We start from the raw sequence: 41,418 nt of genomic DNA, 5'->3' as shown, positions 1-41,418 counted from the left end.
CCCTTTTTCGTCGAATTTTCGCCCTCGCGCCGATTTGACCGTGCGCGTGGCTTTTTAACGCCACTTGTTCAGCGTTGCCCTAAGCCGTGTAGAAGTAACGCACCAGATGGAAGAAGATCGGTGCCGAGAAACACACCGAGTCGAGCCGGTCGAGCATGCCGCCGTGGCCTTCGATCATATGGCCCCAGTCTTTCACGCCGCGGTCGCGTTTGATCGCGGACATCACCAGCCCGCCGGAGAAACCCATCAGGGTGATGGCCAGCGCCATGCCGGCCGCGGCCAGTGGCGAGAATGGCGTGATCCAGTACAGCGCCGCGCCCAGCGCGGTGGCGCTGGCGATGCCGCCGATGAAACCTTCCACGGTTTTCGAGGGCGAGACATTCGGCGCGATCTTGTGCTTGCCGCAGAGCTTGCCCCACACGTATTGCAGTACGTCGCTGGATTGCACGACGATGATCAGGAAGACGACCAGCAGCAGGTTGCGCTCCTCGTAACCCGCGATGTTCAGTGCCAGCAGCGCTGGCACATGCGAGATCGCATATACGCAGATCATCAGGCCCCATTGCGTTTGCGTGGCGCGTGCGAGGAAGTTGGTGGTGTCGTGCCCCAGGCACGCCAGGAAGGGCATCAGCAGGAAGGCATACACCGGCACGAAGATCGAGAACATGCCGTACCAGTTTTGCCACACGAACACGTATTGCAGCGGCAGAAAGATGAAGAAGCAGGCCAGTAGCGCAAAGTGATCGCCGCGCCGGGTGTTGCTCAGGGTGATGAATTCACGCAGCGCGAAGAAGGAAATCAAGCCGAACAGCAGCACCACGCCGGTATGCCCACCGAGTAGTGCCACACCAATCACCGCCACCATGATCCACCAGGCATTGACGCGTGCATTCAGATTGGCGACCACGCCATTGTCGCGCCCCAGCTTCCAGCGCAGCAGCCAGCCCACCACGCTGGCAAACAGCAGCACTGCGCCGATGCCCATGAACAGATGCAGGGTCGCCTCGCGCGCGGCCTCGGGGACTTGATTGGGAAGGCTTTGCAAGGTGTTGGTCAGGTTCATGGGTTTCGCTTTTTGGGTGAGTCGCTTCGTTCGTGCATCATTGCTTCGGCATCATATCCAGCACCGCCTGCCGCGCCCGCAGCAGAAATTCCGGCTTGGCTTCCTCGGCGCCCAGCGCCACCGGCGTCCCAAAGCTCAGGATGCATACCAGCGGCACCGGCAGCAGATTGCCCTTGGGCATCACGCGGTTCAGGTTTTCCATGCGCACGGGTACGAATTCCACGCCCGGATTGTCGCGCACGAGATGATAGAGCCCGCCCTTGAAGGCCTGCATCTCGCCATCCAGCGAGCGCGTGCCTTCAGGGAAGAAGATCAGCGAATCGCCCGCATCCAGTGCCGCCTGCAGCGGTGCCAGCGGGCTCTGTCCCGGTTTGGGCCGGGCGCGATCCACCAGAACGCCGCGGAACACGCGGTGGATCAGATAACGGCGCAGCGGTGAGCAAGCCCAGTAATCGGCGCCGGCCACCGGGCGGGTTTTGTATCGCAGACGCGGTGGCAGCAGCGCCCACAGCAGCAGAAAATCCAGATGGCTGGAGTGGTTGGCAAAATACAGGCGCTGGCGCGCCTCAGGTTTGCAGCCGAGCCAGTTGGCATAGGCACCGGTGAGCAGGCGCGCCAGCGCGATCAGAAAGAGTCCGACGAGTCGATCAAGCCATTGCATAGAGGACGCCGACACCCGCCAGCACAAGGATAAGTTGCCCGCATATTACCGCAGCGAGGCGCACGACCAGCCCTTTGGTTGCTGCTGCGCGCTGCACCAGATCGCGCGCATCCGCACCCTTGTGCAGGCCCAGTTGGCTCAGCGCGGTGTCGAAATCCGGCAAAGCATTGTGGCTCTCCGCCTGCGCTGCGATCAGTTCGAAAGCCGCCACGTCAAAGCGGATGCGTAGCGCAAACCAGGCCAGCGGCAAGCCGGATGCCAGCGCCGCAGCGAACAGCCATAGCGCGTAAGGCGTCGAGTGTCGCGTTGCCAGCAAGACACCGGCGGCGGCCGTTCCACACAGAATCCAGCCGAAGACTTGCAGCGGGTGCGTGCTGCGCAGGAAGGTGGCGGTGAGGGTGGCGAGATGTTCGGCGGAAGTCATGCAAGCCTGGTCAAGTCATGGAATTGTTCGGTTTTGAGCACCACCTGCGGCCGCACCCGCCGGATCGCCGCGAGTGCTTCCTCAGGCGTAAAGCCGCGATGCTGCACCAGCCAGGCAGCTACGCAGGCGGCACTGCGCGAGAAACCAAGGGCACAGCACACCCATACGCCGAGACCCTGCTGACGGGCTTCTTCAATGGCCTGCGCTGCAGAAGTAAGCTGCGCGGGGCTGAGCGGAATGAGATCCATAACAGGCAGGCTGGATGCGGCTCTTGGGCTTGCCGGTAATGAAAGCTCTGCACAGAGGTCGACGACGTGGTGGATGTCGTGCTGCGCCTGCGTGGCGGCGTCGGGTTGGCGGCCGAGGAATACGCCATCATGGACTTCGACGCCGATCGGCAGTTTGCGCGTCCATAACCAGACATTGAGGCGCGCAGCGGCGAGGTGGGGGCCGAAGAACATCCAGCTGCGCCAGGGCATGCGCGTGCCTTGTTTGCCGAAGTGCGTGGCCTCGCCGCCGAGGTAGATGGCGCCAACGCCGGCCAGCGAGGCGGCTAGCCAGTAGAACGGCCAGGCGCTGGCGGCCGGGAAGAGGGCTGCTCCGAGGCTGGCGACCAGTGTGGCACCGGCGAGATAGATGAGGCCCAGACGCAGGCGTTTGCCACCGGCTTCATGGCCGCGCCAGCGCCAGCTTGCGTTCGCCTCAGGCACTAGCAGCAGGCACAGCGCGCCGGCCGAAAGTCCGGTGACGAGATCAATGAAGTGGTGCTGCCAAGTGGTGAGCACCGAGATGCCGATCAGGGCAAACCATGTGTGCAGCAGCCAGCGGATTGGTTTCTGGCCGGTAAGATCCGCATAAAACCGCCACAGTACGACAAGCAGGCAGATGTGCAGCGAGGGCGCCTGATTGAATGGCAGATCGAAGCCGGTCAGCGCATCGAACATGGCGCCGGTCCAGCCGTCGGTGGCGGGCCGGGTAAAACTGAAGCGCAGCGGCCACAGCAGGAAGCCCGTGATGCAGATGATCTGTGCGGCGAGTAGGCGATAAGCGAGGCGGAAGAGTTCGGCCTTGCTGCGCGCGGCGAAGAGTGCCGCGGCGTAGAGAAAGTCGATGCTCCAGTAGGGCAGGATGGTCCAGGCGAGGAAGGGGATGTGGCGTTCCCAGGCGAAGACGTAGACGCTGACGTCGCTGCGCTGCGCCGTGAAATGATTGGCTGCTGTGTAGCTGCCGAAGAACAGCACACCGAGCAGCGCGCCCCAGAGCAGCGCCCAGCGCCAGGGCCGTTGGCTCTGCTGCGGTAGCGGGCTGCCGGAATCAGGCGGCATTGCGCCGTGCAATCGATACCGTGAAAATTCCCCAGTCGTCAGCCAGGGTTTGGATCTTGCTGAAGCCCGCGGCCTCGACCAGCTGATCCATTTCCGCCTGCACGCGGCGGCGCATGATCCAGGGCTTGCCATCGCGATGGCTGCTGAGGACGCGGGCGATGAACTCCAGCTGCGGGTGCCAGGGCTGGCCGGTGTAGATCAGGTAGCCGCCGGGCTCGATCGCGTCTGCCAGACCGGCCAGCGAGGCACCGAGCATGGCGTTGTCGGGAAAGAGTTCGTACAGGCCGGAGACGACGCCGATGGTCGGTTTCGGCGTGATTTCGCTGAGCGAGGCACGATCAAAGGCATCGCCCTGCACGAAGCGGGCGACGTCCTGCAGACCCTTGGCGGCGATGAGCTGATTGCCCTTTTCGACATTCAGCGCGGAGAAGTCGCGCAGCAGGATGGAGTCCGGCTTGTGTGATAGTTTTTCGATACCTTCGAGGATGTAGCGCCCGTGGCCGGCGGCGATGTCCAGCACGTGTGTCGGGCGGCCCTGGCCGCGCAGGTCCGTGATGGCTTGTCGCAGCAGTTGCTCGACATGCAGTTTGCGCTGGCGGATGCCGCGCCAGCCGATGGAGTCCAGATAATTGCGGTCGATCAGGCGGCCCAGCGCGGTAAAGCCGCGTGCGCTGTTGCGATACACGTAATCAAGCGTGCTGCCCGAATCGAAGCCGGTGGAAAAACCCAGGCGCACGCCTTCGGAAAGACGGCCGATCGTGGCCATCGACAGGCGTGTCAGCGCAAACATCCAGCGCTTGGGACTCCAGATGGAGAGCGGCTGAGACAGCTGCTGGTATTCGTTGAAGGTGTAACCACTCGTGTGGCTGTCGAGCAAGGCGGGTTGCACCAGCGGCATCATGAAGCGCCCGAGCAGGAAGGTGCGCAGATGGCCGATGGCCTGATGCCGCGATTTCTCGCCCAGGGTGTCGTGAAAGAAACCGTCGAGCACGTGCTTCTCTTTCACGCTGCTGCCCAGATGCGCGAAGAAGTCGTGCTGCGGTTTGTGATGCACCACCCAGTCGGCGCCGGAAATCAGTAGCTGAGTCGGCACGTGAATGGCGCCGGCATCGCCGACGACGCGCTCGGCCGCTTCGTAGAGTTCGAGCAGGATGTTGACCGAGATCGGCCGGGCGATCAGCGGGTCGCGATTGTAGGAGGTGATGCGCTCTTCGTCATGGGTCAGGAACTTGGCCTTGACGTAGGAATTGACGAAAAAGTTGCCGCGAAATTTCTGTTGCAGGCGCAGACCGGTGCGTGCGAAGGGCACGTAGAGTTTGACCTTGAAGGCCGGCGAAGCCAGCGACATGCAGCGGATCTGTGGCGCGTAGTCATGCACCCAGGTGCTGACCAGCACGGCGCCTACGCTTTGTCCGATCACGGCCACGTCGCTGAGGGCGACGCCCGTCTGTTCTGCGGCGAAGCGTACGAATTCATCCACATCGCGGACCGAGCGGCCGATGCTCGGGCTGAAACCGCGCGGCCCGGCAGTGCGTCCGTTGCCGCGTGCGTCCCAGGCGTAGAAGGCGAATTCCGGCAGTTTCAGTTCGTCCACCACATGCATCATGCGGCCTGAATGTTCGTGGCCACGGTGGAACATCACGATCACGCCACGCGGTTTCTTGCCCTTTGCAGGCCAGTGGCGGTAAAAAAGTTGCTGGCCATCGCTGGTTTCAAACAGGCTTTCGGTGGGGGTGCGACGCATGAACTCTCCGGACGTGTAACTGATTAATGTGCTGTCTGAACCCAGATTATCCACTAGTCGGCCCTACGGGCCTGTACGAGTGCTGGCGGACGGTTTGCGGTCATTTTTGCAGCTTGCTCGGCGTCCATGGGAGGAACCATGGACTTCTCTCAATCTACAAAACTGTCTCGCAACCTGCCTCGCCATCATCTCGCGCCCTAATGAATAATCTGGGTTGAATCTGCAACGCTCAGGCGCGTGCTTCCTTCAACCCTTGCTGCACCCGATTCACAATGGTCCAGACGCAGAGCAGGCTCAGCACCGGGAACAGCCACAGCAGCCAGGCTTGCACCGGCAGGCCGAAGCCGATGCCCAGGGCCAGTGCGCCGATGGCGAAGGCGCGGTCACTCTTGCCGAAGGGGCCGTCATAGCGGCGCGAGGCACCGACCATCAGGCCGATCACGCCTGTCATTTCGACCATGATCGACAGGGCGATGAACACGCCCACCGCCAGCGCCGAAAAATGCGCCAGGAAGGCGAAGGGCAGATACAGGCAGGCATCCGCGATCACATCGGTCAGCTCGTTCAGATAAGCGCCCAGCGGCGATTTCTGTCCGAATTCGCGCGCCAGCATGCCGTCAATCGCGTTGAAGGCCATGCGCAGGAACATCCATAAAGGGATCGTCAAAAACAAGGCAGGGCGCGGGTCTGCACACAGCCAGATGCCGAGTGCCACGGAGACGATACAGGCGGCGAGGGTGACCTGGTTGGCGGTGATGCCAGCGGCAAACAGGGCGCGCACCAGCGGACGCAGCAGGGCCTGGAATTTCGGTTTGAGGGCGTAAATGCTCATTGTGTAACGGTGTCTGGCGCAGTGCTGAGGCGCAGAGTATTCCGCAGCGGGGCAGGTTTGGCAATGCAGGCCGGCCAGCGGCAGGTGCCGGTTTCTGTTGATCCCGGCTTGCTGCAAAATAAAGCATGCCTGAAGAGCCGCGATGGACGGCCATCTTCGGCTGACTGTCATGGAGACGCCCGCTGCAAGGGGATCTTCAGCAGGCAGGGATTTCGCTCCGATGCAACTTGCGCGTTTTGCCCGCCTCTGCGACGCTGGCGGCATTCCGCGCAGAGGCTTTTGCCATGACCGAAGATGACAAGAATTCCAGCGCCTGGCTATGGCTGGCGCTGACCGCTGCTGCGATGCTGGCGATCACAATGGGGGCGCGCCAGTCGCTGGGCCTGTTCCTTTCGCCCTTGAATACCGCAACCGGCCTCGGCGTGGCGAGCATCAGTCTGGCTATGGCGGTGGGCCAGTTCGTGTGGGGCGCGGTGCAACCGGTGGCGGGGGCGGTGGCGGATCGTTATGGCTCCGGCCGCGTGCTGGTGGCTGGTTTGTTCGTACTTTCGGCGGGCTTGGCGCTGACGCCATTCATGCACTCAACATTGGGTCTGAGTCTGACGCTGGGTGTGTTGATGGCTGCCGGCTCAGGTGCGGGCAGCTTCTCGGTGTTGATCGGTGCGGTGGCGCAGCGCCTGCCGGCGCAGCATCGTGGCATGGCGTCCGGCATCATCAATGCGGGCGGCAGCTTTGGTCAGTTCGTGTTCGCGCCGGTAGTGCAGGGCCTGATCCTGCTGGCCGGCTGGATGGGCGCGATGTGGGCGCTGGCGGTGATTTCCTTGTGCGCGCTGCCGCTCGTGAGCATCCTGAAGAAGCCCGCCAGTATTGCCTCTGCAGCCACCCATGCGGCACAGCAAGGCGGGGAGCGGCTCTCCAGTGTGTTGCGTGGCGCCTTGCAGGATCGCAGCTATCTGCTGCTGCACGCGGGCTTTTTCACCTGTGGCTTCCATATTGCGTTTCTGGTGACGCACCTGCCCGGCGAGGTAAATCTATGCGGTCTGCCAGCGGGCGTGGCGAGCTGGTCGCTGGCGATCATTGGCTTGGCCAATATCGTTGGCAGCCTGATGGCTGGCTGGGCGGTGCAGCGCTATCGCAGCAAGATGGTCCTGTTCTGGATGTACGCTTCGCGCGCCGTGCTGATCCTGCTGTTTCTGGCCGCGCCGAAGACGGCGCTGACTTTCTACGTGTTCGCTGCAGGCCTCGGCGTGACCTGGCTGGCGACGGTGCCACCGACGGCCGCAGTGGTCGGCAAGCTGTTCGGCAACCGTTATCTGGCGACACTGTTCGGCCTGACCCTGTTCTCGCATCAGGTCGGCGGTTTTCTCGGTGCCTGGCTGGGCGGGCTGGCGCTGGCACACTGGGGCAGTTTTGTACCGATGTGGTGGGCTGACATCGTGCTGGCCGCGCTGGCGGCGCTGGTGAATCTGCCTATTCGGGAGGCAATGGTAGTGCGGCACGCTGCATAGAGCCTGGTTCTGCTAGCAGGCGCGCCGAAGCTCTTGGCGCTTGACGTCTGCAGGATTAAGACTCCGTTAAGTTACAAGGCCTAACCTGCACAGTGTAGGAGGGCATTCCGCCCGGCCCCGATGAAGAAGGAGTCAATCATGAAAAACCGCGTCAGTCGTTCCTCTATTGCTGCTGCTCTTGGACTTGCGTTGGTAATCGTACCTGCTTCGGTTTTGGCTGCGCCGATGTCCAGTTCTGAGGTGACGCAAGCGGAACTGGATGCCTTGCAGCAAGGCCAGTCACGCAGCGAAATCATTGATAAGCTGGGTGCGCCTGAAAATGCGCCGAAGTGGCTGGATGGTTCCAGTTCGCTCGTCTACGAGATTCTAGATCCGGTGCTGGGTTGGCAGCGGGTCTATGTGGATATTGACACCGATGGCAAACTGCTAAGGGTCCAGACGCCGATGAGCAACTCCGCTGCCGAGTCTCAAGAGTGAAGCAGCCCGGCGTGTCCTCGGCTTCGAGCGCGAGGTCAGGGGCATGCCGGTTTGAGGGTGATAAAACTTCACTTTTGGCCATTTATCCATACATGCTGATCGTCCGGGTCTAGGCTCTTATCAAGGCCGCCATTTCCAGGTCTCACCTGCAGGTCGCGGCTTCTGAAAACGAGGCTTTCCACGCATTGCCGCAGCCTCATGTCGAGGAGTTCACTCACCGTGCGCTTGCTGCTGGTTGAAGATGATCGAATGATCGGTGAGGCGGTACTTGATCTGCTTCGGGCAGAGGGCTTTGCAGTCGACTGGGTGCGTGACGGATTGATGGCTGATACGGCACTGGAAAGTCACTCCTATGATCTTGTCCTGCTTGATCTTGGTTTGCCACAGCGTGACGGGATCGAGGTGTTGCGGGCTCTGAGGGCTCGTAAATTGCGCACCCCCGTGTTGATTGCTACTGCACGCGATGCCATCGTGCAGCGCGTGGAGGGTCTGAACGCGGGCGCCGATGATTACATCGTCAAACCCTACGATCTGGATGAATTGCTCGCCCGTATCCGGGCGCTGCTGCGACGCAGTGCGGGTCGAGCAGAGCCGGTTTATGAATATCAGAATGTCAGCATCAATCCGGGCACCAAGGAGGTGCTGATTGGTGAGCGTTCCGTCATTCTTTCGGCCCGTGAATGGGCTGTGCTGGAGTTGCTGCTGGCCCGACCCGGTATGATTCTGTCGCGCACCCAGCTGGAAGAAAAGCTTTTTAGCTGGAAAAACGAGATCAACAGCAACGCGGTCGAGGTCTATATCCACGGTTTGCGTAAAAAGCTTGGTGCCCGCTTGATCCGCAACGTGCGTGGCGTCGGTTATCTGGTTCCCAAACAGTAGGGGGCCGTGGTGAGACTTGCCATTTATTCCATTCGCCGCCGCCTGCTTCTGGTGCTGGCTGTGGCCATCTCTGTCGCGACCTTGGCCCAGGCGGGTATCTCCTATCGTGTCGCACTGCGCGAGGTCGACGCCATCTCCGACTATCAGATGCTGCAGATCGCCAATGCCGTACGGCGCGGCGTCCCGGAGCCGACTCTTTCTCCTCTGAAACGGCAACCCCGCAAAGGCGAGGAGCCTAGCTACCGCCTGAAGGTTCAGCTTCTGCCGGAATTGCGCGGAGGCGGTGGCAACGCGCTCGGTACATCGAACACCGTCCAGGTGGAGCAAGGCTTTTCCATGCGTCAGATCGATAACAAGACCTTTCGCGTATTCCTGATGCCCATGCACAACAAACTCATCGAGGTCACCCAGAACATCGCTGAGCGCGATCGCAGTGCGCGCGAACTCGCCTTGCGAACGGTTCTACCCATTCTGAGCCTTGCGCCTTTCATGCTTGGTGGCGTCTGGTGGAGCATCTCTCGCGCCTTGCGCCCGCTCATGAAGTCGCGTGACGAAGTAGCTCTGCGTGATGCCAACGATCTGCACGCTTTACCGACAGAAGGGGTTCCAGAAGAGATCCAGCCATTCATTGCCAGCATCAATGCCCAGTTCGCTCGCGTCAGCAAGGCTTTTGCTGCGCAACAGCATTTTGTTGCCGACGCCGCGCACGAACTGCGTTCCCCGCTGGCTGCCTTGCGCCTGCAGGTTCAAGGCTTGCAACGTGCCGGCTCTGTCGAAATGCGCACACTTTGCACTGAACGCTTGATGGCCGGCATTGACCGTTCGACCCGGTTGATTGAGCAATTGCTGGTGCTGGCGCGTGAAGAGGCAACCGCGCCCGAGCGAACCCGGGTCAGTTTGCCACAAGCGCTTCGTCTGGCACTTTCCGACGTGCTGCCGCAAGCGCAGGCCCGGGAAATCAATATCAGTGCCAACTTGGCGGAGATTGAGAGGGAGAGGCAACTCACCGTATCCGGAAATCTAGAAGCTCTGCGCATCCTGCTGCGTAATCTGCTTGAAAACGCAGTGAAGAACACACCTGTTCAAGGAGTGATCAAGCTTTCAATGCAGTGCAATGCTGAGGGTATCGTGTTGATTCTGGAAGATAGCGGCCCCGGCATCCCTGCAGAAGAGCGTGCCCAAGTCTTCAGGCGCTTCAATCGCGGCCGCAGCCACTCTGATGGTGGCAGTGGCCTGGGACTGGCCATTGTCCAGACGATAGCCAACCGCTATTGCATCAGCATGGAGTTGGGTCAGTCTGAAACGCTTGGCGGCCTCGCCGTCAAGCTCAAGTTCATGGCTGTTTGAGTGCCGCATCGTGGCCTATTTTGAAACCGTGTGTACATGGAGTATCACAGCGTCGTCATGGGCATTTGGGTCAATACGAAACCGGCCACGTTTTCTTTCAGCAAAAAGTGTGGCCGGTCTTGGCTCCTCCAACGAATCAGCGGCGGCAGGGCTGTGGCAGTTGCTGCGGGCGAATGTCATCGGATGAGCAGGTCCAGCTGACGCCGCCTTGTGGATCTGCGCTCGGCGTCATGACGAGCGTTTTTCCTTTGAGGGCAGTCGAGGCAAAGTGGACGGTCAGCACGGCATTCTGTGGATTGACCTCAATGCGCTCCAGGCTGGGCGGTAGTGTTGAGTTGAAACCCGCTGCACCCAGATTCACAGGAATCTGTTTCTGCTGCACGTAAAATTCGCCCACGGCGCTGGCCGCTTCCGATGCCAGTGCATACGCCTGAGCTGTCTGTGCCCGCACGGTGTAGTCCTGATAAGCGAGCATACCCCGGCGGCAGACTGTCTTTGAGTCCGAGGTGCTTATGCGGATCGGCGTACGCGCCGATTCTTTGGGAAGTGTTGGTTTTTGGCGACCTGCCTGCACAGCCTCACCCAGCTTGCCTGTGCCGGCAGGGTTGGTTGGAGAGGCCCGCCGGGGCTGACCGTAAGGCTGGTGTTGGCCGGGATGATTTGCGGTTTAGGGCATCATCGGGCGATTCCGTTTCTGGACCCTTGCTGTCATGCGCACTCTCAAGATTCTTGGTTTCATCATCCTGCTGGTCTGTCTGGGAATGGGCGGCTTCATGCTTTCCTTTGGCTTTCTGTTTGTCGGCAAGCCGGCTGCACTGCTGCTGCTCTGGCCAATCGCACTCGCCATCCTTCTGCTTGCGGGTGCCGGGCTGTTCGGCTGGTTCTCCCGCCGCTTGCTCCGGGGCATCACCGCCGTGCTGGCCGCTTGTGTGCTGAGCGGTGCGGGCTGGTGGGGCTATCTCGCCTGGGAGGATAGTTTCCGCACGGTGAAGGATGAGGTCGAGCTGTGGGAGTACCGCCCATTTGGGGAATACAGCAAGATTGCCGTACTCGCCGAGCCAGCCACGCTAAAGCTCACCGGCGAGCTGCCCCGACTGGATGGCGCCACGGCGCTGTATCCGCTGTATGCCGCGTTCGTACAGGCGACTTACCCGCAGGGCGACTACGGCATCTGGGATGATCCGGTGCGCTGCTCGAAAACCACCGAGGCTTGGCAGCGCCTGATGGATGGCAAGGCGGACGTCATCTTTGTTGCACGCCCCTCGCAGAAACAGCTGGATGCTGCGAAGGCCAAAGGCCTGGAGTTCCAGCTTACGGCCATCGGGCGTGAAGCCTTCGTGTTTTTCGTGAACGCCCGCAATCCCGTCAAGGGTCTCAGTGTCAGCCAGGTGCAGCATATCTATGCTGGCCAGATCACTGACTGGCGCAGTGTTGGCGGAGAGGGCGGCGCGATCAAGGCTTTCCAGCGTCCGGAGGGCAGCGGCAGTCAGAGCATGCTGCAGAAAATCATGGAGGGCAAAAACCTGATTGCCGCGCCGCAGGCCGATGTAGTGCAGGGCATGGGCGGGATTATCCGACGCGCAGCGGATTACCGGAATTTTCCCAATGCCATTGGCTACAGTTTTCTGTTCTTTGCCACCGGCATGGTCCAGGACGACGAAATCCGCCTGCTCGCCATCAACGGGATCCTCCCCGGTCGCCAGACCATTCGTGACAAGAGCTATCCATTCGCGGCCGATTTCTACGCCGTCACCATCAAAGGCAGGGAAACCCCACAGACCCGAGCCCTGATCGACTGGGTGCTCTCTCCGCAAGGGCAGGCACTGGTTGAAAAGACAAGCTACGTCCCAATTCATTGATCCGGCTGAAAAGTCGCTGTGGGCGGACTTCTGCAAGCGGTGCCACGGCACAGACGCATGTAGTCTGGCTGTGCCGGCAGGGTGGCTGAAGACATCCGCCCCGTGCGGCTCCGCATAGAGGGCTCAGACCAGATCCGGCCCGGCTGATTGCAGGCAGTTGCGCCCGGATTGTTTGGCGCGGTAGAGCGCGGCGTCGGCCTGACGGATCAACTCTTCCGGGGTGCGCTGGCGTGAGGGGTGGAGGCTGGCGACGCCGAGGCTGACGGTAACCGTGCCGGGCCGGGTATCGTGGTGCGGTAGTGCGAGCTGGCTGATTTCGTGCTGGATGCGGCGGGCAGTGTCGATGGCGTCGTGCGTGTTCGTGTTCGGCAGGAGGACGACAAACTCTTCGCCGCCATAACGCGCAACCAGATCGCCGGCACGCTGCACGGCTTGAGTCAGGGCGTGGGCCAGGGCCTGCAGGCAGCTGTCGCCGGCCTGGTGGCCGTAGTGGTCGTTGAAGTGTTTGAAGAGGTCGACATCCAGCAGGATCAGCGACAGGGGGGCGCCGACGCGTTGCGCGCGGCTCCATTCCTGAGCGAGCATACGGTCGAAACTGCGACGGTTGGCAATCCCGGTCAGCCCGTCGGTGTAGCTAAGCGCTTCAAGCCTGGCATTGGCTTCGGCCAGCGCCTGAGTGCGTTCTTCGACGAGGGCTTCCAACTCAAGGTTGCGTTCGAGTAAGCCGCTGATCGGGTAGACCTCGCCATCCTGAACAAGGTGATAGGGGATGGAGATGCCGCTGTGCACGATTTTCCAGTCGCTGTTTTCAAGCCGGAAAATCAGCACGAGCCGCGCGGTTTCACGCGACAGGATGTGTTCGGTGGTGGGCAGGTGGATGTGGAAGAAGGCGGTGACAGCGACCACATCGTTGGTGATGTCCTGCAGGGCGATGTCGAGCATCTCGATGCGGATGTGGCCGGGGACCTGGGTGAAATCCTGGCGGGTGATGCTTATCCATTCATCCTTGCTGCTGACAAGAAAATTGCCGCCGCCGGTGTAGCCGCTGAAACTGTCGCTGAAGCGCGCGGTGAGGCGCTCGTCGCGGGACGCGTACATTTCGATGTATTCATCGAAGAGTGAGCGGATCAGGTGCTCGCGTTCCACTTGCATGAGGCAGACCTTGCTGGGGTGAGAGTGTTCGGGGCGCACGATGCGAGGCGTTGCGAAGGGTTTGTTTGAAATTTACACAAAATCGGTGCCCTCTCATTCTGGGGCATTTGCGCTGGCAGGGCAGTGTGGCTTATGGGCAGTGTCAGCCATAACGGCCGCAGGCTTGCCTGCCTTGAGGTGTTTTGTGTATTTCGTATGTCTGTACACCCGCATCCAGCCTGCCTGAGCGGGTAGGGTGTCTGGAGACATCCGCCCCGTGCGGCTCTGCAGGCAGTACATGCAATCAATGCCCGCCGGGCCTTGCGGGCTGTCGTCATGTGATGTTTGCGCGGGTATGATCGGAGGCTCTTCGTGCAGAGTTCCTTTCTGCCATTTTCAGTGAGCCCGCCTTGACCCCCATGCCATCTGCCCTGTTTGCCCGCACGCCCCTGTTGAATGGCTCTGATCTCGAGCAGACGCGGCAGGCTGTGCGCGATTATTTTCACGCGACTTTCAGCCGTTACGAGCAATTGTTCGAGACGCTGGCCTGTGATGAAGCCTGGTACGCCAAGCCGATTGCCTTGCGCCACCCGCTGATTTTCTACTTTGGCCACACCGCGACTTTCTTCATCAACAAGCTGCTGCTGGCGGGCCTGATCACCGAGCGGGTCAATCCGACCTTTGAGTCGATGTGCTCGGTGGGCGTGGATGAGATGAGTTGGGATGATCTGGCCGAGGGGCATTACGCCTGGCCGACGGTGGATGAGCTGAAGGCTTATCGCAATGCGGTGCGGGCGCGCGTCGATGCAGTGATCGCGCAGACGCCACTGAGCTGGCCTATCGACTGGAACAACCCTTGGTGGGCCATCGTGATGGGCATCGAGCACGAGCGCATCCATCTGGAGACGTCTTCGGTGCTGATCCGCCAGCAGGTACTGAGCTGGGTACAGCCGCATGCGGCTTTCGAGCCCTGCCGCGAATCGGGCGTGGCGCCGCACAATACGCTGGTGTCGGTGCCTGCCGGTGAGGTGCAGCTGGGCAAGGCGCGCGCTGACGCGCACTACGGCTGGGATAATGAATATGGCGAGCGCCACGCCGCCGTGGCGGCCTTTCAGGCCAGTAGTTATCTGGTCAGTAATCAGGAATTTCTGGATTTCGTGGAGGCCGGCGGCTATGCGCTGGACAGCGTGTGGAGCGAGGAAGGTTTGGGCTGGCGGCGTTTCAGTCACGCCCAGCATCCGACGTTCTGGCAGCGCACGCCCGAGGGCTGGCGTCTGCGCCTGATGACCGAAGTAGTGGCGATGCCCTGGGATTGGCCGGTGGAGGTGAATTACCACGAGGCCAAGGCCTTTTGTCAGTGGAAGGCAAGCTTGACCGGTTTGTCGGTGCGTCTGCCCAGCGAGGATGAGTGGGAGCGGATGTATGCGGTGGCAGGGATTGCGGAAGTGCCGGCCGCTGCGCCGGCCAACGCCAATCTGCATCTGGATCATTACGCCTCATCCTGCCCGGTGACGCGCTTTGCGCAGGGCGATTTTTTCGACGTGGTCGGCAATGTGTGGCAATGGACCGAGACGCCGATCTATCCGTTTGAAGGCTTCGAAGTCCATCCGATTTACGATGATTTCAGCACGCCGACTTTCGATGGCCGTCACAACCTGATCAAGGGTGGTTCGTGGATCGCCTGTGGCAATGAGTCGCTGCACGCTGCGCGCTACGCCTTCCGCCGGCATTTTTTCCAGCACGCCGGTTTCCGCTATGTGGTGAGCGAGGCCGAAGCCGCCGCGCCGAATGTGTTTTACGAGAGTGGCAAGCAGCTCTCGGAGTATGCCGAATTCCACTACGGCGACGAATACTACGGCGTGCCGAATTTCCCCAAGGCACTGGCGCAGATCGCGATCAAGGCGGTGGCCGGCAAGCCCGCACACAAGGCGCTGGATCTGGGCTGCGCCACCGGCCGCGCGAGTTTCGAGCTGGCGCGGCATTTCGATCAGGTTACTGGCGTTGATTTCTCGGCGCGCTTCATCAATCTGGGCGTGCAGCTGGCCGAGCAGGGCGAGCTGCGCTACACCCTGGTCGATGAAGGCGAGCTGGTGTCCTACAAGACGCGGCGGCTGGTCGATATGGGGCTGGAGTCGGTGCGCGACAAGGTCACTTTCTTGCAAGGCGATGCCTGCAATCTAAAGCCGATCCTGACGGGTTTCGATCTGATTCTGGCGGCGAACCTGATTGACCGTCTGTATAAGCCGGCGTCCTTCCTCGCCGCCGTGCGTGAGCGCCTGAACATCGGCGGCGTGTTGATGATCTGCTCGCCTTACACCTGGCTGGAGGAACACACGCGGCGTGAAGACTGGGTCGGCGGTTTCAAGAAAGATGGCGAGAACTTCACGACGCTGGATGGCCTCAAGGCCCAGCTCGGCTCGTACTTCCGCCTGATGGCCGTGCCGCAGGAGGTGCCCTTCGTGATCCGCGAAACGCGGCGTAAATTCCAGCACAGCTTGTCGGAAGTGACGCTGTGGGAGCGGATCGCCTAAAGGCTCAGCCGCAAGCAAAATCAACTGCCCGAATCATGAAATTCCACTTCAACCCGCAGGCGCTGATATGGGCGATCCTGATCTTTGTGATCGAAGTGCTGATCGCCACCATCTGGTCCCACCACCCTTGGGTGCGCGGTTTTCTGGGTGATGCGCTGGCTGTGGTGTGGGTGTATTGCCTGTTGCGGATTGTTCTGGAGGGCCGGCGCAAGTGGCTGGCCTTGGGGGCATTCGGGATTGGGTGTCTCGTGGAATTTTGCCAATATGTAGCCAAGGTCAATGCATGGCATCTGGACAGTGCGCTGCTTCGGACACTGCTGGGTTCCGTAGCCGACTGGATGGATGTGCTGGCTTATGCTTTGGGCCTGCTGGCGATCCTGACTTTTGAAGCGGCACGATCCACTCGCCATGATCAGTGGATGCGTTGCTAGAAGCCGGGTTGGTTTTGCCGAGCACCCTTTTGAAGGGAGTTGGGCGCCGCCTGCACCAGCGGAGTGCGCCGATGTCCTTGCCTAGATGTTTCTTGAAAGTGCCTTGAATTGGTGTTTTTGTCGGATAAACAAGGCCGTGCGCTGGTGGGGAAGGCGAAGAAGAACCGGGCATCCTGGTGTGGCCCACCTGTTGCTATACAGGAGTCGGACCGGTCAGGTGCGTCAGCGCTGGCTGGGTCATTCTGTCACTCCACCAAACAGGAATTTCCATGCTCTTAAATTCTTCGTATCGTATTTTCAATCTTGCGCGCGCCCTGCTGATCTGTTCGGCGTTGCTTGCCGGCAATGCCTGGGCTCAGGTCAAACCCAATATCGTGATTCTTGCCACCGGCGGAACGATTGCTGGCGCCGGAGCCTCCGCGGCCAACAGTGCCACGTATCAAGCTGCCAAGGTACCCGTCGACAAGCTGATTGCTGGCGTGCCCGAGCTCAAGGACGTGGCGAGCGTACGTGGTGAACAGGTATTTCAGATCGCGTCGGAGAGCTTTACCAACGCACATTTGCTGAGTTTGGGGAAACGCGTTTCCGCACTGTCCAAGCAGGCTGATGTTGATGGAATTGTCATTACGCATGGTACGGATACGCTCGAAGAGACGGCATTTTTTTTGAATCTGACTGTTCATACGGACAAGCCCATCGTCGTGGTTGGTTCCATGCGTCCGGGCACGGCAATGTCGGCCGATGGCATGCTGAACTTGTATAACGCCGTCAACGTGGCGGCAAATCCGAGCGCCAAGGGCAAGGGCGTGTTGGTCACGATGAATGACGAAATTCACAGTGGGCGTGATGTGTCCAAGATGATCAACATTAAAACCAATGCTTTCAACAGCCAGTGGGGGCCGCTCGGCATGATCGTGGAAGGCAAGAGTTACTGGTTCCGTGCACCGGTCAAGCGCCATACGCTGCAATCTGAATTTGATATCGATACGATTGATGCCCTGGCCGATGTTGATGTGGTTTATGGCTACGGCAACGTGCCGGCCACTGGGTATGAAGCCTTCAGCAAGGACAAGGCCATCATCAATGCGGGAACTGGCAATGGATCGGTGGCGGATCGGATTGTTCCCGTGTTGCAAGCGCTGCGGGCCAAAGGCGTCCACATCATTCGCTCTGCACGTGTGCCGGACGGGTTTGTGCTGCGTAATTCCGAGCAGCCGGATGATAAATACGATTGGGTTGTGGCACACGATCACAAACCGCAGAAGGCCCGCATTCTTGCTGCGGTGGCACTGACAAAAACCAGCGACAGCAAAGAGCTTCAGCGCGTCTTCATGGAGTATTGAGCGTTTTTTTTTCGGGTTGTGTTGCGCAGGGCTGACTCCGCCAACTCTGTATCAGCCACCCTTTTGGTCTCTGGATGCGCAGGAATTCCGGCGCATGATTGCGCCATTATTCGCACGGCTCTGCGGGCGGGCTCAAAAGCCGCCGCACGGCTGTTCGTAACGCAATCATCGGCTATGGACGCTGATATTTCTGTCGAAAGGAAATGTGATGGATGTCTATATGCATGCGGCTCTGGAACAGGCAGAACTCAGCCGCGCCGAAGGCGGGATTCCGATTGGCTCGGTGCTGGTTCATCACGGCAAGATCATCGGGCGCGGGCACAACCGCCGCGTGCAGAACGGCAGCGTCGTCCTGCATGGCGAGATGGATGCGCTGGAAAATGCTGGCCGCCTGCCGGCGCAGATCTATCGGGAATCCACGCTGTACACGACGCTGTCGCCTTGCGCGATGTGCAGCGGCGCGATCATTCTGTATGGCATTCCCAAAGTGGTGATCGGCGAGAACCAGAGCTTCCAGGGCGAGGAAGAATGGCTCAAGTCGCGTGGGGTGGCGGTTGAGGTGATGCAGGACCGCAGCTGCATCCGCATCATGAGCAACTTCATCGCAGATTACCCGGAGCTGTGGAACGAGGATATTGGCGTCTAGCAGACATGCCTGAAGAGCCGCGCGGGGCGGGCCCCTGCAGACAGGTAGGCTGAAGAGGTCCGCCCCATGCGGCTGTGCGGCTAGGGTTTGATGAGAACGATTCGATCGCCATAGGCGAGCAGGCCGCTGCCGTCGGGCAATTCAAACAAGCCTTTGAGGTGGCCGGCGGTATGTGTCGGGACTTTGCGCCAGCTCAGCCCGCCGTCATCGCTGCGCAGCAGGCTGCCGCTGCGTCCCGGTATGAAGATCGCACCGGCCTTGCTCACAAGCGGCTGGCGCAGCGCCTGATCGCTGCCGCTGGCCATCGGCGTCCAGTGTTCGCCGGCATCCGTTGAGCGCAGCAGCGTGCCCTGATCGCCGGTGGCAAGCAGCACTTGGCGCGCGGGGTCCCAAGCCAGATAGCGCAGGGTGGAGCTGCTGCCGGAGGATTGTGCCTGCCAGCTTTCGCCCGAATCCGTAGAGCGCAGGAATACGCCATTCGCGCCGACGGCGAAGAAGGTGTCCACTTCAGCCACATAGACAACGCCGTGCAGGATGCTGCGGACGCCGCTGGGCCGGGCTTGCCAGTGCAGGCCGCCATCGCGGCTCAGTTGGATCACGCCATCGCGGCCGACTGCGACGAAGTTACCATCGCGGCTTGAGGCGGCCGCGTCGAACAGGTGCGATTCGGTGCGCGCGTCGGTGGCCTGCCAGTTGCGCCCACCGTCGATGGAGCGCATCACGGTGCCGGGGCTGGCCAGTGCCAGCAGCACGCCGTTTTTTGAATCGGCGACGAGTTTGTGGAAATAGCCACGTGCAGAACTATTCACCTCCAGCACGCGCTGCCAGTCGCTGCCCGAGCCTTCTGCACGGATGATCGTGCCGGGTGGCCCGCCGGCGAGGACGGCGCCGGATTTCGGATCCTTGGTGGCGCTGAGCAGGTACACGTCCTGACCGAGGCCGAGGAATAGTGGCGTCCACTGGCGGCCCATGTCGGTGGAGCGGATGAGCCAGCCTTGTGGGCCGACACCGATCAGGCTGCTGGCGTCGGCGGAAAGTTTGATGTCATGAACGTAGAGGCTCAGTGGCTGTTGCAGCACAGCCCAGTTCTGACCGGCATCAGCCGAACGGAGCAGGGCGCCGAACTGGCCCAGCCCGATGATGGCCTGATCCGTGACGATCAGCCGGCCGAGGCGATCCGGCGAGTCGAAAGCCACGCGCTGCCAGCTCTGGCCGCCGTCTGTTGAGCGGCGTAGGCCGCCGGCTTCGCCAGTAGCCAGCAGGGTGCCTTCACCCGGAAGATAGGTAAGATGATTCAGGTAAAAGTCCGTGCCGCTCGGCGTGGGCTGCCAGCGGTTGCCACCATCAATGGAGCGTGCGATCTGGCCACGGGCGTTGCCAGTCAGCAGGACTTTGTGTTTGGGATCCCAGACGAAGCTGCTGAGGTAATCGCCGCTGTCCGAGCTGTGTTGCGACCAGTGGCGGCCACTGTCGGCGCTGACGAGAATCTTGCCATCGCCAGCCAGGGCGAAGACGCGCTTCAGGTCGGCGACGTAGTGCAGGCCAGTTACGGTGGCCTCGCTGTCGCTGCGGATTTGCAGCCAGCGTTTGCCATCGTCATCTGATCTGAGCAGCACGCCGTTCTCCCCGCCCGCCAACCAGCGGCCATCGGGCAGGGCCAGCACATGGCCGAGGTTCTGGGGGCTGGGTGTGGCGGCGCTGAGCCAGCTCAGGCCCTGGTCGGTGGAGCGCAGAATATTACCGCCTTCACCGGCCGCAATCCAGGTTTTCGTGCGCGCGGCATGGGCCAGCGCGCGCATGCGGGCCTTGGCGTCATGCGGGCGCAAGGCCCAGTTTTGTCCGTCGTCGGTGGAGCGCAGCAGGCCATTGGTGGGACCGGTGGCGAGCAGCACACCGCTGCCTTCATCTGCGGCAATCTGCAGGATCTGTTCGCTGATCTCGCTCGTCGTGGTACCGGCCCAGTGCTGGCCCTGATCCGTGCTGCGCAGCAGGCTGCCGTCGGTGCCGCCGACCAGCAGCGTGCCGCTGCGTAGCAGGTGCAGGCCGGTGTTAGGAATCGCGTTGATCACGCTGCGGCCGGTGAATACGGGCGTTTCCAGCTGGGCGAGCGCGTTGGCGCAGAACACCAGCAGACTGAGCAGAAGGAGGGCGTGGCGCATGGAGCTTGGCGATCGTGAAGGTAGGTGAGGCAAGAAAAAGCCCCCGTCGCGAATCATACGGGGGCTTCTCTGTTTGCTGGGCGGGATGATCCCGCCCAGCGTTCAGCTGCAGATCAATACGCCGTTACGTCGGTCTTGGAAACATCGCAGGACACGGTGTTCCATTCTTCGCCAATGGTCGAGGACGAACCGCTGCCCTTTTGCACGCCAACGTAGGTGACACAAACCTTCGGGCTGCCAACTTTGTAGCCTTTGATCTGAACGCCGCGCAGCTTGGCCTTGTCGCCGTAGTTGCTGTTCACACCGATCACGGTCGAGACCTTTTCCATCTTCACATTGTTGATGTTGAAGAAGCGCGGGCCGCCGTTGCCGGTGCAATCACCGCAGGCGCGGGAGAGCTTGCCGATCGAACCGGTGGTGGTGAAGTTGTCGACGTTCAGCGTAGCATTGATGCCGTTGTTCTGGAACACCTTGTCCGACGCGTTGGCTGCCGTGCCGCCCTTGATGTTCATGACGGTGCCGACCTGGCCATTGCCGATCGAGGCCGCATCTTCACAGACGGCTGCCCAGGTCACGTTTTCAAGGTTGCAGACGCCGCCTTGAACGTTGGTGCCCAGACCGCTGCCCAAGCTGCCCCAACCGCAATGGATGCCGTCCGAACCGCCGCCAGCGGGAATCACTACGTTCTTGACCGTGGCGTTGATCAGGGTCAGCACGGCTGGCTGGGTTTCGCTACCGCCGGCACAGGCCAAGCCGATGGACTTGCCACCGCAATCAAGCGTGGTGTTGTAGATCAGCGCGCCCGGCTCGCATTTGTTGACCGGCCCGGTCCAGCCCGGCACTGGCACGCCACCGCTCGACGAGCTGGACGAACCACTGGAGCTGGATGAGCTGGAGGAGCTCGAAGAAGAGCTGGAGGACGATGAGCTGCTGGAGCTGGAAGACGAGCTGGAGGAAGAACTCGACGAGCTGCTGCTGGAGCTGGAGGAGCTGCCGTCGATCTTGATCGAGCACTCATTCACACCGCCAGCGATACGGCCGCCGAAGGTGGCTTCGTTACATACGAAGCTGCCGCTCAGTGTCTTGTAGAGGAACTTGTCGGCGCGGCCGAAGGCTACGTTGGTGGCGGCGCTGACCGAGCAGGTCTTGCCTTCGGCGCAGATGGTCTTGAAGCCGCTTGGGCGGTTGGCGGCAGAGGCCGTGCCAGCCAGGGCGAGGGCAGCGATGCTCAGTGCCAAGTGTGTAATACGCATTGTTTTGTCTCCTGAATTGTCGGTGTGGCTTGTTGCCACGCTTTTTTGTTGCGTCGGGACTGTCAAAAAATGTGAATTTTCAGCAAACCGACGTAGAAACTTAGCAGACGTTTTGGCGTTTTGAAATGTTTATTGTAGGTATTTGTCCTATGGTCGGTAGGCGCCGCTGAAAGGCGAGCGGGTAGGCAGTTTACAGGCAGGATGCTTGTAGAGCCCCGCCCACTGAGCTTCTTGGGGTGGTTGTCAAAAAAAACAGGGCGCCGCAGCGCCCTGTTTTTGGGGGGCACTGTACTCAGCCGAAACTCAGCGCATCGGCAAAGGCCACCGCCTGCAGCAGGGCAGAGGAGACTTGCTGCTCGCTCAGCCCCAGTGCCTCGCTCTGGGTGCGGAGCTGATCGGGCATGAAGGATTCGGATGCGATGGCCAGTTTCAGCAAGGCCGCGTAGGCGCCCTCACCTTTGAGCAGGGCGTCACAAATGGCATCCGGCAGGGTCATCTGTTCCAGCACGGTGTCAATTCCCGAACCGAGCAGTACGTCGAGCAGCGAGAAGGCGCCGGTGATGAACAGGTTGTCGAGTTGGGCCTTGTCGAAGAAGTGTGCGCCAAGGATTTCCATCATGCGTCCGCGTGCAATCGCCGCCTGCATCACGGCAGGGGCAGCGGGATCCTTGCTGGCTGAAACGAGCAGCAGCGAGAGCCATTTATTGAGCTTGTCGCGGCCGAGGATGGTGACGGCATGGCGGAAGGATTGCACTTCCACCATCAGGCCGAAGCCGACCGAGTTGATATAACGCAGCAACTTGTAAGGCAGGGAGACGTCCTGTTTGAGGGCGGTTTCGATCTCGGTGATGTCGGCATCGTTGCGCACCAGATTGAGCAGACGCACGATCTGCGCATGTGAGGGCGCGAGCTGTTTGGACGGTGTGACACCTTTGAGAAAGAACCAGCCGGCCGCGCCGGTATAGCCTTGCAGGACAGCCCTGTCGAAAGCTGGCACGTCGGCCAGGCCCCAGGCGAGCGGCAAGCCGGGGGCTCCGAATGGCGAGGCGACCTTGTTTGAGTCGGCCAGCGAAAAGCGGCAGTCCACTTCGGCCGGCCAGGCTGCGCCGGGCTGGAACCAGGACAAGGCCAAGGGTACACCGGCCTGATTGAGTTGGCCGATCAGTTCCTGGATCTGCGGGTATTGCAGGGCCGGTGCGGGGATTTCGATCAGTGCACTTTCGGGCAATTGCCAGGCAAGTAGTTCCGCAGTGGGAACTAGGCGCCCGAAGCTGATGAAAACAGGGTGCACCGTCGGCCAGTGCTGGCGCTGGGCGTCAAGGGCTTGAATGGCGGTAGCGATGTTTGGTGCATGGACGATCAGGCGGTTGGCGGTGATCGCGCGTTGCTGATTGACAACCGGCTCGCGGGTGATCAGGACTCCGGTGCTCATTTGTGTGACTCCCGGTCAGATGGGGTTGTTGGTGGCGAAAGTGAAAGCATCGGCATAGAACCCGGTTAACGGCAGCCGACAGGCTTCACTGAAATCCTTTTTTGCGGCCTCGATCATTTCCGGTGCGCCGCAGGCATATACCTGATGCCCGGACAGATCCGGCAGATCTGCCATGACGGCATGATGCACCAGGCCGCTGCGTCCGGACCAGCCTTCCAGCGGTTCGCCCGAAATGACAGGGATGTAGCGGAAGTCAGCAAGCTGGTGTGCCCAGCGCAGGGCCAGCTCATGCAGATAGAGGCCTTCGGGCGCGCGGGCGCCCCAGTACAGCGCGATGGGGCGACTGATTTCGCGCGCGATCATATCCTCGATGATCGCCTTGATCGGCGCAAAACCGGTGCCGCCGGCGAGGAAGACGATGGGTTTGTCGCCGCCATCCTCGGGCTTGTCGCGCAGCGAAAAACTACCCAGCGGCCCTTCGATGCGCAGGATGTCGCGTTCCTTCATGGCACTGAAAACACGGGTCGTGAACTTGCCCCCGGGAATCTGGCGCACATGCAGTTCCAGCATATTGTCGGCGTTCGGCGCATTGGCGATTGAAAAGCTGCGGCGTTGGCCGTCAGCGAGCAGGAAATCAATGTACTGGCCAGGCAGAAAGTGGAAGAGATCGTTTGGCGGCAGGCGCAGGTTCAGGCGCATCACGTCGGCGGCCAGTTTCTCCAGACTTTGTACGCGGCAGGGCAGCTTGCGCACGGGGATGTCGTGGGCCGAGCGCACATCGCGGCACTCGACGGCGAGATCGCTCTGCGCGTGGGCACAGCACATCAGCGTCATGCCGGCTGCGCGCTCGGGTTCCGGCAGGGTGCTCAGCGGTGCCCGGCCATGATCGACTTCACCACTTAATACCTTGGCCTTGCAGGCCCCGCAGGCGCCGTCGCGGCAACCATAAGGCACCAGTAATTCGGCGTCGAGGGCGGCTTGCAGAAGGGTGGTGTCGGCATCGGCCGAAAAAGCGCGTCCGCTGGGCTGAAGGGTGACCTTGAAGGACATGGTGACTGCCGGGATTGTTGAAGCCCGAATTATATCGCTCTACGGATGCTCTCCGTAGCAAGGTCTGCAGCGATCATTGGAGGCATTGATGGGATAATTGCAGCCATGGACAGACTCTTGATCATCGGCAGCGGCGATGTGGCCTTGCGCGCCATGCCCTGGCTGCGGCAGCGTTTTCGCGTGTATGCACTGGTGCGCCGGTACGAGACGGCGGCGCAATGGCGTGCCGCCGGTGCCGTGCCGATCCGGGGCGATCTGGATGATGCGGCGAGCCTGCGCCGGCTGGCGGGTCTGGCCGAGGTGCTGCTGTACTGTGCACCGCCACCGAACGAAGGGCGCGATGATGCCCGCCTGAAACGCTTTCTGGGTGTGCTTGTGCGGGCAGGTGCCGCGCCGAGGCGCGTCGTGTATGTGTCTACCAGTGGAGTGTATGGAGACTACGGCGGGGCGCGGGTCTCCGAGGAGCGTCCGCTCAAGCCTAAAAGTGCACGCGGCCAACGCCGGGTGGCTGCCGAGGCGCGTTGGCGCGCCTTTGCGATCCGTCAGAGCTGTGCCTTGCGCATCCTGCGCGCGCCGGGGATTTACGCGGCGGATCGACTCTCGCTGGCGCGCCTTGAGCGCGGCGATCCGGTGTTGCGTGCCGAAGAGGATGTGATGACCAATCACATCCATGCCGATGATCTGGCCCGTGCCTGTGGTCTGGCGCTGTTTCGCGGCCCGCGCCTGCGCGCCTTCAATGTGTGCGACGATTCGGTCCTCGCGATGGGCGATTACTACGATGCGATGGCGGATATCTTCAGTCTGCCGCGTCCGCCGCGCTTGAGCCGGGCCGAATGTGCGGCGCAGTTGTCGCCGATGACCATGAGTTTCATGGGTGAATCACGGCGTCTGGAGAATGCGCGAATCAAGCGCGAGCTGCGCTGGCAGCCGCGTTACGCGGATGTGCGCGATGGCCTGCGGGCGGCGCGTGCGGAACTCGAATCAAAAGGGAGTTGAAATGCTGTATCTGTGGTTGAAGGCGCTGCACGTTTTTTTTGTGGTCAGCTGGTTTGCGGCACTGTTTTACCTGCCGCGCATCTACGTAAATCTGGCCGCCGTGCCGGCCGAAAATACGGCAGAGTACGATCGTCTGCTGGGCATGGCGCAGCGCCTCAAACGGTTCTCGATTCCGCTGCACATCGGCGTTTGGGTGTGCGGGCTTACGCTCACCATCGATAGTCTGGGCGGAATCAGTGCCTGGTGGGCGCAGGGCTGGCTGCACGTCAAGCTCCTGCTGGTGCTTTGTCTGTCGGGTTACGACGGCTGGTGTACGCGCCTGCTGCGCGATTTTATCGCCCGCCGCAATACGCGCAGCCACGTCTGGTATCGCTGGTTCAATGAAGTGCCGGTGTTCTTCCTGATTGCCATCCTGATTCTTGTTATCGTCAAACCTTTGTGAGCGCCATGTCTGAAACTTTTTTTGCCCCTTGTCCGCGTGGCCTTGAACAACTGCTGGCCGATGAGCTGACGGCCTGCGGCGCGAGCAGCGTCGCTCCGACCCATGGCGGCGTATCCAGCGAAGGCGACTGGGCGTATGCCTATCGCGTCAATCTGGAAAGCCGCTTGGCCACGCGCTTGCTGTGGAAAGTCGGCTTCACGCGCTATCGCAGTGAGGACGACATTTACCGTCTCGCCAGTGCCGTGACCTGGGCGCGCTCTTTCGATACGATCAATCCGATCCGTGTGAACGTCACCTCGATCAAGTCGCCGCTGAAGAGCCTGAACTTCACGACCTTGCGCATCAAGGACGGCATCTGCGACCACTTTCATGCCATCAAGGGTGGCCGGCCGGACGTCGATACCGTGTCGCCGGACATGCGCATTCACGCCTTTCTGACCGAAGACACCTGCACGCTGTATCTGGACACCTCCGGCGAGCCGCTCTACAAGCGCGGCTTCAAGCGCGCCAAGGTCGAGGCTTCGATCAAGGAAAATCTGGCCGCCGGCATCCTCAAGATCAGCGGCTGGCAGCCTGGCCAGACCCTGCTCGACCCGATGTGCGGCAGCGGCACCTTCCTGATCGAAGCCGCGCAGATGGCGCTGGACATCGCTCCGGGCCTCGGGCGTTCCTTCGCCTTCGAGAAATTCCGTCATTTCGACGCTGAACTCTGGCGCCAGATCCGCAGTGCCGCGATTCAACGTCAGCGCCAGGAGCCAACCCTGCCGATCTTCGGCGCCGACATCGACCCGCAACAGATCCGCGCGGCCGAAGCCAATCTGGAGGCCGCTGGCCTCGCCGGCAAGGTCGAGCTGCTGGTGTGCGACGTACTCGATCTGGAGGCGCCGGATGACAGCGGCGTGCTCGTCAGCAACCCGCCTTACGGCGTGCGCCTGTCGACGGGCGACGAATTGCACGACTGGTATCCCAAGCTGGGCGATACCCTCAAGCGTGGTTTCGCCGGCTGGAACGCCTATCTGATTACCGCCGATCTGGCGATGGCCAAACTCATCGGCCTGAAAGCCAGCAAGCGCACGCCGCTCATGAACGGCGATCTGGATTGCCGTGTGTTCGAATTCAAGCTGGTGGCAGGGCAGAATCGCGAGCGGCAGCAGGCCGATCAGCCGGCTGAGCAGTAAAAGACCCGCGAGAATACTTGCCTGAAGAGCCGCGCAGGACGGCGATCTTCAGGCATTCATGTCTAAGAGTGATTGTGGGCGCTGCTTTCAGAGCATGGTATCTGCAGAGGCTTGTCAGGCAAGGCTCTTTAGCAGGGTGGAAATAAAAATGGCCGCAGAGGAAAATCCTCTGCGGCCATTTTTTTGGCGCTGTGTTTTACAGAATATCTAGGTTCTGCACACCAGCCAGCAAATCCTTGTCGCCGTGCTTGCTGTTGAGTTTGATCTGCAAGCGCAGGTCATTGACCGAGTCCGCATTGCGCAGTGCATCTTCGAAGGTGATCAGGCTGGCTTCGTAGAGATCAAACAGTGCCTGGTCGAAGGTCTGCATGCCGATTTCGCGCGAACGCTTCATCACGTCCTTCAATTCGGTAACGCTGCCCTTGAAGATCAGGTCGGCGATCAGCGGCGAGTTGAGCATGACTTCGATCGCCGGCACGCGGCCCTTGCTTTCCTTGCGCGGCAACAAGCGTTGCGACACGAGGGCGCGCAGGTTCAGCGACAGATCCATGAGCAATTGCGCACGACGCTCTTCCGGGAAGAAGTTGATGATCCGGTCGATGGCCTGGTTGGCGCTGTTGGCGTGCAGGGTGGCTAGGCAGAGGTGGCCGGTTTCAGCGAAGGCGATACCGTAGTCCATGGTTTCGCGGTCGCGGATTTCGCCCATCAGGATCACGTCCGGCGCCTGACGCAGGGTGTTTTTCAGACCCGCTTCCCAGGACTCGGTGTCCAGGCCGACTTCGCGCTGCGTGATGACGCAGTTCTTGTGGGCGTGGACGTATTCGATCGGGTCTTCCAGCGTGATGATGTGGCCGTAGGTGTGCTCGTTGCGATAGTCGACCAGCGCCGCCAGTGAGGTGGATTTACCCGTGCCGGTGCCGCCGACGAAGATCACCAGACCACGTTTGGACATGGCGATTTCGCGCAGGATCGGCGGCATGCCCAGCTCTTCCAGTGTCGGAATACGCAGGGCGATAGTCCGCGCCACCATGCCGATGCGGCCTTGCTGTACAAAGGCGTTCATACGGAAACGGCCGATGCCGGACGGCGAAATCGCGAAGTTGCATTCCTTGGTGGATTCGAACTCGGCGGCCTGCTTGTCGTTCATCACGGCGCGCGCGATGTCCTGCGTGTGCTGGGGCGAGAGGATCTGGTTCGATTGCGGCACGATCTTGCCGTCAATCTTGATTGCAGGCGGAAAGCCTGCGGTGATGAAGAGGTCTGAGCCCTTCTTGGTAACCATCAGTTTGAGCAAATCCTGCACAAACTTGAGTGCCTGGTCGCGTTCCATGCTGTCTCCGTGACTGCCGATGCTGCCGGCAAAAAATCAATGCGTGATAGGGGGCAATCAGGCTGCGCCGGGGAAAAGATCCTTGTTGGAGGCGCGTACGCGAGCTTCTGCCGGGGCAACGATATTGCGGCGTACCAAGTCCTGCAGATTCTGATCCAGGGTCTGCATGCCGTATTGCATGCCGGTCTGGATCGAGGAATACATTTGCGCGACCTTGGCCTCGCGGATCAGATTACGGATGGCCGGGGTGCCGATCATGATTTCGTGGGCGGCGACGCGACCAGCGCCATCCTTGGTTTTGAGCAGGGTTTGCGAGATCACCGCACGCAACGATTCGGACAACATGGCGCGGATCATTTCCTTTTCCTCAGCGGGGAAAACGTCGACGATACGGTCAACAGTCTTGGCGGCTGAAGAGGTGTGCAGGGTGCCGAACACCAGGTGACCGGTTTCGGCTGCTGTCATGGCCAGGCGGATGGTTTCCAGATCGCGCAATTCGCCCACCAGAATGACGTCCGGATCTTCCCGCAGCGCGCTGCGCAGTGCGTTGGAGAAGGAGTGGGTATCGCGGTGCACTTCGCGCTGGTTGATCAGACAGCGCTTGCTGGCGTGCACAAATTCGATCGGATCCTCGACGGTGAGGATGTGGGCATACTGGTTTTCGTTCACGTAATCGACCATCGCCGCCAGCGTGGTGGATTTGCCCGAGCCGGTAGGCCCGGTCACCAGCACGAGGCCGCGCGGTTGGTCGGAGATTTCCTTGAAGATTTTCGGGGCGTTCAGATCCTCAAGGCTCAGCACCTTGGACGGAATCGTCCGGAATACTGCGGCCGCGCCACGTTCCTGAACAAAGGCATTTACCCGGAAGCGAGCCAGATTCGGCACCGCAAACGAGAAGTCGCACTCAAGGAATTCCTCGTACTGTTTGCGCTGGCTGTCGTTCATGATGTCATACACCATGGCATGCACGTCTTTGTGCTCCAGCGGGGGCAGATTGATGCGGCGGATGTCGCCGTTGACGCGGATCATCGGCGGCAAGCCGGCCGATAGGTGCAAGTCGGAGGCCTTGTTCTTGACGGAGAAGGCGAGCAGCTCGGTAATTTCCATGGTGGATGCGCTTCCAGAGGCGGGACTAAGAGGGTCTGCTGCGGACTGTTATACTTTTCGGCCGCGAATACCGAACAATAGACGAATTATATGTCGGGGACTGCCGAAAACCTGAAAGCTGTTCGTGCCCAGATGGCCACCGCCGGGCGGAAAAGCGGGCGAAATCCGGATTCTGTGCATCTGCTGGCGGTTTCCAAGACCTGGCCGGCGGCGGCGGTGCGTGAGGCCTACGCTGCGGGGCAGCGGGATTTTGGCGAAAATTACGTTCAGGAAGGCGTCGACAAGATTGCTGAACTGACTGATTTGCCCGGTCTGGTCTGGCACTTTATCGGACCGCTGCAGAGTAACAAGACCCGGCTGGTGGCTGAGCATTTTCAGTGGGTGCATTCCGTTGATCGTTTGAAGATTGCCCAGCGCTTGTCCGAGCAACGCGATGTGCATTTGCCGCCGCTGAATGTGTGTCTGCAGGTAAATGTGAGTGGTGAGGCGAGTAAAAGCGGGGTGACTCCGGCTGAGCTGCCAGCCCTGGCGCGTGCTGTAGCCGTTTTGCCGCATCTGAAGCTGCGCGGGCTGATGGGTATTCCTGAGCCGAGTGAAGATGCGGATCTGTTGATTAGTCGCTTCCGTTTGCTGGCTGATTTGCGCGATCAGCTGCAGGGTGAGTCGGGGCTGACGCTGGATACTTTGTCGATGGGCATGTCGGCCGATATGGGGCTGGCGATTGCGGCCGGTTCGACAATGGTGCGCGTAGGGACGGCGATTTTTGGTGTCAGAAATTATATGGAGTGAGAAGGAAAGCAGTCGGCTCTTGGTAAATGCTGTCGAGATTGTAGATGCGGTAAATATTTCTGAAATTGTGGATTGAGCGCGAGAGGCGTCAGGAGTGCGGGGTTTGTAGACCCCTCACTCCTCACTCCTCACTCCTCAATGAATTATGAAAATTACTTTTCTTGGCGGCGGCAACATGGCCTCCGCGCTTATTGGCGGTTTGCTCAAGCAGGGCTTTGTGGCGGCTGATCTCCAGGTTGTCGAGCTTTACGAAGCCGCACGTGAACGTTTGCAGGCTGATTTCGGCGTGCGTGCCGTTGCGCAACTGGATGCCGCTGCGCTTGATTGCGATGTGCTGGTGCTGGCGGTAAAACCGCAGCAGATGCGCGAGGCGCTGGCGCCGGTCAGCGGGCAATTGACGCGGCAGCTGGTGGTGAGCATTGCCGCCGGTTTGCGTCTGGCCGATCTGTCGCGCTGGCTGGGTGGCTACCCGACGTTGGTGCGTGCTATGCCGAATACACCGGCCTTGATCGGGCAGGGTATTACAGGTTTGGTGGCGGATGCGAGCGTGTCGGAGGTTGGGCGTGAAGCGGTGAGCCGGATCATGGCGGCGGCCGGCAGCAGCGTGTGGCTGGAGAATGAAAGCCAGATGGACGCCGTAACCGCGCTTTCTGGCAGTGGTCCAGCCTATGTGTTCTATTTTATCGAGGCTTTGCAGGCCGGTGGCGAGGCCTTGGGGCTGACGGCCGAGACGGCGCGCCTGCTGGCGATCCAGACCTTGGTGGGGGCTTCGGCACTGGCGGCCAGCAGTACGGAAGCGCCCGCAGTGTTGCGCGAACGGGTCACGTCAAAGGGTGGGACGACTGAAGCTGCTTTGAAGAGCATGACAGCGGACGATTTTTCCGCCGTGATTCAGCGTGCGTTGAGTGCCGCAGCAGCACGTGGGGCGGAGATGGGCGAGCAGCTTGGCAATGACAACGCTTGAGGAAATAAAATGCTGATCGAAATTCTGGCAATGATCCTGAAAGCGGTATTCGGGTTCTTTACGATGCTTTTGCTGGTGCGCGTGGCCATGCGCTTCATGCGCATTTCCTTCATCACCCAGCTGGGGCAGTTTGTGCTGACTACGACGAATTGGGCTGTGCTGCCTTTTCAGCGGATCGTGCCGAGCGTTGGCAAGCTGGAGCTGAGTGTGCTGCTGCCGGCCTGGTTGCTGCAGGCACTGCTGGCCTTGATTCTGGCGCTGCTGAGCGGTCACCGCCTTGGCCAGCCCGTATCGGTCTTGTTGGGTATTCTGAGTATTGGGGGCTTTGAGTTGCTGCGCTCGGCCCTGTATTTGTTGCTCGGGGTGGTGATCTTGGGCGCGGTCATTTCCTGGGTGAATCCGTATTCACCGTTTGCCGGGCCGATCAATGCGCTGACGCGACCCTTTCTGACGCCGTTCCGGCGCATCCTGCCACCGATTTCCGGCGTGGATCTGTCGCCCATCTTGCTGCTGCTGCTTTTGCAGATCCTGCTGTATGTGCTCAGTCGGGTGCAGGGCGGTTTTTCCTATTTGTTGTTCGTGTGAGCAAGGATACGGCACCGATTCGTCGCCAGCCGGATGGCTCGGTGACGCTCTCCCTGCATGTGCAGCCGGGGGCCAAGCGCACCGAATTCGCGGGCTTGCATGGCGATGCGCTGAAGGTCCGCCTTGCCGCGCCGCCCGTGGATGGCAAGGCCAATGCGTGCCTGCTGGCTTTTCTGGCGAAGTTCTTGGGCGTGCCCAAGTCTGCAGTCACGCTGCTGGTCGGCGATAGCGCACGGCAAAAGGTCGTGCGTATAGAGGGGGCTGGAGAGCCCCAACTGGCAAGGCTCTTCGAGCATACCTGATCGGGAGGTCCGCCCCATGAGGCTCTCCAGCATGCCTGTCCGTTGATCAGGCTTTGCGATTCAGGTCTGAAATCCAACCCTGCAAAGCCTCGCGATGTGAAAGAATTCGGCCCTCGAATTCCACCTCCTGACCGCACCGCCATGGCACAGCAGCAATACGACGAATCCTCCTTCCGCGTTCTCAAAGGCCTGGAGCCGGTGCGCGAGCGCCCTGGCATGTACACGCGCACCGACTCGCCGTGTCACATGATTCAGGAAGTCATCGACAACGCGGCCGACGAGGCCCTTGGTGGCTTCGCCAAGAACCTGCATGTGCTGGTGCTGCGCGATGGCTCGATCACCGTGACCGATGACGGGCGCGGCATTCCGGTCGGTCTGCATCCCGAAGAAAAGATCCCGGTCGTGGTGCTGGCCTACACGGCGCTGCATGCGGGCGGCAAGTTCGACAAGAAGTCCGGCAACTCGGCCTACGCTTTTTCCGGCGGTTTGCATGGCGTTGGCGTGGCTGTGACCACGGCGCTGTCGCTGCGCGTGGAGGTCGAAGTGCGCCGTGAGGGCAAGATCTACGAGATCGCCTTCGCCAATGGCGGACGCGAGATCGGTCAGATCAATGAAGTCGGCAGCTGCGGCAAGCAGACCGGCACCCGCGTCAAAGTGTGGCCGGACGGCAAGTATTTCGATTCGCCCAAGGTGCCGATGAACGAACTGGAGCGCCTGCTGCGGTCCAAGGCCGTGCTGCTGCCCGGCGTGCGCGTGTATCTGGAAGTGGAGCAGGCCGATGGCAGCTTCACCAAGCAGGACTGGCGCTATCAGGAAGGTTTGCCGGGCTATCTGCGTGAGATCACCTCTGGCGCCGACGCCGTTGTGCCGATTTATGCCGCCGAAAAATACGCGGGCGACGATGAAGACTTCGCGCCCGGCGAAGGCGCGGCTTGGGCCTTCGGCTGGTTTGACGGCGTGCAGCTGGGCGAAAGCTATGTCAATCTGATTCCCACCGTGGCTGGCGGCACGCACGAGTCCGGTCTGCGTGGCGGCGTGTTCGAAGCGGTGAAAAGCTTCATCGAACACCACAGCTTGCTGCCCAAAGGCGTCAAGCTGCAGCAGGAAGACGTGTGCGGCAAGATGAGCTACGTGCTCTCGGCGCGCATCCTTGATCCGCAATTTCAGGGCCAGGTGAAGGAAAAGCTCAACAGCCGCGAAGCCGTGAAGCTGGTCTCCAGCATGCTGCTGCACCCCTTCGAGGCCTGGCTGAACCAGAATGCCGAACATGGCAAGGCCATTGCCGAACTGGCGATCAAGCAGGCCCAGTCGCGTTTAAAGGACGCGCAGAAAATCGAGAAACGCAAAAGCAGCGGCGTCGCCGTGCTGCCCGGCAAGCTCGCCGATTGCGAGTCTGAGAACATCGCTGACAACGAGCTGTATCTGGTCGAAGGCGATTCCGCCGGCGGCTCGGCCAAGCTCGCCCGCGAACGCGAAACGCAGGCGATTTTGCCCTTGCGTGGCAAGGTGCAGAACTCCTGGGAAATCGATCCGAACCGGCTGTTCGCCAACGCCGAAATTCACGACGTATCGGTCGCCATCGGCGTCGATCCGCATACGCCGCAGGCTGCCGATTCGGTGCTCGCCAATCTGCGCTATGGCAAGGTCATCATCATGGCCGATGCCGACGTCGACGGCTCGCACATCCAGACCCTGCTGCTGACGCTCTTCCTGCGCCACTTCCCCAAGCTGGTCGAAGCTGGCCACGTTTATATCGCGCTGCCGCCGCTGTACCGCGTTGACGTGCCGGCCCAAGGCAAGAAACGTCCGGCACGCCGTCTGTATGCGCTGGACGACGGCGAACTGCAATCCATCCGCGATCGCCTCGCCAAGGAAGGTTTCCGCGAAGACCAGCTCGAAATCGGCCGCTTCAAAGGCCTCGGCGAAATGCAGCCCGCCCAGCTGCGCGAAACAGCGATGGATCGCGCCACCCGCCGCGTCCTGCCGGTGACCATGGATCAGGACGCCGTCGCCGAAACCGACAAGCTTTTCGATCTGCTCATGGGCAAGGGCGAAGCCTCTGGTCGGCGGGCGTGGATGGAGTTGAAGGGCAATCTGGTTGAGGCGGATTTATAGTTCAGACGTTCAGGGGGCGAAGCGTGAGGATATCTAAAAAGACTGTTCTGATTTTGCTTGGCATCTTTCTCATCAGCTTCTTTTGGATGGCGAAAGATCCTATTCGCCTGTCTCGCAAATATGAGGCAATCAATAAGGCGCCGGTGTTTGCTGCGGCAAGAGTGCTCAGTGCCCGTAAGGTCGATGTCAATCGTTCTTCGGGCGCAGCGGTGGCCTACGAGTTGAGCTTTGTGTATGAAGTGGATGGGCATAGTCACTACGGACGTGAAACGCTCGGTTTTCTGTGGCAGATTGCGGCACCTGAAATTCTCGATGTCGTCTATAGCCAAGACAAACCGGATATTTATTTAACCAAGTCCGACTATGGGACCTATTCGCGTCGGCCTGGTCAGTTGTCAGGTGAGTTACGTATTGCGGGAGTGATGAGCGTTATATGTGTTCTGTTGTCGGCTTTCATGTTCTGGCGAATTGAGTCGCCCAGACGGCAGCTAGGTGAAGTGGCTGAGAAGGTGGCTTCGAGGCAGAAAGCTTCTTCTGCTTTGAGCAAGCAAGCAAAATCGAATCAACACGCATCGAGGCCGCCGAACGTAGCGCAACGAGCTAGCCTTCCCGAGTCGGTGCACTCTGAAGCCGAGCCTGTGCACCCTGCGACATTGGCTTTGCTGCGTGCGATTGAAGATCGACGCAAAGAAGACCCTTTCATTGGTGCGAAGATCGGGGGCAAAGAGGTTCTTCAGCGCTTGCTGGCTGGAATGAAGGACGAAAAAGGCGTTCACGTCGAATCCTTGCTGACAGCATTGGGCGCGTTGGCTGGGTATGCCTGTCAAGCAAGTGTGCGCGTCGAGGCCCTTGCGAACGGAGAGGGCGAAAACTCGAGGTTCATGGTTGTTGAAACGGACAATGGGCAGAAGTACTATTTTGGCGATGCCCTGAACAAGGCATTGGCTGAATCCAAGTATTCAGTATGGAGTCTGGCCGCAGGAACCGCGCAACACCTTGGTTGTCAGCAGCTACCTGATCTGCATGCTATTTTTCAGCACGTAGCAAGCTCTGGCGGGCGTGCCGACTTTGGTATTCCCCGCATTCCCGATGGCCATCGGCCTGCCGATATCCCGATCAATTACCTGAAGGCACTTTGGCCGGTGTTTTTGCCATTGGTGAAGCAGTTTTGTGCGTCATCTTTCGAGTGGCCATTGTTGTTCGCGTCCGCCATTCAGGAGGCTATGGAGTTCGGTAAAGGCGTGATCGACCCCACGCTTGCGGTAACTATTGTTATGGAGAGCGCCATTCCGATGTCAAAAGTTGATCTGATCACGGCTTGATCTGTATGAGCCGTGTCGCCACATGGATCGCCGCCTGCGCCCTGTGTCTGCTGGCGAACGCCGCATGGGCGGGTTTCGAGGCGGGTGCTGCCGCCTACGAGAAGGGTGATTTTCAGACTGCCGCGCGCGAATGGCTGCCGCTGGCACAGGCCGGCAGCAAGTTCATGCAGTTCAATCTGGGCGCCATGTACTTGAAGGGACAGGGCGTGCCCAAGGATGCCAAGGAGGGCGAGCGCTGGCTTCGGCGTTCGGCGGCTCAGCGTTACAGGCCCGCGCAGGAGGCTTTGGGCGATTTCTATCTCCTCGATCGTCAAGGCGCGCTTCAGGATTATCAAGAGGCCTTGCGCTGGTATCGCCTTGCGGCGGGGCAGGGTAGCGCGTACGCGCAGAGCCGCATCGGCTTCATGTATGAACAGGGAATGGGTGTGCGGCGGAGCCGGGCCGCAGCGGTCGGCTGGTATCGTCTGGCGGCTGAGCAAGGTGACGCGTCTGCGCAGAACAATCTTGGCATGAAGCATGAAAAGGGCTGGCTGCTGCTGGACTATGCCGAGGCCGAGCGCTGGTATCGCCTGGCGGCGGATCAGGGGGACGCGGAGGGGCAGCGCAATCTTGGTCGTTTGTATGCCAATGGCTTGGGTGTGGCGCAGAGCGATGAGGAGGCCGCGCGCTGGTATCGCCTGGCGGCTGAGCAGGGTGACGTCAAGGCACAGTACGCGCTGGGCGAAATCAACGTCCAGGCTAAGCGTTACGAAGAGGCGCTGCGCTGGTTTTTGCTGGCGGCAAAGCAGGGCGATGTGTTGGCGCAGACGGAGCTGGGCCGGATCTATCGTGACGTCAGAAGTGATGTGTTGCAGGATTTTCATGAGGCTCTGCGCTGGTATCGCACCGCTGCGGATCAGGGCGATGCGGAGGCGCAGTACCGTCTCGGTTCGATGTATGAGGAAGGGCAGGGCCTTGAACCGGATTTTGCTGAGGCCGCGCGCTGGTATGGCCGGGCAGCCGATCAGGATGATTTTCGTGCCTGCCTCAGTCTGGCAGATATGTACGGGGCGGGGCGGGGCGTAGCTGCGGATCAGGTGCTGGCTTACGCGCTGTACGCGCTGGTCGAGCCCGGCAATTTTGCCCTCGGAGCCAAGGCAAACGAGCGACGCGGCAAGCTGGCCGAGGCCATGAGTGCGCAGCAAATCCTGGCCGCTCAGGATCTGGCTCGGGTGATGGCGCAGGGCAAGCCGATGCAGGTCGTCCAGCGGTATCTGGATAGCGCTGCGAAGGAAGAGCTCGCGCGCTGATCCGTACTGATCGCAGATTCCTTTGCCGGCGTGGCAGGCAGAGCCCACGTACAATTGCGCCATGTCTGCCACTCTTCCCCCCACGCCTGTCGCCTATCTGGCCGGCTATCCGCAAGCCTTGCGCGACCAGGTGCAACAGCTGATTGCGGCTGGCGAGCTGGGCGCGCGCTTGCATCAGCGTTACCCAAAGGCCCACACCGTGCGCAATGAACGTGCATTGCAAGAGTATGTGGGCGAGCTGAAAAGCCGCTACCTGCGCAGCACGCCACCGCTGGCGCGGATCAGCTACGACAATCAGATTCACGTGATCCGCAATGCCTTGGGCACGCACACCACCATCTCGCGCGTGCAGGGGCTCAAGCTCAAGACAAAGCGCGAAATCCGCATTGCCATGATGTTCCGCACCATGCCGGAGGAATTTCTGCGGATGATCGTGGTGCATGAGCTGGCGCACATGAAGGAGCGCAATCACGACAAGGCCTTCTACCAGTTGTGCTGCCACATGGAGCCGGATTATCACCAGCTCGAATTCGACCTGCGCGCCTATCTGTGCTGGCTGGAGGCGGGCGGGCAGATGCTGTGGGAGTGAGGTTGTGAAGGGAGAAGTGCCGTAAAAAAAGACGCCGTAGCGTCTTTTTTATCTGGACTGCGCTGAGCTCAGCGTCCGCCGCAGCAGTCGCCGCCTGAGCCACCGCAGGAGCCGACTTTTTCGTCAGCGGCGGTTTCGGGCGCCAGGGCGCGGATGTGGAAATTGATGATCACCGGGCCGCTGCGATCCACGTATTCCGGCACCACCTGACTGCCGTAGCGCGTGGCGATTTGGGCCAGCAGGGGCAGAGGATCGTGGTCGTTGATGAAGCGCATGGTTTCGCCGTCATCCAGCGACTCAATCGCGCCAAAGATGGCCGAGTGACGGAAACGCTTGCTGATGCCGCGTGCGTCGAAAAGATGGGTGTCTACGTGATTCTGGCTGCTGCAATCCATGATCTTTTCCTTCAGGGTCGGGTTGGAAGTTGATGTCCGGATCTTAGTGGCGGGCGATCAGCGGCTTCCTTGATCCGTGATAGGTTTGGCTTTGCTCTGTGAGAACGCCTGAAGACCCTTGTCTGGCGTGGCTTTCTGGTATGCCTGTCTGATGAAGGCCGTCCTGTGCGGGTCTTCAGGCAGGTGTTCAAGGGCTGAGTGCTTGTGAATACCAGGACTTTTTCCGCCACTGCAATGCTCTGCTGAAGGGGTGCAGGCTTTGTTTTCGTAAGATCAAAAAACTTTTGCTTTGGCGTCTGCCGTATCAAGCCCTAAAGTTTTCCGATTCCTCGCCGAGAATCACTCTATCGCCGCCGTTACCCCGACAGCAGATGGAGGATTGAAGTGAGCCGAGGCAGTGTCTACGGAATCAGCCGTGTTGATAATGAAGTCAGTCGTACCCACGGCTGGCTCGTGACCGTTCAACGGCGCGGCGTGATCTTCCGCAAGCATTTCAGCGATGGCGTGCACGGCGGCAAACAGAAATCATTTCTTGCCGCCAAGTCCTTCAGGGACGAAGTGATCGCCAAATATCCACCGTTTTCCATGCGCGAGTATTCCAACATCGTCAAAAAGAACAATCGTTCTGGCGTTGTCGGTGTATGCCGGTATTGCGCATCAGAGACCCGCGATCTGCCGGAAGAGAAGCAGCGCTGGTTCTGGGTCGCCTCTTGGCCGTTGCCCGATGGGCGGCGCAAGAGGGTTAAGTTCTCCGTCAAGAAATACGGCGAAGACGGTGCATTCAAGATGGCCCTCGCGGCCCGCAAGGATGCGCTCAAATCGCTCGATGGCGAATTCGATCCGGGGGCAGTACGTCGCAAGCCCGCAACCCGGCGCCGCAAGGCCGCCGAGGTCGGTGTGAGTAGCTGACGTGCAGGAAAACATCAACAGCCCGCCGGCCCTGCCGTGCGGGCTTTTTCTTGTTCAGCGGCTACACTTGCCACCTTTCTTAGCATGCCGCTTGCCATGAACGACGATCAGCTTCTGCGTTATTCCCGCCACATCCTCCTGCCTGAAATCGGCGTCGAGGGGCAGGAGGCAATTGCCGCCAGCAAGCTGCTGATTGTCGGCGCCGGCGGTTTGGGCTCGCCCGCTGCGATGTATCTGGCCGCCGCTGGCGTGGGCGAAATCGTCCTGTGCGATGGTGATACCGTGGATCTGACCAATCTGCAGCGCCAGATCCTGCATTCGCTCGAAACTGTGGGCCACAACAAGGCTGTTTCGGGGCAGGCCACGCTGGCGCGTGTCAATCCGCTGACCCGCGTCAGCATCGTTGAACAGCGCCTGGCCGGCGATGAACTAGCAGCGCAGGTCGCCGGCGTGGATCTGGTGCTCGACTGCAGCGACAACTTCGCCACCCGTCACGCCATCAACCGTGCCTGTTTCCAGCACCGCAAGCCCCTGGTGTCCGGTGCTGCGGTGCGTTTCGATGGGCAAGTGTCTGTCTTTGATCTGCGTAACAGCACAAATCCCTGCTATCACTGCCTTTTCCCCGAGGGTGACGATGTTGCCGAAATGCGCTGCGCCGTCACCGGCATCTTCGCCCCGCTCACCGGCATCATCGGTGCCATGCAGGCCGCCGAGGCGCTCAAACTCATTGTCGGCTGCGGCGAAACCCTGGTCGGCCGCTTGCTGATCCTTGATGGCCTGGCGATGCGCTGGCGTGAAATGCGTTATGGTCGTGACCCGCATTGCGCGGTGTGTGGCGGCCCGCCTGCGGCGGCGTGCTGAGCAATGAGTGCTGAGGACTGAGGTGAGAGTGCTTGCGGAGGCGCGCCCGGCAAGCGTTTTCACGATGGATTCCGGCAGGATAAGATCTGGCGCGGCTTTGCGGCATGCCTGCCTGAAGACGCATGCTGCATGCGCCTTCAGACAGGGCTGATAGCTCGATCAGGCAAGCGTCTTGCGCCGTTTCACCATGAAGCCCAGCAAGCTCAGTCCGGACAAGAGCATCGCGGCACTGCCGGCTTCGGGTACGGGCGCAAACACGGTGGCCAGGGGATGAACCGTCGCACCGTCGCCACCGATGTTGCCCGTCCAGTTCGTGGAGTTATTTACGGCAGAACGCAATTCGACCAGGCTTTTACCGCTGCGCGCTCCCGTGTATTCAGAGAAGTCCGTGCTGGTGGGTAAGGCCAGCAAGTTGACACCCGGCGTGAGTGTTGCAGGCGGGGTTGGTGCCAGATAGGTCGTCAGCCCAGTCAGAAAGCTGGGGGCCGCTGCCGAACCCTGAAAGGCGTAAAGGCTCTCGGCCGTAACATTAAGGTCGAATTTGGTGTCGGTGCTGACCGAGCCGCTTGATGCCTGCTTCTGTCCTTTGCTGTCAGTCGTAATGCTGACAACCGTGCCCACGGAAATGCTGTTGAGTGCTGTCCAGATCAGCGTTCCTTCTGTGGTACTAAGAGTGTTGCTTGCGCTGAGCCATTCATTGTCGGTAAATGAGATCGTTGTGCCGCTTGCGATGTCGACCCAGCTCACGAAAGCGAAATTTTCCGCATCGCCGTTGAATGCCGTAAAAGCAATATCCCCCGCATTCAAAGCCTGGGCACTCTGCATCCCGGCCAACACCAGCAACACCCCGAACAAATCTTTGCGCATTTCCCGCCCCTTGGTAAATAACCATAAAGATTGAATGGTCAGGTTTGGCGAGAAAAATCCGCGTGATGGAATCGAGGTTTTGGACGGATTGCCCTATAGGGCAGGGGCGTAAGGCGGCCTGCGGCATTCCGCAGGGCTGCACGAGTGGCTGTGCGGCTCCTTCCCGCTGGCTTGCGCAAGCGGATCTTTGTCAGGCCCTGATCTGCCGCGCCGAATTCAAACGTTGATCCACCCATAGCGGTTTTTTTACGGCGCGATAAATCCAGATCGTGCGCATGCCAAGTTGTTTGGCGGGGCGCAGGTTGATGGCGGTGTCTTCGACCATGATGCAGCGGTGCGCGGGCACTTTGAGCTTTTTCAGTACGGCCCGATAGGCGCGGATCTGCGGTTTTGGATGAAAGCCCAGATCCTCGACGGCGAAGCTCTCATCCATGATTTTGTCCAGCCCGGTGAGACGCAGGATGGCGTCGACGTATTGGCGCGGGGCGTTGGAAAAGATGACCTTGCGTCCCGGCAACTGGCGCAGATGGGCGAGCAGGGCGCGGTCGAAAACGAGCATGCTGGCGAGGTTCTCGAACTGGTGGGTGTGATGCAGGAAGTGGCGCGGACAGGTCCCATGATTGCTCACCATCCCGCGCAGGGTGGCGCCATAGCGTGTCCAGTACTGCCAGCGCAGGGTGCTGGCGGCTTCAAGACTCAATTGCAGATGCTCGGCCAGATAGGCCGTCATGGCGCGGTTGATGTGCGGAAAGATGTGCACGCCGGCGTTGTGCAGGGTGTTGTCCAGATCAAATAGCCAGACCGGGTGCGTGCTCACAGGAGGGCCTCGTACAGGGCCAGGTCTGCGGCCGAGAAACAGCAGAAAATTACGTCATGCACGCCGGGGCAGTCGGGCAGGGCTTCGCGCACGCTGCGCACGGCAATCTGGGCAGCCAGTTCAGGTGGGTAGGCGTACACGCCAGTGGAAATCGCGGGGAAGGCGATGCTGCGCAGACCCTGCGTCTGTGCCAGCAGCAGACTGTTGCGGTAGCAGGCCGCGAGCAATCCGGCTTCGCTTTGCGTGCCGCCGTGCCAGATGGGTCCCACCGTGTGAATGATGTGCAAGGCCGGCAGACGATAGCCGGCGGTGAGCTTGGCTTGGCCGGTGCGGCAGCCGTTCAGGGGGCGGCATTCTGCCAGTAGTTGCGGCCCGGCCGCGCGGTGGATGGCGCCATCCACGCCGCCACCACCGAGCAGGCTCGCGTTAGCGGCGTTGACGATGGCGTCGACGGCGAGAGTGGTGA

Annotated in this window: 40 protein-coding genes; 22 read left to right on the top strand and 18 right to left on the bottom strand. The window is 60.6% G+C overall.

Annotation, left to right across the window (positions count from 1 at the left end; genetic code table 11):
- Nucleotides 1-79: 79 nt before the first annotated feature.
- From ABXR19_RS18240 to ABXR19_RS18215, 6 genes are all read right to left on the bottom strand, one after another.
- Nucleotides 80-1,063, bottom strand: coding sequence for a phosphatidate cytidylyltransferase (locus tag ABXR19_RS18240; RefSeq protein WP_354602586.1), 984 nt, complete (start codon nucleotides 1,061-1,063; stop codon nucleotides 80-82).
- A gap of 37 nt (nucleotides 1,064-1,100) precedes the next feature.
- Nucleotides 1,101-1,724, bottom strand: a complete 624-nt coding sequence (locus tag ABXR19_RS18235; RefSeq protein ID WP_354602585.1) for a lysophospholipid acyltransferase family protein — start codon at nucleotides 1,722-1,724, stop codon at nucleotides 1,101-1,103.
- The gene (locus tag ABXR19_RS18230; protein ID WP_354602584.1) at nucleotides 1,711-2,148 is read right to left on the bottom strand and encodes a hypothetical protein; all 438 of its coding nucleotides are present in this window, start codon (nucleotides 2,146-2,148) and stop codon (nucleotides 1,711-1,713) included. Before ABXR19_RS18230 ends, ABXR19_RS18235 begins: the two co-directional genes overlap by 14 nt.
- Nucleotides 2,145-3,473: a phosphatase PAP2/dual specificity phosphatase family protein gene (locus ABXR19_RS18225; protein ID WP_354602583.1), complete on the bottom strand. Its 1,329-nt coding sequence runs from the start codon at nucleotides 3,471-3,473 to the stop codon at nucleotides 2,145-2,147. Before ABXR19_RS18225 ends, ABXR19_RS18230 begins: the two co-directional genes overlap by 4 nt.
- On the bottom strand, nucleotides 3,463-5,217 hold the full coding sequence (locus ABXR19_RS18220) for a bifunctional alpha/beta hydrolase/class I SAM-dependent methyltransferase (protein WP_354602582.1): 1,755 nt from the start codon (nucleotides 5,215-5,217) through the stop codon (nucleotides 3,463-3,465). Before ABXR19_RS18220 ends, ABXR19_RS18225 begins: the two co-directional genes overlap by 11 nt.
- 229 nt (nucleotides 5,218-5,446) lie before the next feature.
- Nucleotides 5,447-6,049 (bottom strand): CDP-alcohol phosphatidyltransferase family protein, encoded by a 603-nt coding sequence (locus tag ABXR19_RS18215; protein WP_354602581.1) that lies wholly within the window; start codon nucleotides 6,047-6,049, stop codon nucleotides 5,447-5,449.
- A gap of 284 nt (nucleotides 6,050-6,333) precedes the next feature.
- Between ABXR19_RS18215 and ABXR19_RS18210 the strand changes: the two genes are divergently transcribed.
- The 4 genes from ABXR19_RS18210 to ABXR19_RS18195 all read left to right on the top strand — a co-directional run bounded on the left by ABXR19_RS18210 (nucleotide 6,334) and on the right by ABXR19_RS18195 (nucleotide 10,260).
- On the top strand, nucleotides 6,334-7,557 hold the full coding sequence (locus tag ABXR19_RS18210) for an MFS transporter (protein ID WP_354602580.1): 1,224 nt from the start codon (nucleotides 6,334-6,336) through the stop codon (nucleotides 7,555-7,557).
- A gap of 138 nt (nucleotides 7,558-7,695) precedes the next feature.
- Nucleotides 7,696-8,034: a hypothetical protein gene (locus tag ABXR19_RS18205; protein ID WP_354602579.1), complete on the top strand. Its 339-nt coding sequence runs from the start codon at nucleotides 7,696-7,698 to the stop codon at nucleotides 8,032-8,034.
- Between the two features lie 219 nt (nucleotides 8,035-8,253).
- Nucleotides 8,254-8,913, top strand: coding sequence for a response regulator (locus tag ABXR19_RS18200; RefSeq protein WP_354602578.1), 660 nt, complete (start codon nucleotides 8,254-8,256; stop codon nucleotides 8,911-8,913).
- A gap of 9 nt (nucleotides 8,914-8,922) precedes the next feature.
- Complete coding sequence (locus ABXR19_RS18195) at nucleotides 8,923-10,260, top strand: ATP-binding protein (protein ID WP_354602577.1); 1,338 nt, start codon at nucleotides 8,923-8,925, stop codon at nucleotides 10,258-10,260.
- Between the two features lie 136 nt (nucleotides 10,261-10,396).
- Here ABXR19_RS18195 and ABXR19_RS18190 read toward each other — a convergent pair whose 3' ends face one another.
- Nucleotides 10,397-10,735 carry a pilin gene (locus tag ABXR19_RS18190; RefSeq protein ID WP_354602576.1) on the bottom strand — a complete coding sequence of 113 codons (339 nt, stop codon included), beginning with the start codon at nucleotides 10,733-10,735 and terminating at the stop codon, nucleotides 10,397-10,399.
- 235 nt (nucleotides 10,736-10,970) lie between these two features.
- Between ABXR19_RS18190 and ABXR19_RS18185 the strand changes: the two genes are divergently transcribed.
- Entirely contained in the window at nucleotides 10,971-12,119 is a 1,149-nt protein-coding gene (locus ABXR19_RS18185; RefSeq protein ID WP_354602575.1) for a PstS family phosphate ABC transporter substrate-binding protein, read from the top strand.
- Nucleotides 12,120-12,242: 123 nt separating this feature from the next.
- On the opposite strand, the gene ABXR19_RS18180 is transcribed toward ABXR19_RS18185, so the two are convergent.
- Nucleotides 12,243-13,271, bottom strand: coding sequence for a GGDEF domain-containing protein (locus tag ABXR19_RS18180; RefSeq protein ID WP_354602574.1), 1,029 nt, complete (start codon nucleotides 13,269-13,271; stop codon nucleotides 12,243-12,245).
- Between the two features lie 398 nt (nucleotides 13,272-13,669).
- Between ABXR19_RS18180 and ovoA the strand changes: the two genes are divergently transcribed.
- The 4 genes from ovoA to ABXR19_RS18160 all read left to right on the top strand — a co-directional run bounded on the left by ovoA (nucleotide 13,670) and on the right by ABXR19_RS18160 (nucleotide 18,201).
- Nucleotides 13,670-15,781, top strand: coding sequence for a 5-histidylcysteine sulfoxide synthase (gene ovoA / locus ABXR19_RS18175; protein WP_354602587.1), 2,112 nt, complete (start codon nucleotides 13,670-13,672; stop codon nucleotides 15,779-15,781).
- 35 nt (nucleotides 15,782-15,816) lie between these two features.
- Complete coding sequence (locus ABXR19_RS18170) at nucleotides 15,817-16,212, top strand: ribosomal maturation YjgA family protein (RefSeq protein WP_354602573.1); 396 nt, start codon at nucleotides 15,817-15,819, stop codon at nucleotides 16,210-16,212.
- Between the two features lie 269 nt (nucleotides 16,213-16,481).
- Nucleotides 16,482-17,555, top strand: a complete 1,074-nt coding sequence (locus tag ABXR19_RS18165; protein WP_354602572.1) for a type II asparaginase — start codon at nucleotides 16,482-16,484, stop codon at nucleotides 17,553-17,555.
- A gap of 208 nt (nucleotides 17,556-17,763) precedes the next feature.
- A complete protein-coding gene (locus ABXR19_RS18160; protein WP_354602571.1) occupies nucleotides 17,764-18,201 on the top strand; it encodes a nucleoside deaminase in 438 nt (145 codons plus the stop codon).
- Nucleotides 18,202-18,281: 80 nt separating this feature from the next.
- Here the strand turns inward: ABXR19_RS18160 and ABXR19_RS18155 are convergent, their stop codons facing one another.
- The 4 genes from ABXR19_RS18155 to ABXR19_RS18140 all read right to left on the bottom strand — a co-directional run bounded on the left by ABXR19_RS18155 (nucleotide 18,282) and on the right by ABXR19_RS18140 (nucleotide 24,095).
- A complete protein-coding gene (locus ABXR19_RS18155; RefSeq protein WP_354602570.1) occupies nucleotides 18,282-20,360 on the bottom strand; it encodes a WD40/YVTN/BNR-like repeat-containing protein in 2,079 nt (692 codons plus the stop codon).
- Between the two features lie 113 nt (nucleotides 20,361-20,473).
- Nucleotides 20,474-21,613: a pectate lyase gene (locus ABXR19_RS18150; RefSeq protein WP_354602569.1), complete on the bottom strand. Its 1,140-nt coding sequence runs from the start codon at nucleotides 21,611-21,613 to the stop codon at nucleotides 20,474-20,476.
- A gap of 292 nt (nucleotides 21,614-21,905) precedes the next feature.
- A complete protein-coding gene (locus ABXR19_RS18145; RefSeq protein WP_354602568.1) occupies nucleotides 21,906-23,045 on the bottom strand; it encodes an EAL and HDOD domain-containing protein in 1,140 nt (379 codons plus the stop codon).
- Between the two features lie 15 nt (nucleotides 23,046-23,060).
- A complete protein-coding gene (locus tag ABXR19_RS18140; protein ID WP_354602567.1) occupies nucleotides 23,061-24,095 on the bottom strand; it encodes a CDP-6-deoxy-delta-3,4-glucoseen reductase in 1,035 nt (344 codons plus the stop codon).
- A gap of 105 nt (nucleotides 24,096-24,200) precedes the next feature.
- Here ABXR19_RS18140 and ABXR19_RS18135 point away from each other — a divergent pair, with 105 nt between their 5' ends.
- Genes ABXR19_RS18135 through ABXR19_RS18125 form a run of 3 tightly spaced genes read left to right on the top strand, consistent with a single transcriptional unit; the run spans nucleotide 24,201 to nucleotide 26,711 of the window.
- Nucleotides 24,201-25,091 (top strand): SDR family oxidoreductase, encoded by an 891-nt coding sequence (locus ABXR19_RS18135; protein WP_354602566.1) that lies wholly within the window; start codon nucleotides 24,201-24,203, stop codon nucleotides 25,089-25,091.
- 1 nt (nucleotide 25,092) lies between these two features.
- A complete protein-coding gene (locus ABXR19_RS18130; protein ID WP_354602565.1) occupies nucleotides 25,093-25,533 on the top strand; it encodes a CopD family protein in 441 nt (146 codons plus the stop codon).
- Nucleotides 25,534-25,538: 5 nt separating this feature from the next.
- Entirely contained in the window at nucleotides 25,539-26,711 is a 1,173-nt protein-coding gene (locus ABXR19_RS18125; RefSeq protein WP_354602564.1) for a THUMP domain-containing class I SAM-dependent RNA methyltransferase, read from the top strand.
- Between the two features lie 196 nt (nucleotides 26,712-26,907).
- Here the strand turns inward: ABXR19_RS18125 and ABXR19_RS18120 are convergent, their stop codons facing one another.
- Together ABXR19_RS18120 and ABXR19_RS18115 are read right to left on the bottom strand one after the other, a co-directional pair.
- Nucleotides 26,908-28,041, bottom strand: coding sequence for a PilT/PilU family type 4a pilus ATPase (locus ABXR19_RS18120; protein WP_354602563.1), 1,134 nt, complete (start codon nucleotides 28,039-28,041; stop codon nucleotides 26,908-26,910).
- A gap of 57 nt (nucleotides 28,042-28,098) precedes the next feature.
- A complete protein-coding gene (locus tag ABXR19_RS18115) occupies nucleotides 28,099-29,148 on the bottom strand; it encodes a type IV pilus twitching motility protein PilT (protein ID WP_354602562.1) in 1,050 nt (349 codons plus the stop codon).
- Nucleotides 29,149-29,238: 90 nt separating this feature from the next.
- Here ABXR19_RS18115 and ABXR19_RS18110 point away from each other — a divergent pair, with 90 nt between their 5' ends.
- The 8 genes from ABXR19_RS18110 to ABXR19_RS18075 all read left to right on the top strand — a co-directional run bounded on the left by ABXR19_RS18110 (nucleotide 29,239) and on the right by ABXR19_RS18075 (nucleotide 37,103).
- Nucleotides 29,239-29,937, top strand: a complete 699-nt coding sequence (locus ABXR19_RS18110; protein ID WP_354602561.1) for a YggS family pyridoxal phosphate-dependent enzyme — start codon at nucleotides 29,239-29,241, stop codon at nucleotides 29,935-29,937.
- A gap of 145 nt (nucleotides 29,938-30,082) precedes the next feature.
- Nucleotides 30,083-30,901 carry a pyrroline-5-carboxylate reductase gene (gene proC / locus ABXR19_RS18105; RefSeq protein ID WP_354602560.1) on the top strand — a complete coding sequence of 273 codons (819 nt, stop codon included), beginning with the start codon at nucleotides 30,083-30,085 and terminating at the stop codon, nucleotides 30,899-30,901.
- 9 nt (nucleotides 30,902-30,910) lie between these two features.
- Nucleotides 30,911-31,486: a YggT family protein gene (locus ABXR19_RS18100; RefSeq protein WP_354602559.1), complete on the top strand. Its 576-nt coding sequence runs from the start codon at nucleotides 30,911-30,913 to the stop codon at nucleotides 31,484-31,486.
- A complete protein-coding gene (locus tag ABXR19_RS18095) occupies nucleotides 31,483-31,788 on the top strand; it encodes a DUF167 domain-containing protein (protein WP_354602558.1) in 306 nt (101 codons plus the stop codon). The genes ABXR19_RS18100 and ABXR19_RS18095 overlap by 4 nt, the downstream gene beginning before the upstream one ends.
- Before the next feature lie 141 nt (nucleotides 31,789-31,929).
- Nucleotides 31,930-33,903: a DNA topoisomerase IV subunit B gene (locus ABXR19_RS18090; protein ID WP_354602557.1), complete on the top strand. Its 1,974-nt coding sequence runs from the start codon at nucleotides 31,930-31,932 to the stop codon at nucleotides 33,901-33,903.
- Nucleotides 33,904-33,926: 23 nt separating this feature from the next.
- Nucleotides 33,927-35,225, top strand: coding sequence for a hypothetical protein (locus ABXR19_RS18085; protein WP_354602556.1), 1,299 nt, complete (start codon nucleotides 33,927-33,929; stop codon nucleotides 35,223-35,225).
- 5 nt (nucleotides 35,226-35,230) lie between these two features.
- A complete protein-coding gene (locus ABXR19_RS18080; RefSeq protein ID WP_354602555.1) occupies nucleotides 35,231-36,514 on the top strand; it encodes an SEL1-like repeat protein in 1,284 nt (427 codons plus the stop codon).
- A 61-nt stretch (nucleotides 36,515-36,575) separates the two neighbouring features.
- The gene (locus ABXR19_RS18075; protein ID WP_354602554.1) at nucleotides 36,576-37,103 is read left to right on the top strand and encodes a M48 metallopeptidase family protein; all 528 of its coding nucleotides are present in this window, start codon (nucleotides 36,576-36,578) and stop codon (nucleotides 37,101-37,103) included.
- Nucleotides 37,104-37,171: 68 nt separating this feature from the next.
- On the opposite strand, the gene ABXR19_RS18070 is transcribed toward ABXR19_RS18075, so the two are convergent.
- On the bottom strand, nucleotides 37,172-37,498 hold the full coding sequence (locus ABXR19_RS18070) for a DUF2249 domain-containing protein (protein ID WP_354602553.1): 327 nt from the start codon (nucleotides 37,496-37,498) through the stop codon (nucleotides 37,172-37,174).
- A 384-nt stretch (nucleotides 37,499-37,882) separates the two neighbouring features.
- Here ABXR19_RS18070 and ABXR19_RS18065 point away from each other — a divergent pair, with 384 nt between their 5' ends.
- Together ABXR19_RS18065 and ABXR19_RS18060 are read left to right on the top strand one after the other, a co-directional pair.
- Complete coding sequence (locus ABXR19_RS18065; protein WP_354602552.1) at nucleotides 37,883-38,407, top strand: AP2 domain-containing protein; 525 nt, start codon at nucleotides 37,883-37,885, stop codon at nucleotides 38,405-38,407.
- 96 nt (nucleotides 38,408-38,503) lie between these two features.
- A complete protein-coding gene (locus ABXR19_RS18060; protein WP_354602551.1) occupies nucleotides 38,504-39,268 on the top strand; it encodes a HesA/MoeB/ThiF family protein in 765 nt (254 codons plus the stop codon).
- 159 nt (nucleotides 39,269-39,427) lie between these two features.
- Here the strand turns inward: ABXR19_RS18060 and ABXR19_RS18055 are convergent, their stop codons facing one another.
- The 3 genes from ABXR19_RS18055 to ABXR19_RS18045 all read right to left on the bottom strand — a co-directional run.
- Nucleotides 39,428-40,114 (bottom strand): PEP-CTERM sorting domain-containing protein, encoded by a 687-nt coding sequence (locus tag ABXR19_RS18055; RefSeq protein ID WP_354602550.1) that lies wholly within the window; start codon nucleotides 40,112-40,114, stop codon nucleotides 39,428-39,430.
- 211 nt (nucleotides 40,115-40,325) lie between these two features.
- Nucleotides 40,326-40,952 (bottom strand): pyrimidine 5'-nucleotidase, encoded by a 627-nt coding sequence (locus ABXR19_RS18050; protein WP_354602549.1) that lies wholly within the window; start codon nucleotides 40,950-40,952, stop codon nucleotides 40,326-40,328.
- The coding region (locus tag ABXR19_RS18045) for an O-acetyl-ADP-ribose deacetylase (protein WP_354602548.1) at nucleotides 40,949-41,418 on the bottom strand (470 nt) is incomplete at its 5' end. The genes ABXR19_RS18045 and ABXR19_RS18050, both read right to left, overlap by 4 nt.

The organism is Uliginosibacterium flavum, assembly GCF_040566545.1.
In the GTDB taxonomy this organism is placed as follows: domain Bacteria; phylum Pseudomonadota; class Gammaproteobacteria; order Burkholderiales; family Rhodocyclaceae; genus Uliginosibacterium; species Uliginosibacterium flavum.
This window is presented reverse-complemented; position numbering and strand designations above follow the sequence as displayed.

Excerpts from the sequence above, each read along its gene's own strand:
- ABXR19_RS18210 (WP_354602580.1), top strand. The coding sequence starts at position 6,334 with ATGACCGAAGATGACAAGAATTCCAGCGCCTGGCTATGGCTGGCGCTG.
- ABXR19_RS18190 (WP_354602576.1), bottom strand. The coding sequence starts at position 10,735 with ATGCTCGCTTATCAGGACTACACCGTGCGGGCACAGACAGCTCAGGCG.
- ABXR19_RS18120 (WP_354602563.1), bottom strand. The coding sequence starts at position 28,041 with ATGGAACGCGACCAGGCACTCAAGTTTGTGCAGGATTTGCTCAAACTG.
- ABXR19_RS18130 (WP_354602565.1), top strand. The coding sequence starts at position 25,093 with ATGCTGTATCTGTGGTTGAAGGCGCTGCACGTTTTTTTTGTGGTCAGC.
- ABXR19_RS18150 (WP_354602569.1), bottom strand. The coding sequence starts at position 21,613 with ATGCGTATTACACACTTGGCACTGAGCATCGCTGCCCTCGCCCTGGCT.
- ABXR19_RS18080 (WP_354602555.1), top strand. The coding sequence starts at position 35,231 with ATGAGCCGTGTCGCCACATGGATCGCCGCCTGCGCCCTGTGTCTGCTG.
- ABXR19_RS18155 (WP_354602570.1), bottom strand. The coding sequence starts at position 20,360 with ATGCGCCACGCCCTCCTTCTGCTCAGTCTGCTGGTGTTCTGCGCCAAC.
- ovoA (WP_354602587.1), top strand. The coding sequence starts at position 13,670 with ATGCCATCTGCCCTGTTTGCCCGCACGCCCCTGTTGAATGGCTCTGAT.
- ABXR19_RS18070 (WP_354602553.1), bottom strand. The coding sequence starts at position 37,498 with ATGGATTGCAGCAGCCAGAATCACGTAGACACCCATCTTTTCGACGCA.
- ABXR19_RS18185 (WP_354602575.1), top strand. The coding sequence starts at position 10,971 with ATGCGCACTCTCAAGATTCTTGGTTTCATCATCCTGCTGGTCTGTCTG.
- ABXR19_RS18100 (WP_354602559.1), top strand. The coding sequence starts at position 30,911 with ATGCTGATCGAAATTCTGGCAATGATCCTGAAAGCGGTATTCGGGTTC.
- ABXR19_RS18110 (WP_354602561.1), top strand. The coding sequence starts at position 29,239 with ATGTCGGGGACTGCCGAAAACCTGAAAGCTGTTCGTGCCCAGATGGCC.
- ABXR19_RS18115 (WP_354602562.1), bottom strand. The coding sequence starts at position 29,148 with ATGGAAATTACCGAGCTGCTCGCCTTCTCCGTCAAGAACAAGGCCTCC.
- ABXR19_RS18090 (WP_354602557.1), top strand. The coding sequence starts at position 31,930 with ATGGCACAGCAGCAATACGACGAATCCTCCTTCCGCGTTCTCAAAGGC.
- ABXR19_RS18075 (WP_354602554.1), top strand. The coding sequence starts at position 36,576 with ATGTCTGCCACTCTTCCCCCCACGCCTGTCGCCTATCTGGCCGGCTAT.
- ABXR19_RS18230 (WP_354602584.1), bottom strand. The coding sequence starts at position 2,148 with ATGACTTCCGCCGAACATCTCGCCACCCTCACCGCCACCTTCCTGCGC.
- ABXR19_RS18205 (WP_354602579.1), top strand. The coding sequence starts at position 7,696 with ATGAAAAACCGCGTCAGTCGTTCCTCTATTGCTGCTGCTCTTGGACTT.
- ABXR19_RS18140 (WP_354602567.1), bottom strand. The coding sequence starts at position 24,095 with ATGTCCTTCAAGGTCACCCTTCAGCCCAGCGGACGCGCTTTTTCGGCC.
- ABXR19_RS18235 (WP_354602585.1), bottom strand. The coding sequence starts at position 1,724 with ATGCAATGGCTTGATCGACTCGTCGGACTCTTTCTGATCGCGCTGGCG.
- ABXR19_RS18215 (WP_354602581.1), bottom strand. The coding sequence starts at position 6,049 with ATGAGCATTTACGCCCTCAAACCGAAATTCCAGGCCCTGCTGCGTCCG.
- ABXR19_RS18240 (WP_354602586.1), bottom strand. The coding sequence starts at position 1,063 with ATGAACCTGACCAACACCTTGCAAAGCCTTCCCAATCAAGTCCCCGAG.
- ABXR19_RS18225 (WP_354602583.1), bottom strand. The coding sequence starts at position 3,473 with ATGCCGCCTGATTCCGGCAGCCCGCTACCGCAGCAGAGCCAACGGCCC.
- ABXR19_RS18145 (WP_354602568.1), bottom strand. The coding sequence starts at position 23,045 with ATGAGCACCGGAGTCCTGATCACCCGCGAGCCGGTTGTCAATCAGCAA.
- ABXR19_RS18060 (WP_354602551.1), top strand. The coding sequence starts at position 38,504 with ATGAACGACGATCAGCTTCTGCGTTATTCCCGCCACATCCTCCTGCCT.
- ABXR19_RS18135 (WP_354602566.1), top strand. The coding sequence starts at position 24,201 with ATGGACAGACTCTTGATCATCGGCAGCGGCGATGTGGCCTTGCGCGCC.
- ABXR19_RS18220 (WP_354602582.1), bottom strand. The coding sequence starts at position 5,217 with ATGCGTCGCACCCCCACCGAAAGCCTGTTTGAAACCAGCGATGGCCAG.
- proC (WP_354602560.1), top strand. The coding sequence starts at position 30,083 with ATGAAAATTACTTTTCTTGGCGGCGGCAACATGGCCTCCGCGCTTATT.
- ABXR19_RS18180 (WP_354602574.1), bottom strand. The coding sequence starts at position 13,271 with ATGCAAGTGGAACGCGAGCACCTGATCCGCTCACTCTTCGATGAATAC.
- ABXR19_RS18160 (WP_354602571.1), top strand. The coding sequence starts at position 17,764 with ATGGATGTCTATATGCATGCGGCTCTGGAACAGGCAGAACTCAGCCGC.
- ABXR19_RS18125 (WP_354602564.1), top strand. The coding sequence starts at position 25,539 with ATGTCTGAAACTTTTTTTGCCCCTTGTCCGCGTGGCCTTGAACAACTG.
- ABXR19_RS18170 (WP_354602573.1), top strand. The coding sequence starts at position 15,817 with ATGAAATTCCACTTCAACCCGCAGGCGCTGATATGGGCGATCCTGATC.
- ABXR19_RS18165 (WP_354602572.1), top strand. The coding sequence starts at position 16,482 with ATGCTCTTAAATTCTTCGTATCGTATTTTCAATCTTGCGCGCGCCCTG.